We start from the raw sequence: 57671 nt of genomic DNA, 5'->3' as shown, positions 1-57671 counted from the left end.
TCGTTACACAGGCGCCGCCGAGCCAGGGCCGCCAGGGGCGCATATCCGGTCGTGGGCATGCCGGCGGGGTAACCGGCCCGCACGAAAGCCACGATGCTCGACACCCAAAGGGCCAGGTCCATAGTCCCACCTCGCTCACCGCCGCGTTGTAAGAATTAGCGGCAGCCTTACCGGTAGCAACGTACCATCGCCAACGCCATCAGCTGAGTAACGCCACACAGTTAAAACGCATTTTTTACACGCGGATTGCCGGGCGCCGGCACGCGCGATCTTCGCCACGATGCCCCTCAGCCGGGCGCGCCGTAACGGCGTTTGGCCGCAAGGCTTTCTAGGATTGCGGCGTGATGGATCGCTATGGAACCGATGTCCTCGCCGCGGGCCGGCGCAAGCCCCGTTCGACCGAGCACCCGGCCGAACCGGGCCTGGTGGTCGAGGACGTGGAGAGCGGGTACGTCGGGGCGGTGGTGCGGGTCGAGTACGGCCGGGTCGACCTGGAAGACCGGCGCGGACACGTGCGTGGTTTCCCTTTGGGCCCTGGCTATTTGATCGATGGCCAGCCGGTGATCCTTACCGCGCCGCGTCGTCAGGCGCCCACCGCCGCGGCGCGGACGGCGTCGGGCTCGGTCGCGGTGCCGGGCGCGCGCGCCCGCGTCGCCCGCGCCAGCCGGATTTACGTCGAGGGCCGCCACGACGCCGAGCTGATCGCGCAGGTGTGGGGTGAGGACCTGCGCGTCGAGGGGGTCGTCGTCGAGCACCTCGGCGGCGTCGACGACCTGGTGGAGATCGTCGCCGAGTTCGCGCCCGCTCCGGGGCGTCGGCTTGGTGTGCTCGTCGACCACCTGGTCGCGGGTTCGAAGGAGGCGCGGATCGCCGAGGCGGTCCGGCGCGGACCCGGCGGCGGCGACACCCTGGTGGTCGGCCATCCCTACGTCGACATCTGGCAGGCCGTAAAACCCCAGCGGCTGGGCCTGGCGGCCTGGCCGGACGTCCCGCGACACATCGAGTGGAAACACGGCGCGTGTCGGGCGCTCGGCCTGCCGCACGCCGGCCAGGCGGACATCGGCAGGGCCTGGCGGCATATTCGGTCCCGGGTTCGCGACTGGAACGACCTGGAGCCGGCGCTGATCAGCCGGGTCGAAGAACTCATCGACTTCGTGACGCAGCCGGGCTGAGCCGGCGAACCGACCAAGCACCACACGGGCGGCCGCTCAACGCCGTTCGTCCAAAAAGATCCCCAAGATTTTATCCGCCCACGGGGCCGACGTGGCGCGCGCGATGTTCTCCACGTATCCGTCACCACTCTTGCTCAGCAATCGTCGTGGTGCCGTCACGTCCGCCAAAAGACCACTAGATCGGGCAAAGACGGTGCTTGTAAGCAAATCTCGCCAGGGGCTCTAGGCAGGCGGGCTGGCCTGAGTCCCGGCCGCGTGACGTTTCGTGTGCGCCCGGGCGAATCGGACCGGCCGCCGTCACATATCGGCCGCCGCCGGCACTAACTCCGTAAAGCCGAAAAAATGAGCGAAGACGGAGGGACACATGACCGACGCGCTGGTCATCGACGCCGAAGGCCTGGACAGGTTGTCGTGTAACGCCAGGGCCAACCCGGAGACCGGCAAGAAAACGCTGAAAGCCAAGACGGTGTGCGAGACGGGCTTCCGCAACATGACCTACGTCCGCGACCTGGCGCCGATGCTGGTGGGCGAGCCGCCCGCGCTGCTGGGCGACGACTCGGCGCCCAACCCCTCCGAGACAGCCCTGGCGGCGCTCGGGTCGTGCGTGTCGGTGGGCTTGCTGGCCAATGCGACGCACCGCGGGGTGACGCTGACCAGGATCGAGGTGGAGATGGAAGGCGACATCGACATCTCTGCGGTGTGGGGCGTCGGCGACACCCCGCAGGGAAAACGCCTCGGTTTCAGCGCGGTCCGTTGCAAGGTGACCCTGGCCGGCGACGCCGACGACGCGACACTCAAAGAGATTCATGACAACGCCATCGCGTGGTCGCCCGTCGTCAACACGTTCCGCAGCCCGGTGAGCGTCGACTCGACCCTGCTCACCGCATAGGCACCGGAAGCAACGACATTGGCGAAGACCACAACGGCCCAGGAGGTTTCATGACGGCGACGGTGGATGCGGCGGCCGGCCACTTGGATGCCGAGCTGCTGGAGGACATCCGGGTTCACGCCGCGGTGCTGGATCGCGGCGACCAGCAGTCCCGCCGCAGCTTCGCCGCCATGGGTGCGGCCAACCTGCTCGGCATCGGCGCGCCCACCAATGCCGACGGCAGGCTCCCCGCCATGGCCGAGGTCATCCGGCTGATCGCCGGAGAATGCTTGAGCACCGGCTTCTCGCTGTGGGCCCACCGGATGGCAGTGGAGTACCTACTCACGGCGGCAACGCCTTTCGGCACGGATGCGGTCCAGCCACTCCTTGCCGGGACCACACTGGGGGTGACCGGCATGGCGTCGGCGTTCAAGGAGGCGGCCGGTTGCGGAAGCCTGGAGTTGACCGCCACGCCGGTCGAAGGGGGCTACCGGGTTTCGGGGCCGATTCGGTGGGCGAGCAACCTCTACCCCGACTCGACCATGGTGACCGCGGTACGCACCGACGCCGGCGACAGGCTGATCGTGGCCCTGCCGCTCAGCACGCCCGGCGTGGTGGTGGGCGATCACTTCGAACTTCTGGCGCTGGGCAGCACCGCCTCGTCGTACCTGAACCTGATCGAAGCCTACGTCCCCTCGGAGCAGGTGTTGTCGCACGACTTCGCGGGTTTCCTGCAGACGGTCCGTCCGACGTTCCTCGTCCTGCAATCGGCGATGTGTCTGGGCCTCACCACAACTGCGGTCGAGCAGGCCAAAAACGGTCTGAGCGGGGTCAACGCGGTGTTCGGCGCCGAGGTTGATCACCTCGCGCGAAGGCTTGCCGGTGCGGAAGCCGCATTGCGTGACCTCGCCGCGGCCGTGGGCGGGGACGAGCCGCCCGGCAAGAGGGACCTGTTGACTCTGCGACTAACTGCGGCCGAATTAGCCAGCGCGAGCGCGGATCTCGAAATCCGCACCGCCGGCGGTAAGGGCTACGCGAGCAGAACACCGGCAAGTCGCCGCTACCGGGAGGCGGCGTTCATCCCGGTCCAGTCTCCGTCCGAAGGGCAGTTGCGCTGGGAACTGGCCGCATGCGCTTGAGTGCGGGACCATGGTGACCCCCGTGGCGGTGCCACCGGGCGGCACCGAATCCGAACCCCGGGTCGGCGGCATTCCGCTGGCGAACCTGGTGCGTGACTTTCACCGCCCGATGGTCAATTTTGCCCGCACCATGGTGGATTCGGCGATGGTGGCCGAAGAGGCCGTTCAAGAGGCATGGGTGCAGGTCCTGCAGAACGCGGATTCATTCGAGGGGCGTTCCGCGGTCGGCACGTGGTTGTTCGGCATCGTCAAGAACACCGCCGCACGGCACCGGCGCCAAGAATCTCGCATCCGCGACCACGAGGTGCTGTCGGCGGACGACGCCGACCCACTGGCGGGGCGCATGTATCCCGCCGGCCATCCGGATGCGGGGCATTGGAGCCTTCCGCCGTCGCGGCGTTTCCTGCCGGAAGATCGCACCGTCGAAACCGAGCTCATTGACTACGTACGCGCGGCTCTGGCGGCGCTGCCCGAAAGGCAACGCCAGCTCGTCATCCTGCGTGACATCGTCGGTGCCTCGGCCGAAGAGGCGGCCGAACTCCTCGAACTGACCACCGAAGGGCAACGCGCGCTGCTCTACCGCGCCCGGGGAAATCTCCGCAACGAATTGGAAAAGCGGTATCGCCGATGACCGTCTACGACAACACAGTCCCCGCGATCGATTGCGTCGATTTCGTCCGACTCGTAGACGAACTCGTCGACTCCGATCCGCGACGGTGGGGTCCGATCGTCGCCAAGCACCTCGATGAGTGCCCCCCATGTCTGGTCTACCTGCAACAAATGCTGGACCTCAAGATTCTGCTCAGCCATGTCTTCGAAGGGCAACAGCTCAGCGAGGAGAACATCACCGGGGTAATCAACGCGATCAACGTTTTACGGAAGGGCGAACAACGATGACGATCAATGCCGAAGCGCCGCTGTTGGGAAGCGAGGCGCCACCGCCGAAACCGTTGGCCGTCTTGCCTTCCGCCGTCACGACGCCGGTGCCCGACGACCCGTTCGAGCCGCTCAGTGTGGGTGCCATGGTGGACCGCGTGTCCGCTATGGCCGTGGAAAAGGCGACGCACCCCTGGGCGTTCCTGATGCGCTCGTTGGTCGGTGGCGTGATGGTCGCCTTCGGGGCGCTGCTGGCGTTGATGGTGAGCACCGGAGTCAAGGCCCCGGGCGTCGCAAGCTTGTTGATGGGCTTGGCGTTCGGCATGTCTTTCGTGTTGATTCTGGTGTCGGGCATGTCGCTGATCACCGCCGACATGGCCGCCGGATTCCTCGCCGTCCTCAACCGCGCCATGAGCATCGGCAGCTATGCCCTGCTGGTGGTCGTTGGCCTCATCGGCAACGTCCTGGGGGCGCTGGTGTTCGTCACCATCTGCGGCGCCGCCGGCGGCCCGTACCTGGGCGCCTTCGCCGAGCGGGCCGCCACGGTGGGCACGCAGAAGGCCGGCCAGCCGTTTTGGACCGCGTTGCTGCTGGCCGTGGTGTGCACCTGGTTCCTGCAGACCTCGATGTGCATGTTCTTCAAGGCCCGCAGCGATGTCGCCCGCATGACGTTCGCGTTCTACGGACCGTTCGCGTTCGTCATCGGCGGCACCCAGCACGTGATCGCCAACGTCGGTTTCCTCGGTCTTCCTTTGTTGCTCAACCTCTTTCACCCGGCCGCACCGCGCGGAGTGATCGGCTGGGGGTTCGGCGAACACGGTCTGCTGACCAACCTCTCCATCACCACGGTGGGCAATTTGATCGGCGGAACGCTGTTCGTGGCGCTGCCCTTCTGGGCCATCGCGCAGTTACAGCGGCGCCGCATCTGACCGGCGAGTGACCGTGGCGTTACGGCCGCCTTAACTCGTCCACGGCAAAGCCCTCCGTCCCGGTGGTTAGGGACTTAAGCCTCACGACTGGCGGCCCCGCGCGTTTATAGCGTCGCTGGTGATGGAGGGAGAACGAAATGTCAGCACCTGATCAACAGCGCGGCATCGTCGTCGCGGTCGACGGCTCGCCGGCATCGAATGCCGCCGCCACCTGGGCCGCCCACGAAGCGGCACTGCGAAAGATTCCACTCACCGTCGTCCACGCGGTGACGACCCCCACCGCCACCTGGCCACCGGTTCCATACCCCGACTCTCTCGTCGTGCGGCTGGAGGACGAGGGCAAGAAGGCGATCATGCACGCGATCAAGCTCGCCGAGGAGTCGCTGCCGGCGGATGTCAAGATCACCATCAACAGGGAACTCGTGTACTCCAGCCCGGCGCTGGCGCTGATCAGGATGTCCGACGAGGCGGCCATGATCGTCGTGGGTACGGCCGGGAGGGGCCTGCTGGCCCGGGGCGTCCTCGGGTCGGTCAGTGCCACCGTGGTGCGGCACGCCAATTGTCCGGTCGCCGTCGTCCATGGCGACGTCGGTGATCTTCCGGACACGGCGGACGCCCCCGTCCTGCTGGGGGTCGACGGCTCGCCGGCTTCCGGGCTCGCTACCGCAATAGCGTTCGACGAGGCCTCCCGCCGCGGCGTCGACCTGGTGGCCCTGCACGCGTGGAGTGACATCGCGATAAGCGAACTCCCGGAGGCGGATTGGTCGTCACTGGAAGCGGAAGCTCATCGCAGCCTCGCCGAAAACCTGGCCGGCTGGCAGGAACGCTATCCCGATGTGACCGTGCAGCGGTTGGTCGTCCGGGACGGGCCGGCCCGTCAGCTCGCCGAAAAGTCCAAGACCGCCCAGCTTCTCGTCGTCGGCAGTCACGGCCGGGGCGGGTTGACGGGCATACTCCTGGGTTCGGTCAGCAACTCGGTTTTGCACTCGGTCCGCATCCCCGTGATCGTCGCGCGGCCGACGGCGTCCGACTGATCCTTTCCGGCCGCAAGGGCGGTGGCCGCCCACCCGCAGAGGGCGGCGAGATCCCGACCGGACCGCGCCACGGTGCGGTCGGGGCGCACCAGGGCGGCCGTCGCGCGCCCACGGCGCAGCCATGACCCCAGCGGGCTGTCGGCGTCGGCCACCAGCACGTCGACATTTCGCCGCCGCAGCGCCTCCTCATCGGCCGCGGTGGGGCGGGCGGTGGTGATCAGCGCGAAACCGGCGCCGAGCGCGTCGTCCAAGCGATGTCCCTGTCCTACCGGCGGATTCGGGCACAGCGTGCCGGCGAGCCCGCGCGGTCGTCGCGACGCGCACACCCACGCGGAACGGCGCAGCGCGGGCGTTCTCGAGTCGACGACCTTCTCGCGGAGGCCGGGGATGAGCCGCAACCGCGGCAACACCACTCGGCGCACCCCGTTGCCCAGGCGGCCACCGCCCGTCATCGCCCAGCCGATGCCCAGCGCCAACCGGATCATGGATTGGGCATGCGGCTTGCGTTCCCGCTCATAGGTTTCCAGCACGTCGGGCGCCAGGGTGCCGTGGTGGACTCCGGCGATCTTCCACGCGAGGTTGGCCGCGTCCCGCAGGCCCGCCCCCATGCCCTGGCCGATGAACGGGGGAGTGAGGTGCGCCGCGTCACCGAGGAGAAAGGCGTTCCCCCGGCGCCAGCGGTCGGCGATCTGGGCTCGGAAGGTGTACTCGGCGACCCGCAAGAGCGTCAGCGCGCTGGCGGGCACCGCGCTGGTCCATGGCATGATCAGCGGCCGCAGCCGCGCCAGGGTGCCGAAGTCGTTCGCGGTTTCGCCGGCCAGGAGCCGGAACTCCCACCGGTAGCGGCCCGGCCCGATGCGCATGTAGGTGCCCGCGCGTTTTGGGTCGCACACCTGGTGCACCCCATCCCACTGGCCCAGGTCCGCGTCGCTGGCGATGTCGACCACCAGCCAGCGCTGCTCGAATTTCAAATCCCGCATGGCCGAGCCGATCTTGGCGCGCACCAAGCTGTTGGCGCCGTCGCAGCCGAGCAGGTAGTCGGCGTCGACGTGATGAACTCGGCCGTCGGCCCGGTCGGTGAAGGTGACGCGGATGTGTGTGCCGGCCGCCGTGATGTCGGTGACCTCGGCGTCCCCGCGGAGTCGGGCGTTGGGGTGGCGGTCGAGGTTGGACCGCAGCAGGGCTTCCAGTTCCGGCTGGTCGAACATGTTGGCCTGCGGGAAGCCGTGCACACTGGCCCCGGGGTCCCGGTTGAACTCGGCAAGCGTCCGAAACCTGTTGTCCACCAACCGCAGGCCCAGCGTCGGCCGCGATATCGCGGCGAATTCGCCGGCCAGCCCGAGGCGGGCGATGATTCGATAGATCTCGTCGTCCAGGTGCACCGCGCGCGGCTGCGGATACACGCCGGACCAGCGGTCGAGCACCAGGCAGTCCACGCCGTACTGCGCCAGCAGCGTGGCGGCGGTGACGCCGGTCGGGCCGGCGCCGACGATGACAACGGGGACTCGCCGGGTCATGGTCACGCGAATCGGATTGTGGTGCGCTGTGTTCCGAGGTCGATGGCCCCGTCGTCGGTGGCCACCGACGCCTCGACCACGTCCCCGTCATGCAGGTATTTCGGGTTGGCCTCCTGCCGCGAGAAGAACATCTTCCATTTGACGGCCGGCGGCAACAGGTTTCCGATGAACTGCATGGGTTTCGGCGGGGCGCTCAGCGCGGTGCCGACGGGAGTGCCGGTGAGCACCAGGTCGCCCGGGGCGAGTTCTTGGAACTGGGTGAGCGACTGCAGGGCCTCGAGCGGCCGGTACAGCATGTCACCCTCGACGAGGCCGTTCTGGCGTTCTTCGCCATTCACGCTGAGCCGCAGCCGCAGATCACCGAATCGCTTGAGCTCATCGGCGTTGAGCAGCACCAACTCCGGGCCGACGGGTGTGAACGTCGGATACGACTTGGCCTCGTAGAACTGGGTTTGCGGGAGTTGGATGTCGCGCGCCGAGACGTCGTTGGTGACGACCAACCCGGCGATGAATTCACTGAGGTTGGCATCGGAGATGGTGGTGCCGACCGGGACCGCGCGGCCGATCACCAGACCGATCTCCACCTCGTAGTCGAGAAACCTGACGTGCTGGGGTTTGACGATGTCGTCGAACGGGCCGTTGATGGACGCCGAGGCCTTGCGGAAGAACGTGAGCGGGGTGGACGCCGGATCCATGCCCGCGTCTTTGACGTGCGACTCGAAGTTGGTCATCTGAGCGATGACCCGGCACGGTCGGGTGACCGGCGAGATCAGCGCGAGGGTGTCGACGGCGACGAGATCGGTGCTGGCGGCGGCGCTTTCGATCGCGGCCCGGTCGGCCAGCAGCGCGGCGGTGCTGGTGGCCTCGGTCTCGATCCGGGCGGCGCCCTGGGCGGACTTGAGCCACCACGCATGGCCGGTTTCGGAGGCGGTGTGCAGTACGGAGAGGGTCATGAGGTGGTGACTTTCAGTAGGCCGATCAGACGGTTGATGTCGAACTCGTTGTGCGCGCGCAGCGCGGTGATCATCGAAAGCAATTCTCCGGGAACCGATTTCGTATCGGTGCCGAGAAAATCCCTGGTGGCCGGCGGCCCCCACTGGGCCAGCCCGGATGCGGTGAAGGGCGCCCAGCCCGGGTCCAGCGTGGCATCGAACAGGTCGCCATCGGCGAAGTGCTCGAACAGGTAACCCTCGGGGTCGCGCCAGTAGTCGAAAATCTGGCTGCCCTGGATGTGTCTGCCGATTCCCCAGGACCTGGAATAGCCTCGCGCGCCTAGGTATTCGCCGCCGGCGGCCAGCGCGTCGAGATCGCTGACCTGATACGCCGAATGGACGTAGCGGTTGGCCGGACCGAGGGCCATAGCCAGCGTGTGGTGGTCGGCGGGTGTCGACCCCCGGTCGCACCGGATGAAACTCATCGTCGGCCCGCGGTCGCGCTGGCCGGGGAAGTACAGGAAATCGCTGACGATCATGCCCAGGTTGTCCAGATACCAGTTCAGCGTCTCGAGGTACTTGGTCGACTGCACCACCAGGTGGCCCAGGCGCTGCACTTGAGCGGGAACTCGTGGGGGGCGCTGACCGGTGTTGGTGCGCCGCACGTCGCGTCCGAAGTTGAAGTCGTGGACGGGTTGGCCCGGCAGTTCGGGGAGCTCCTGCATGCCGGCGACGACGCGAACGGACATGCCGCTGGGGTCGGTCAACTCGACCGATCGGCCCCCGATGGTCTCCGGCAGCGGTCGAACGGGGGCGTCGAAGCGGGCCGCCAGCCGGCGCACGTCGGCCTCGTCGCAGGCCCGGAACGCCGCGCCGGTGAAACGGCTGCGCTGTCCGCGACGCACGATGACGCATGGCGCGCCCGCCCGGGTGCCGCGCAATTGCAGTTCGTCCGGCCCGTGATGCGCCGTGTGGAAGCCGAACGCCCGCGCGAACGCCTCGGCTCGCGTCATGTCGGGCCGTTCGAACTCCAACCAGGCGAGATCGGCGACCTTGATCACCGGGTTGCGGGACCGGCCGGGATGCTCCCCGGGCCGCGCGCCCTGCTCGCTGTGCGCGTGGTCGCGCGCGCTTTTCGTCAGATGCATGACTACTCCCAAAAAGTAACTGACGAAATCGTCACATACGAGACAACGTTCAGTCAAGAGGCTGACGGAATCTTCATTACTGATGCATACTGCTCGTCATGAGCGCGATGGCGGAGCCGGCCAACCGGCTGGAACGGCGTAAGCGGCGCACCCGGGCTGCGCTGGTCAAAGCGGCACAGCAACTGATCGCGGACGGCAAGGTCAACGTTCCAGTCCTCGAGATCACCCAGGCCGCCGACGTCGGGATGGGGTCCTTCTACAACCACTTCGACAGCAAGGAGCAGCTGTTCGAGGCCGCCGTGGCCGACGTGCTCGACGCCTACGGGTCGATGCTGGACCGGCTCACCGAGTCGATCGAGGACCCGGCCGAGATTTTCGCCACCAGCTTCCGGCTCACGGGCCGGCTCTTCCGGCGCCGGCCCCAGGAGAGCCAGATCCTGCTGGCCAACGGAATGGAATTGCTGACGTCGGAACGGGGCTTGGCTCCGCGGGCGCTACGCGATATCAAAGCCGGCGTGGCGGCCGGGCGGTTCGACGTCGACGATCCCGAGTTGGCCCTCGCCATGGCCGGCGGAGCGCTGTTGGGCTTGGGAAACCTGTTGCGCCACCATCCGGATCGCGACGACGCGCACGCCGCCGACGTCGTCACCGAAAACGTGCTGCGGCTGTTCGGGCTCAGCGCCGACGAGGCACACGCGATCTGCAAACGGCCGCTGCCCGACGGCGGGCTTCTCGAGTCCTAGCGCTTCACGACGGCGCCGACTGAGAATGCGACGTTCCTGCCCACGCCGCCGTCGTCACCGGCCGCCCCGGGCGCGGTCCACCGCACGCGTGCGGTGCCGGTGACATGCAGGGCGGCGCCGGTATCGAAATCGACGAACAGCAAGGCGGCCTCGTCGTCGACGGCGAGGTTGCCGTAGCTGTTGAACATGTTGTTGCCCGGGAAATCCGGCCACCACAGCCGGTCGGGGGACTCGACTCGGACGAATCCGGGTGGACCTCCGCGGTGTGACGCATCGCTGCCCCGACTGGGATGACTTGTGCCCAAGAAGAATGTGTCGGACGAAGCGATCATCGCCCGATCGGACGGATCGAGAAGCGTTGCGCGCCTTGTGGGTACAGAAGGCGGGGCAGCGAACGCGGTGACATCGATGGCGTGGGGGTGAATGTACTTGGGGCAGTTGCCGTATGACTGGTCGACGCGGACCGTCATACCCGGACCATCGGCATCGACGAGTTCGCCGTTCACCCGCAGCCTGCGGCGGGTGGCGAAGTCGATGGCGATCAGCCCGACCTGCTGACCGGGTGGGATTCCGTTCAGCGGATCCCCGGCGCGGGGCGAGGTCGACACGTGCAAGACGCCTGCTTCGCCGCGAAGGAACCCCGGGGGTCCGGTCAACGGCGAAACCCACAGGACGCCGGCGCGGTCGCGCCCGGTCAGCGCGGCGAACCGCTGTGACGCGAGAAATGCGGTGGCTCCCCGGGACAGCGGCGACGAGTCGAGCATGCCCTCGAGCCGCCTGGCCTCGGCTTCCACGCCCGCTCGGCGTTGGGTGGCGATCTCGCCCTCGTGGAAGCCCATCGCCGTCATGTGGGCTGCAACAACGCGGCCACCGCAAAGCTTCCGGCGTTGGCCCTAGGCGACCGACACGATGCGCGCGACCGGCCTGCCGCCGCGCATGACCTCGATCGTCTGGCCCGCCGCGACCTCGTCGAAATAGCGGCCCGCTCGCTTCCGCAGCTCGCCGAGCTCGATCCCCCCGCTGGCGTCCGCCGGGACAGCGGTGGGCTCCGCATCGCCGGCCGACACGATCCGCGCCAGCAACTTGCCGCCGCGCACGACGCTGATCGCCTCCCCGGCCGCCACCCGGTCGAAGCACCGCCCGGCGCGTGTTCGCAGTTCGTCCAACCCGACCCAGCCCCCCGGTGCCACGGCCCCGACGGATCGGGCTGGAATCGGGGCAACCCTGAAGTCGCCGACGGATACGATCCGCGCCACGAGTTTGCCGCGCCGGACGACGTCGAAGGTCTCGCCCGCAGCGACGCGCTCGAGGTAACCGCACGTGTTACTCCGAAGTTGGCCTAGGCCAATCGATTCCCGCATTTCGTTCCGATCCCTTCGCTCACCTGATGGCCGGCGGCGTCAGCATGTCCTGCCAGCCGTCATCGCCGGTCTTTCTCGAGTTTTCGACCCCGTACTTCACGCCGTCGGGGCCCACCAGCTCGCCGCTCTGGGGAAGGTAAACGGCGGGGGGAGGACCGCCCGGGGTGTAGACGCACGGATTCGGTTGCTGCCCATTGCATTCGACGGTCCCCGAGCCCGGCCGCTGTAGTGGGTCGCTGACCGGTGGCGGCGTCCCCGGAACCCGGTCGGCGGGGGCCGGGTTGAGGCCGTTGTTCACCGACGGCGCGGGTATCACCAGTCCCGGTTTCACCGGTTGGTCGCAGCGCGCCGCGGGCGCGGGGCAGGTCACGATCTGGTTGGGGTCGCCGTACCACGGATTGGTGCCCAGCGGAACGTAGGGCTTGGAGTCGCGGCATTCCCGCGGCGTGGCGGCCCGCTTCCCGGGCACGTCGACGCACGGCAGGTTGCGCGCGCCGCGTACGGCGTTGGCGGGGGTGTCTTGCGGTATCTTGCAATAGGTTCCGGACGGCATCGGCGCCAAACTGGTATCCGCGGGAGACCGCCACTCGGCCGCGGGAAGGAAACCGGTCAGGCACGGCGGGGGCTGATTGATGGTGAGCGAGGTGCCCAGAGAGGCGTATCCCGGGAAAGCCGACGTGACCGTCTGGCCTTCCGATGCGCCCTGCGGATACGCCACCAGCAGCTGCTCGACGCCCTTGTGATAGCGCTTCAGCATGTCGAGCACGATCTCGAGGTTTGCCAGCGTCTGCGGCAGCGACTCCCGGACATCGCCGAACACCTCGTTGACCTGATCGGCGGTCGGCGCCGCCTGGGTCAGAATGCTTTGCACGTGCTGGTCGTTTTCCGCGCTCTCGGCGGCCAGGATGTTCAGGTTGTGGGACCAGCGCTCGATCGAGTCGCTCGAGTCGACCTGACTGTCGATGAGTGGCCCGGAGTTTTGAACGATGTCGTTGATATCGGAGAGGTTGGTCTTGAAGTCACCGGCGATTGCCTGCGTCGCATCGACGAGCCGTTGCAGCGCCGGGCCCAATCCGCCTACGGCTTGGGCGGTTTCGTCGAGCAGCGAGGCGATCTTGTCCTTGGGTAGCACGGCCAGCCCGCGGTTGGCCGCGTCCAGCGCCGGCCCGATCTCGGTGGGCACGGTGCCCTTGGTGATGGTTTGTCCGGGCGAAAAGTATTGGCTCGGATTGCCCGCCGACACCAGGTCGAGGTACTGCTCACCGACCGCGGAAACCGAATGCACGTTCGCCGACGCGTCAACGGGGATCCGGTAGCGGTCGCCGATGCTCATGGTCACCCGCGCACCGGTCTTGGTCGGCTCGACGTCGGTGACCGTGCCGATGGTTTCACCGCGGTAGGTCACGTTCGAGGTCTTGTACAGACCCCCCGACGCGGGCAGGTCCGCCTTGAGCGTGTACTGGCCGATCCCCATCGCGCTGGGAATCTGCAAGTAGTACCAGCCCAGGGCAACCGCCGTGACCGCGGTCAGGATGGCGAACATGACCAGCTGGCGTTTGATGAAGCGGGTCAGCATTGCCGGTCCGCCCTTTCGACCAGCGGCCCGCCCGGCACGTCGTTGGGGTTCGGGGTGTAGCGGACGTCGGGGATCATCGTCTCGGGGTCGCGGCCCCACGACTGCTCGAGCGCGCGCAGCGCCCCGGAGAACCCGGTCCCGGTGAGGACCGCGTTGTCGACGGCGCTCATGGTCAGGTCCAGCGTCAGCGACAGGTTGAAGTAGTCGCCGCGGAACGCCTTGGGCACGGCGTCAATGTCGAACGGGCGGACGAGGATCAGCTTGAGCGCGCGAATCAGATACGGCGCCCCGCGGCCCAGTTCCCGCAGCGGGCACTGCAGCGACTGCAAATCCTGGTGGATGTCCCCCCGCGCGCCCGACAGGTACTGGTCGGCCAGCTGGCTGAGCCGCCCGGTCGCGTCAACCGCGTTGATCAGGAGGTTCTGCTTGTCGGCGAAATGCTTGAGCAGGGGCGGGAATTCGGTGAGGACACGATCCAAGACGTCGGAGCGGGGACCCACGTACGCCAGCAGCCGGTTGGTGGAATCGATGGCGCGGGTGATGTCCTCGCGTTGCTCGTCGAGTCGGGCGGTGAAGGTGTCCAGCTTGCCGAGGAAGGCGCGGATCTGGTCGGCCCGACCGTTGACGATGTTGTAGACCTCGTTCTGCAGCACCTCGAGGTTGGGAATACCTCCGCCGCGCAGCACGATCGCCAGGCTGGCCAGCGTCTGTTCCGTCGTGGGGTAGGTGGACGCGTTTTTCAGCGGGATGAGGTCACCGTCTTTGAGTAGCTCGGGCGACGGGTTGGGTGGCGCCGCCAGCTCCACGTGCTGCGAACCCAGCAGGCTCGTCTGCCCGATCTTGGCGGTCGCGTTCTTGGGTAGCTTGACTTCCTTGCCCAGGCGGAGCGTCAGCGTCGCCACCCAGTTCTTTAACTGGATCGCCCGCACCGTGCCGACGAAGACGTCGGCCACCCGCACCCGGCTGTTGTCGTTGAGGGCCAGGGTGTCGGGCATCTGCACATAGACGGTGTAGGAGCCCGGTCCCGAGCCGGGCCCCCCGGGCATCGGCACGTTCGCGATTCCGTGCCACTTCGCGCACGACGTCAGCGAGACGGCAGCCGTCAGCAGGGCCAGACCCTGCCAGGCCCGGTGCCGGCCGCGGACGGCCAAGGCGCGCAACGCGTTCACGATCCCGGTCCTGTCGATGCGGCCGCCGGTGTCGGCGCCACCGGGCCCGGGACCACGCCGGGTCCCGGCGGCGGTGGCGGGATCGGCACCTGCGGGGCCTGCAGGCCGATCGGTGGCACCACCGGGTTCTCGTCATAGGCGTTCGGCGGTCCGGGCGGGGTCTGCAGCCCGGCCGGCGGGGGCGGGCTGTCCGGGCCGCCCATCAGTTCGCCCAGCGACTCGGGCGTCAACAGGCCACTTGTGATCGGCCCCACCTGCGTGCCCTGCATGCCCGGCGCGACGACCCAGCCCGGCTGCGTGTTGCGGTGCGAGAGCGGCGTATCGGGCACCCAGATCCCGGGGACGGTGGTGTCCTTGTAACCGTTCGGCGGGTGCAGCCGCGGCTCGGAGTAGGCGACTTCCTTGGGCAGCACCTCGGCGGTGCTGAACAGGTTCAGCCCGAACGGAAGGTAGTTGAACTTGATCGAATCGAGGATCGGCGCCAGGTATTGCGCGCACAGTTCGGCGGATTCTTGATAACCCAACCGGCTGCCGGCCTGAATCATGCTGCACATGAACTGCATTGGGTTCGCGAAGTTCGGGATCGCGGGAATGGACATCACGGCGCCGTGCGAGGGGTGATAGATCTGGCTGAGGTTCGTCTCCAGCGTCGGCAGGACGTGCAGCGCGGTTTCCAAACCGTTCAACGGGTCGGGTTGGACCAGCGTGGTGGTCAGGCTGGCGAGGTTGTCGACGTCGTGCGCGAGCACCTCTCGGTTCTTGGTCAGGAATGGGCGCAGCGTGGAGAGCAGGCCGTCGAATTGCTGGATGGCCGTGGACAGATCGCGATCGGACCCGGTCAACTTGTCGGTGAACCGCGCCAGGTTCGTGTTCAGCGCGACGAACTGCTGGTCGTCTTTGTGCAGGGCGTTGACGAACTGCGCCAGGCTGCGCACCACCGCGAAGAAGTCACCACGGCCCTCGTTCAGCGCGGTCAACGACCGCGACAGGCTGTCCAGCGTGGTGTTGATCTGTTTGCCCTTGCCCGCAAGCCCATCCGCGAACGACTCGATGGCCTCGCCGAACGGGCCCTTGGGTTGCTCGGGCGTCGGCCCGAGTTTGGAGATGATGTTCGCGACGCTGTCGCGCAGTTCGTCCCACTCCGTCGGCACCTGCGTGCGCTCAATCGGGATTACCGCGTTGTCGGCCATCACCGGGCCGCCCTTATACGGCGGCTCCAACTGAATGCTCCGCGACGCCACCAGCGTTGGGTTCACCACGACGGCGGAGGCGTTGGCGGGCACCTTGTACTTGTTGTCGTAGTGGAACGTCACCTTCATCTTGTCGCCGGCCGGTTCGATCTTGTCGACCGAACCAACGCGGACGCCCATGATCTGCACCTTGTCCCCGGAATAGAGCGCGTTCGCCGTTGGGAGGTAAGCGATCACGGTGTTGGTGGTCAGCTTGTGATAGAGCCGAACGCCGATGAATACGGCGACCACGGCCAGCAGCGCAACCAACGTTCCGACGATCGTTCGGGTCCGCGGTTTGTGGATATGCAAGGCGCCGCTCAATTCTGGTTACCTCCCGTGATGCCGCTGCCTCCCGTGCCGCCCGGGTTGATGAACGGGGCGGGCAACTGCTGCCCGGGGCCAGGCGGCGCGGGCGGCCCCGGCGGCAGCCCCGGCGCGAACGTCGACGGTGGGGGGGTGGGGCCGGCGGGTTGCAGGTTCTCGGTGCGCGCCCCCGGCGGCGCCTGGGCGGGCAGCGGCACCGGCGTGCCGAGGACGTCCGGCACCGGTTCGCCCGGCCGCCCGGCGATCGGGATTCCCGGGGTCGGTGGCAGGCCGTTCGGGTTCGGCGGCGACGTCGCGACGTCGATCGGCGCGGGGAAACTGCCGCCGAACGGCCCGGCGTTCACCCCCGCGCACGGCAGCGGGTTCCACGGCCGGGGCAGCGAGTCGGCCGGCGGGGTGTACGAACACGCCGTTCCGGGCGGGACGGCCGGTCCCGGATGATCCGGGGTGCCTTCCAGCACCGGGGGCGCGGGCGGCGGTGCCCCGTTGGGGAACCGGGTGCCGTTGGGGTCGGGCCAGCGGAACTCGGGGAGGCCGGCGCTGCGCCAGAAGTCTTCGGGGTCGATACCGCGCTTCTTGAATGCGGCGTCGACGAACGGCTGCAAGATCCAGTACGGCAACAGGTTGGACAGGACGATCTTGAAGTAGGGCCCCGACGCGACGGATTCCCCTAGCGACGCGGCGAATTGGCTGACGTAGGTGAGGGTTTGAGCCAGGTCGTCCTTGCGTTCCACGAGCACATCGCTGATCGCGCGCAGCTGCTCCAGCACGGGGTTGAGGTTCGGGTTGTCGTTGATGAAACCCTGCACCTCGGCCGAGAAGGCCGAAATGTTCTGCAGCAGTGCGCTGATGGCCTGGCCGCGTTCGTTGAACGCCGCCAGCAGCGTCTTCGCGTTGACCAACAGCCGGTTGATTTGTTCGCTGCGGTCACCGAGCACGCTGGCCACCTGGTGGGCCTGTGCGAGGAGGTGCTTGATCTGTTCGTCGCGTTTACCGATGGTGTCGGAGAACCTGGTCAATCCGTCGAGTGCGGCACTCAGGTGAGGGTAGGTCTGATCGACGGTCTGCGACAGGACATTCAGCGACCGCTTGACGGTGTCGACGTCCCAGCCGGTGGCGGCCTTGGTGACGTCGAAGGCCGCGTCGTAGAGCTGATAGGGGGTGGTGCTTTGGCCCAGCGGCAATACCCCACCGGGGCGCAACGCCTGGCCTCCCCGCGGCTCGATCTCGAGCACCTTCTTACCCAGGATCGTGTCGGTCTTGATGGCGAGCCGGCTCTCGGTGCCAATGGTGTTGCCCCCGATGGAGAACTTCAATCGAACGTGGTCGCCATCGATCTCGAGCCCCTCCACCTTGCCGACGTTCACGCCGGAGATGCGCACCTTGTCGCCCTTGTTGAGCTGGCCGGTATCGGTGAACTGCCCGTAGTAGCTCGGGCTGGCGAACATCATCGGGATACTGGTGAAGCTCTGGCCCACGGCGACCACCAGCGCCAGCACGGTGATGCCCATGACGCCGGCCCGGCCGCGGTTGAATTCCGTCAGTGTTCTCATTGCGGCGTGCACCTACCCGTGGGCTGCTGCCAGATCCGGACCGTGCGCACCGGGCCCCCGGGCTGCAGCCCGTTCCACCGGATCGAAAGGTCGCAGAGGTAGAAGTTCACCCAGTCGCCGTAGAGCCCGATGCTGCGTCCGATCAAATTGAGCGCGTTGGGTGTCTTGTGGATCAGATCGCCGAGCTGATCGCGTTGGTCGACGAGCGGTTGTTGAAGGGCCTGCAGGTAATTGATCGCCTTGTGCAGCAGAGCGCGGTTGTCGGCGAGCAGGTCCGCGACCGTTCCCGCGGCGTTGCTGATGTTCGCGGTGCCGGCGGCGAGCGGGTCGGCGTGGTTCTGCAGGCCGGTGATCAACCGTTCGAAGTTGTCGACGGTCTGGTCGAACTCTTGGCGATGCCTGACGGTGGTGTCGAGCACGACGTTGAGGTTCTTGACCACCTCGCCGATCGCCTGGTCGCGTTCGGCGATGTGGGCGGTCAGCCGCGCGGTCTGGTCCAGGATGTCGTTGATGGTGCCGCCCTGACCCTGAAACACGGTGATGATGGACGACGCGATGGTGTTGACCTTGTCCGGATCGAGCGCGCGGAACAGCGGCTTGAAACCACCGATCAGGGCGTCGAGATCCAGCGCGGGCGAGGTTCGCGACAGCGGGATGAATCCGCCGGGCGGCAAGGTGCGGTCGGCGCCCTCGCCCTCGCCGCGTTTGAGCTCCAGGTAACGGTCGGCGAACAGGTTGAGATAGCGGACCTGCGCGGTAGTCGTCTGGTACAGCGGTATCGAGCGGTCGACGTCGAAGTCCACCATTACCCGCTGGCCGCCATCGATCAGCCGCACCGCCTTGACCTTGCCGATCTCCACCCCGGCGGCGCGGACGAACTGGCCGTCCTTCAAGCCCGTGGCGTTCTTGAACTCCGCGGTATAGCTGTTGGTGCTGTTGAACCGCATCTGAGCGAACACCACGACGATCGACACGGTGATCAGCAGCAGCACCAGCGAGACGATGCCGAGTTTGATGGCGGATCCGGTGATTTTCATGGGTTGATCGTGTTGTCCCCGACTTGGCGGCCCCACACGTACTCGATTGCGTACGGTGAGCCGGTATCCAGGTGGTTGTAGGGCGCGAGGCTGGCGCCGGTGTCGACCACCAGGCTCGGCGCCGGCCACAGGTCATGGGTGATCGCTTGCCAGCAACCCGGCGCGCCCCCGGGCCCGCCGCGGGCGTTCACCTTCGGCAGATTGTCCGGGTACACAAAGGGATTCGGCGCACCGCCGACCAGCCCGGCCAGCGTCAGGAGGCCCATGGTGGCCGCCGTGCCGGCTAAGCCGGGCAGCGTGAGCATGCCACCCAGCCCCGACGTCAGCTCGGTCATGGTGCGCAGCGCGTAGCCGTTGCCGCCGCCCGTCGTCGCATAGGCGGCGGGTTCCTCGTCGTAGTAATTCCTGATGGTGCAGAAGAATTCGGGGCTGTAGGTATCGAGCAGCTGGGCGGTGGGCACCAGATCGGCGGCCCCCCGCTGCAGGTAGGGGCCGCCGCGGGCGAAGATGTCTGCGCCGGTGTTGCCCAACCCGGCGGCGGCCAACAACGCGGCATCCAGGTCGGCCTCCTGCCGGTGCAGCGTGCGCGCGGTGACCACCGCGTGGTCCAGGGAGTCGAACAGATCCGGTGCGGCGTTGGCGTAGACGTCACCCAGGGCGGCGAACTGCCGAATGTCATGCCGGATCTGGGGCATTTGCGGATTGATGTCGTCGAGGATGGCGTTGGCGTTCACGATCGACTGCCCGAACTTGTCGCCCAACCCGGTGAGCGCCTGCGCGGCCGCGGCCAGCGTGAGGTTGACCTTGACCGGGTCCAGCTTCTCGGTGATCGTGGTGAGCGTCTCGAACAGCGTGTTGAACTCGGTTGTCACCGACCGCGCATCAATCACGTGGTCCGATGTAATGCGTTGAGGGGTAGGGTTTTTCGGGGAAGTCAGCGACACATACTTGTTGCCGAACAACGTGGTCGCCTTGATGTTGGCGTCCACGTTGGCCGGAATCAGCTCGATCCATTTCGGATTCACGTTCATGACAAACTTGGCCGCCGGTACGCCGTCGCGCTCGGTCTCCGAAATCGTGGCCACCCGGCCGATTTCCACGCCGTTGTAGGTGACCTTCGACCCGGGATCCATCACCAGACCGGCCCTTGGGGCCAACATCGTCAAGCGCGTCACCGGCGACAGCTGGCCCCGAAACTGCAACCACACGAACCCCAGCACCACCGCGGCGACCACCAAGAACGCCAACGCCGCCGTCCGGTACGGCGGGATGCGCTTCGGGTTTTCCTTGGGTCTCGGTGCCGGGGCTGTCATTGGCGGCTACACCGTGAGGTTGAAGTTCGGGGTTTTGCCGTACACCGCCATCGCGGTCAGCACGACCACCACCACGATCGTGATCAGCGACAGCCGCATCGACCGGCCCACCGCTTCGCCAACGCCGACCGGCCCGCCGGTGGCGGTGTAGCCGTAGTAGCAGTGGGTGGTCATCACGACGACCGCGACCAGGATCACCTCCGCGAACGACCAGCCCACGTCGTTGAGGCGCAGGAAGGTGTGGAAGTAGTGGTTGTAGGTGCCGATCGACTGCCCGTACAGCAGGACGGTGGTGACCTGCTGGGATAGGAACGCCATGGTCATCGCCAACCCGTAGAGCGGGATGATGACGATCAGACCCGCCAGCACCCGGGTGGACGCCAGAAAGGGGATCGAGCGGATGCTCATCACCTCGAGCGCATCGATCTCCTCGCTGATGCGCATGGCGCCCAGTTCGGCGGTGGCGCCGGCGCCGACCGTGGCCGCCAGCGCCTGACCCGCGGCGACCGGCGCCACAAACCGCACATTGACCAGCGCGGCCAGGAATCCGGTGAACGCCTCGACGCCGATGTTGCCCAGCGTCGCGTACCCCTGGATGGCGACCAGGGAGCCCGCGGACAGGGTGATGAAGCCGACGATGGCGGCGGTGCCGCCGACGACGGCCATCGCGCCGGTGCCCATGCCCATCTGGGCGACCATTCGTAGCAGTTCTTTGCGGTAACGATGCAGGGCGAAGGGAATCTGCCCGACCGCGCTCAGGGCGAACCAGACCATTTGCCCGATCTCGACCAGCACCCGGTCCGGGGCTTCCGCGTAGCGGGTGAGGGCGGCCCGCGGAAAATGGAGATGCCGTGCGGGAACACCGGTGGTCGCGGTCATTTCATCGCCCCGTTCCGAATCGGACACCGATGGTGGTCAGCGCCGCGTTGACCGCGAAGAGCGCGATGAAGCAGAGCACCACCGTCTCGTTGACGGCAGTGCCCAACCCCTTGGACCCGCCGCGGACGATCAGCCCGCGATAGCAGCCGACCAGGCCGGCGATCAGGCCGAACGTCGCGGCCTTGATGAACGCGATCACCACCTCGGGCAAGCCGGTGAGCGCGGTCAGCGTGGAGAGGTACGCGCCGCTCGAGACGTTCTGCAGGTACACGCTGAACAGGTAGCCGCCGCCCAGGCCGACGGCGACCACGAGGCCGTTGAGCAGCACCGCCACGAGTGTCGAGGCGACGACGCGGGGGACCACCAGCCGGTGGATCGGGTCGATGCCGAGCACCTCCAGGGCGTCGATCTCCTCGCGGATGGTGCGCGCGCCGAGGTCGGCGCAGATTGCGGTGCCGCCCGCGCCGGCGACCACCAACACCGTCACGATCGGGCCGAGCTGGGTGACCGCGCCGATCGCGGCACCGGCACCGGATACGTCGGCGGCGCCGATCTCCGCCAGCAGGAGGTTGAGCGTGAAGATCAGCAGCACGGTTTCCGGGATCGACACCGCGATGGTGGGCAGCAGCGAGACCCGCATGAGAAACCAGCCATTCCAGATGAACTCACGCCACTCGAACGGCTGCCTCAGCGCCTTTCCGGTCAGCACGCACATGCGGAAGAACCCGCCGGCCACCTCGGTGCCCGGCCGTATCCGGCTAACGACTTTGCTGCTAGACAGGTGGGCGCTAGTCATCGCGCCGCCCTGAAACCGACCACGCGACCAGGCGCGAGATCTCGGCGCTGCGTCCCGTGCGCGTTACACGTCGTCGCGGAGCCGCCCGAGCCGCGCCCGTTTGAGGATCCGCAGATCGGGTGAGCGCGCCGCGAAACGCGATGCGCTAGAAACCCTCTGGAAGCGCCTGGAGACGACGATCGCACTCGGCTTCTTCGCCCCATGTTGCGATGCCCGTAATCCCACTCCCGGGTTATCACCTTGTTCGCGAAGCCGCTCGACCAGATGGTCCCCGAATCGGCACTCTGGCGCCGCGCCCTCCGGCTCCACGCCGCCCTCATTTGCGCCACGCAGCAACTATCGCATTAGACCGTACGGTCAGTCAATAACGCCAGGAATCGTCGGAGTTTCGGGTTCGCGACCCATGGGCAAACGTCCAGCCCGGCTTCCGCGAATTAGGCTCGTAACAGGCGTCTTTAAGGGTTCTGGCGCGACGGCGGTGGATGATTGGGGTGGTTCCGTGAAAACGAGGACAAGCGAAGTCTCGCCGGATAAACTGACCGGGCGTACAGCGACGGATCGCGCGCGCCTCGTCGCGGTTAACGGGCGTCGGCCCGGGCGGCTCAGCGCTTCAGCGCGGGTCCGGTTGAGCAGTTGCCGTTATGCGCAACGGATTTCGTCGCGTGGCGGTCAATCCGACCGTTTCGAGACCGCGGCTAGGCATTCACGGACGACGGAGACGACGTCAGCGGAAGGGCTGGCCCAGGTGCTGAGCCCCAGCCGGTCGAGTAGCAGTCCACCGAGGAACACATCGACGAAGGCGGCCCCCACTTGTTCGGGCGAACGTGCGCCGGCGGGATCAAACCATACCCACATCCACTGCAGCGATCCCCACAGCTGCAGCGCAGCCAGTTCGACGTCGACGCTTCGGAAAACACCGCACTCTATGCCCGTTCGGATCTCGTCAATCGCCAGTGTTTGCAACTGATCACGCAACTTACGCACTTGCTGCATCGCCGGGTCATCCGACAGCTGAACCACCTCGCGCTGGCTCGCTACCGTGGCATCGCGCGCGGTCACTTGCAGGAGAGCGGAGGCGTAAATGATTGCCGCGATGCGTTCGTGGGGCGCGGCCAGGCGGGCCCACGCCATCTGCAGCACGTCGAGTTGCCCGGCCAGGTGGCTCTCTTCGAGCTCGCGCAACATCTGCGCTTTGGTCCCGAAGTGATGGACAATGGTGCCCTTCGACATGCCGAGCTCGTCAGCGATGTCGCCCATATTCGTTCTGTCGTAGCCACGTTCGGCGACGTAGCGAACAAACGCGTCGAAAATCTCGCTGCGTCTACCAGGCGATCGGGGCATCATCCACCCTTCGCTAGACTAACCGTACGAACGGTCCATCATAAGCTTCGCCGTGTCAAGATCCCATTAGCCGTGCCGCCGTTCGGCCGTCACGCGGCGACCCGGGAACTGTGCGATCCGCTGGGAGCCTAAAGCGCCCTGCGGCCGGCGAACCGGTCCGGCGCCGTGATGACATATGTGTTCGCCCCGGGCGCCGCCTTGATCTCGCCGGCGACGTACACGGTCATGAGCTCTTGACCGTCGCTGTCGGCGACGCACACATAAGTGTCCGTCTCGGCGTCGTAGTCGAAGCTGTCCCAAGCCAATACGAACGCCAAGCAGTTGCCGTCGCGGTCTGCGATGACGAGCTTGTGAACCCCGGACTCCTTCAACAGCTCGACATCTTGAGCGCGCCGCTGAGGGATCTGGTTGTCCTGGACCGTGAGGCTGTTTAACATATGGCTGCTCCCTCTCCGTCGGACCCGGGCTCGGATCCTTAGACGGTCCGCGCCTGGCCGAAACGTTTCTCCCGGAATACGGCTCCGACCAGGGCACTAGGGCCTCTCTCGGGGGGCCGTAAGTCGCTAACCCACGGCAGCGTGCCTCAGGCGCTGGGGCGCCCCTGCGAGCGGTAGCCGGTCAACGGCGACAGAGTCCTGGGACGCACCGCGACCAAGAGCACGCCGGCGGCAAAGAGGGTCGCGGCCGGCCACGAGAATCGCCCGTCCGGGGCGAAGCCGCCCTGCGCCAAGAAGTGCAGGCCGACCGCGGCCAGGACTGCGCCGGTCAGCATGGTCGCCTCGGCCCAGCGATCGCCGAGCGGCAGGCCGAATGTGGGCAGCGGAACCGCGAAGAACCGCCGCTGCCACCACAGCAGCAGCAGTTCGACCGCTGTGACCACGCTGAGGATGGTGATCCATTCCAGCCGGACCAGCCACCACGCCACGGAACCCTCGGATGGCTGCGGAATCAGCCCGGCCGGGTAAGCGATGATCGCGACGATGACGACCGGCACCATGTGCCAAAGGTAGAGAGCCATGACGTTGGCGTTGGCGGTGGACAACACCCGCTGCACCGGGCCGTGGCGCAGGACCCGGTCGAGTGTCGCCGCCAATGCCATCGCCAGCCCAGCCTGGGCGCAGGCGAACGCCATCATCGCCACCGTGGGGGGCGTCGTGTTCTCGATCGGCTCGCCGGGAACCCCGATCATGCTGACCGGATACGGCCCCACCCGGATCAGCAGCGCCAGAGCAACGGCCGAACCGGCCGCGAGCAACACCGGCCTGCGCCCGGCCAACAGCCCACCGTGCCAAGCGATCCCGAGCTGGTAGAGCAGGCCCCAGCAGATCAGGTAATTCAGCCAGCCGACGTAGGGGACGTGACCGGCGAGCGAAACGGCGTCGACGAGTACCACACCCGCGGCCAGCGCCGCCGGCACCCTGAGCCCCCAACGTCCGTGTGCCGCAACGGCAATCGGGGTCAGCGACACCACCAGCACATATACGGCGAGGAACCACAGGTGCATGGCCACCGCCCAACCTGCGTATTCCAGCACCGTGCCCGACACGTGGCGGACCTGAAGAACCACCACGAGCGCCGAAACCAGCGCGACGTAGACCGTGGTTGGTCCGAGCACCCGCGCCAGTCGATGCCGAATCCAGGCCTGCCGGGAGAAGCTGTCGGCGCCGCGGCGGTGTGCCCACGACACCGCACCGGCGTAGCCGGCCACGAAGAAGAACACCGGAACCGCCTGGAATATCCAGGTCAGCCATTGCGTCCAGGGCATGTCGAGCAGCGGGTTCTCGCGGCCGAATTGCCCGTCGTGATAGGTCACCGAACCGGCCAGCCAGTGGCCGAGCACGATGAGAACCACGCCCGAGGCGCGGTAGAAGTCCACCGCCAGATTGCGGGCCGGTCGCGCGGTTTCTACGTCGTCCATCGGATCGCGGCAACATCGATGCGGTGCACTCGCGCAACGGTACCCGCCCCGTGGCGTCCAGTCGCGAAGCGCACAATGACTCCATGAAACAAGCGCGCCTCGCGAACCTGGAGGTCGGTCGCCTCGGCTTGGGCGCGATGGGCATGTCCGTCGCCTACGCCGGCGCCGGCACCGACGACGCCGAGTCGATCCGTACCGTTCATCGCGCGATCGACCTGGGCGTCACGCTGATCGACACCGCCGAGGTCTACGGCCCCTACGTCAACGAGGAATTGGTCGCACGCGCCCTGCAGGGCCGGCGGGACCGGGTGGTGTTGGCCACCAAGTTCGGCCTGATTTCCCACACCGGCCGCAACGGCTTGGACAGCAGCCCCGCCAACATCCGGATAGCGGTGGAGGGCTCGCTGCAACGATTGGGCACCGATCGCATCGACCTCTACTATCAGCACCGCCTCGACCGCGAGACCCCGATCGAAGACACCGTCGGCGCGTTGGCCGAACTGGTCACCGCCGGCAAGATCCGGCACATCGGCCTGTCGGAGGTCGGCGTGAACACGATTCGCCGCGCACACGCGGTGCACCCCATCACCGCGGTGCAGTCGGAATACTCGCTATGGACGCGCGACCAGGAAGACCAGATCCTGCCACTGCTGCGCGAATTGGGGATCGGGTTCGTGCCCTACTCGCCGTTGGGCCGCGGCTTTCTCACCGGCGCCATCCGCTCCACCGAGGGGCTGCCCGACAGCGACTACCGCAAGACCAATCCACGGTTCTTCGAGGAGAACTTCCAGCACAACCTACAGAGCGCGGACGAATTGCGGAGCATCAGCGCTGACGTCGGCGCCACTCCCGCTCAGGTCGCGCTGGCTTGGCTGTTGGCAAAAGGTCCCGACATCGTGCCGATTCCGGGAACCAAGCGGGTGTCGCGCCTGGAGGAGAACGTCGGCGCCGACGCCGTCGAGCTGACACCGGACCAACTGTCCCGGCTTGACCGGATCACCCCACCCAAGGGTGGCCACCATGCCGAGGCGCAGATGCAATGGATCGACCGTTGACGGGCGCGCGCGAGAAGTAGGTGCAGGGCGCGCGTGGTGGCACGAGCCATGTTGCGAGACAGGATGATTAGCGATCGGCGCCTGCCAGCGCCGCCGCGCCGTACTTCTTCTCGATCAGCCCCCACGGGTCGGCGTAGGGGCCGCGTCCCTCCAGCCGGCGCTGCACCGCCAGCGCCGCGCGCACGACGGGCCGCAGCACGGGACTCAGCAGCCGCAACACGATCCGCCTGCGGCCCTGCGTCCCGGCGATCCAGTCCAGGGTCTGGGACCAATCGTGCTCCTGGAAGTCGAGCAGCGCCTGCGCTTCGGTGGTGTCGTACCAGCCGGTGAAGCTCCAGCCGCGGTCGTCGCCCGGGTCGCCGGGCAGCAAGGCGGAGGGGCCGAGCGGGCCCAGGCCGGCGGCCCTCATCAGGTCGTCCTGGAGCGCGTGCTGCAGGAGCACGTACGTCTCGTTGCCCCCGATGAGCAAAACCTTGCCGGAAATGGCCGCCCCGCGATCGACGCCCTTGGCGAACGCCAGCGCTACATCACGCGCATCGACCATGTGTATGCGGTTATCGCTCGGGATCGATCGCATCAGGATCAGGTAGTCACCATTGATGCCGGCCTGAGTGTCCGGCGAGATGACGCCCGCCAGCCGGAAGAGCGCGTACGGCAGGCCGCTGGCGCGGATCGCCGCTTCGGCAAGCACCTTGTCCTCACCGTATTGATCGATCGGATTTACCGGGGTGTCCGGGGTGATCCGTTCCGGTTGGCGATAGGGGTTGCGCGAGCCGTAGACCGCGGCGCTGGACGCCATCAGGAACAGCGGCGGATCGGGGAGCGCGGCGCAGGCCGCCAAGAGATTCTCGGTACCGCCGACGTTGACCCGGCGGGACAACGCCGGGTTGCGGTACGACGGTGGGGAGACGATGGCGGCCAGGTGGATGACCGCCCCGGGCCGATGGGTCTCGATGAGCCCGCGCACCGCTTCGGCGTCCAGCAGGTCGGTATAGGCGGGGATCAGCGTCCCGGAATGCCCGCCGGCGGCCAATTCTTTCTCCACCGCGACGGTGTTGTCGTTGCGCAGATCCATCGCGATCACGGTGCACCCGCGATCGAGCAGGATCTGCGTGCAACGCTTGCCAACCAGTCCGAACGCGCCGGTGACCAAAACGGTGGCGATTGTCATGGTCACTGTCCCATCAGTCGCCCGGCGGCCTTGCCGATCGCCGCGCGAAGCCGTGGGGAGACGTAGATCGAGAACAGGGGAGTCACGATGTCCTCGCGGAGCCGAGTCAGCTTGGAACTCTTGATAACCCACCGGCCGGCGACGTTTTCGTAGGTCTCGTGGTAGTGGCCGTAGCCGACCAGGGTGACCCCCGGACCGAAACGGACGACGTCTTGCAGGGCCCATATTCCGCGTGCGGTCGTCGCGGAGGTGACCTCGATTTCGGGGGCGTGCACCTGGTGGGCGGTGGGCTGCGTCGGCCGGCCGAGGGCCCGGCGGGTGAACGCGACGAAGTCGTCGGCACCGGCGATCACCTTGCCGCCCGCTTCGGAGGTGTCGCTGACGAAGTCGTCGGAGAAGATCGTTCGCCACGCCGCCCAGTCCTTGGCGTCCAGGTAGCGGCAGTAACGGGCCTTGAGCTGCTTGATGGATTCGATCGCCGGCAGCGTGTCGGCGACCAGCGTTTGCGCGCGCTCTGTCATAGCGGCTCGATTCTTTCCGTAAGCGTTGCGGCGTGACGTTTCACTGCCGAAGTGTAAACCGGTCAGCTTTTGTAGTAGACGACCTGATGCGTGGTGGCCAACAGCACGCCATGCCGGGCCCACACCTGCGCGCTCTGGTCGAAGTAGCCGCGGCTGAAGCGGTTGGCGTGCGCGGTGCACAGGACGAAGTCGTCGCCCACGGAGTCGAGTTCGTGCTGATCGGCGTGAAAGTACGTCGTCAACGAGATCGTCCCGGATGGGACGAAGCCGCCGCGCCGCAGGAAGACCCGCGGGTAGAAGGCGTCCGATAGCGCGGCCAACACCGGGTAGTCGACGGGGCGTTGCGCGGCGTCGCGCACCCAGAGGGTGGAGGTCGACGTCGGGCTCGGTTGCCCGTCCTTGCCGGGCATCGAACCCTCGACATACCGCATGTCGTAGAGGCTCGTCCAGCGCACCAGGCCGGGATCGGTGGGAGCGATCTCGTCGGGGTCCGGAGCGGTCGGCGGGCGCAGCTCCGTGTCGGCCCAGCCGTCGCGGCGAATGGCGAACAGCGCGGTCGCCGTGGTCTTGACGTCACCGTCCTGACTGAGTTCGGCGATCCAGTGCTGGTTGGTCCGGTTGGTGCGCGCTGCCCGCAAGGTGATGTCGAAGTCGCCGTCGGCGATGGGGGCGGCGTAGTTGACGGTCAGCGCCAGCGGCTCGCCGATGCGGTCGGGGTGCGATTGGACGGCGTGCAGCACGATGGCTGCGGTGATTCCGCCGAAGGGCCCCACCATGTTGGCCCATTCCGGATGGGTCCGCCCGCGCCTGGTGCTCGCGTCGATCGTCTCGAGCCTGATGGCGTCGTCGAAGGGATGTGTCATGAGTCGAACGCAGATTACCGGCGCCGGACACCGCGTCTCGCCGCGGGCCGCGCGATCAACGTCCGTGATATACCGTCCGGCGAGCGACAACCTCTGCGAAAGGACGGAACCGTGACGAAGACTCCCGCCGAGCTGATCGACGCCAGGATCTCGGAGCTCGGGGATTGGCGCGGTGAAATGCTTTCCCGCATCAGGGAACTCGTCAAGGAAGCCGAACCTGAGGTGGTGGAGGAGTGGAAGTGGCGCGGCGTCCCGGTCTGGTATCGCGACGGGATGATCTGCACCGGCGAGACCTACAAGAACGTGGTGAAGATGACCTTCGCCAAGGGCGCCTCGCTGCAGGATCCCAAGGGTTTGTTCAACTCCAGCCTGGAAGGCAACACCCGGCGCGCGATCGATTTTCACGAGGGCGACCAGGTCGACGAGGAGGCCCTGAAGGCGCTGATCCGCGCCGCCGTGGAGCTGAACCGGTCATAGGCGCCGATCTGTACAGCGGCGGCGGCGGTGCTGTACAGTCGCCCAGCACGCGGTCGACGCTCGAATGAGAGGCCATCGGTGACTTCCGAGTCGGTCGAACAGTTTCGGAGCCGGGCCAGGGCCTGGCTGGCCGAGAACCTGCCGCGGCTGGATTCCGGGGAAGCGATGGTCCTGCAGCGCGACGAAATGACGTCCTGGCAGCGCGCCCGCGAACTGCAAAAGAAGCTGTACGACGGCGGATTCGCCGGCATCTGCTTCCCCCGCGAGTACGGCGGGCTGGGCCTGAGCTACGAATACAAGAAGGCGTTCGACGCCGAGGCGCTGGCCTATGAGACCCCCCTCATGCTCAACGTGCCCTCCTTCGCCATTTGCTGCGCAACGATCCTCGACATGGGCAGCGAGGAGCAGAAACGCAGCCACATCGCGGCCGCGCTTCGCGGTGACGAAGTGTTGGTGCAGCTGCTGTCCGAACCCAGCGGGGGATCGGATCTCGCGGGCGTGCTGACCCGCGCCGACCGGCGCGACGGCCACTGGATCATCAACGGCGCCAAGACCTGGAGCACGTGGGCGTTCGCCGCCGACTACGGCCTGTGCCTGGCCCGGACCGATTGGAACGCGCCCAAACACGAAGGCCTGACGATGTTCCTGATGCCGCTGCGGCATCCCGGCGTCACGATCAACCGCATCAAACAGGTCAACGGCTCCGTGGAGTTCTGCGAGGAGTTCTTCGACGACGTCGAACTCGGAGACGACGCCGTCGTGGGTGAGCCGGGGAGGGGCTGGGACGTCGCGTCGCGCCAGCTCTACCACGAGCGCCGCACGATGGGGGACGGATCGGAATACACCAGCGGGCCGGGAATCGCCGAGGCCCAGGATGTTTCGGTTGACCTGCTGGACCTGGTGGGCAGGGTGAACCGGTCCAACAGCGAGCGGGTCCGCGAGCGGGTGGGCCGTGCCCTGGTCCACCGGGCGGTGCACGGGCAGCTCAGCGAGCACGTCTTCCACGCCGTGGCCAATGGTTCGCTGCCGCCCGCCGCCGGTTCGATCATCCGGCTGTGCATGGCCGAGGTGCACGACGTCGAAACCGATACCGCGTTGGCCGTCGCCGGCCCTGCCGCCGCGGTCGATGACGAGGCGGGGCTGCTCGACGTCGGCACCCGCTACCTCGGCCGTCAGATCGCCAGCATCGGCGGGGGAACCACCGAGATGGCGCGCAACGTGATCGGCGAGCGGGTGCTGAACTTTCCGCGCGAGTACGCCGCCGACCGCGGCGTGCCCTTCAACCAGGTCCGGCACGGAAAAGCCTGAAGGAGGCCGGAATTGAGTGACCAGCTTCGTGACATCCGGGAGTTGGCAGGGGACTCCGATGCTTACCGGGACGAACTGTACCGGCGCTGGACGGGGCTGCTCAGCTACCGCTACATCGGCCGCAAACACTCCTCGATGGACCTCGGCGAGGTCGACGACACCGTCACCATTCGCCGCGACATGCGCAACGAGGCCGGCGGAATCATGGTGGCGCCGTTGGCCATTTCCTCCCCGGAGGGATGCCAGACGGACATGGTGGCGGTGCCCAACCCGGTGATCGCGTCGGTGCAGATCATCGACCCCGGCTATGACGTCAAGCGGGTCGAGATCGTCGGCTCCGGCATCGTGCATCAGGGCCGCACTATGGGCTACGGACGGTGCAAGATCGTCGACGCCGACAACCCGGACCGGGTCATCGCCTTCAACGAGGGCCAGGGAGCGATCATCGGCATCCCGCCGGAAGGCCTGGGCCGCATGGACGTTTCGGGCACGGAATTGGTAATCGAGGACTCGCCGGATCTGCCGCCGTTGTGGCAGGCGTTCGGGGCCAGCAGGCGTAGCGATGGCCACTGGGTGCTGCCCGAGCTCAGCACCGAACTCGCATCCCCGGATGCCGCGCTGCACATCGGCCCCCAGCACGTCGTCCTAGAAACGGCGGCTGTCGATCTCGCCGCCGGCGTCGCCGGGACCCGAAAGCTCCAGGTGGTCAGCTGGCACGTCATGTTCATGGCCCGCGGCAAGGTGGGCCCCTTCCGGGTGGAAGGAGTCGCGCACCGCGGCGGGCCCGGCCGTATCGGCGTGCGCATGTTGCTGCACGACGAGGGGAACGCCGACAAGGCCGTCACCTCCGCCGCCGCGGTCTTCGACGTCGTGGGTTCCTAACCGCCCGGTGGCTACCTCGCTCGCCCGGTGCCGCCCATAGACGAATTCGAATATCGGCGTGGCCATCAGGGTCGTCACTACGGCGACCAAAACCAAGATGCTGAACAGTGTTGGGGTGATGATGCCGGCCTGAAGCCCGATATTGAGCAGGATGAGTTCGATCAAGCCGCGGGCGTTCATCAATGAACCCAGGGCGACCGATTCACGAAGAGGGACTTTCCTCAGCCACGCGACGACTGTGCACGAAACTCCCTTTCCGATGATCGACAGCAGGAGCATTCCCACCGTCACCGCCCACAGTTTCGGGCTGTTGACCAGGCCGATCTGGGTATTCAGCCCCGAGTATACGAAGAACAGCGGCAGCAACAACGTGGTCACCAGCGGCTCGAGCCTGGCGGTGAGTTGCTGGGCGAAGAAGCCGGATGGCATTGCCGCGCCCAGAACGAACGCGCCGAATATCGCATAGATGCCGATGGCGTCGGTGAACCATGCGCACGTCATGAGCAACACGAGCACTGCACTGAACGTTGGCGCGCTGACCGCGTTCCGGCGTTCGGATCTCGCGCCGAGGACGGCCAGGGCCTTGCGCCCGATCGTCAGGAGCAATGCCGTGTACAACATGCCACCGACTATTGCCGTGGCGGCGGTGCTGGGATCGCCTCGATGGATGGCGAGCACAACGGCCAGGATGCACCAGGAGAGGGCGTCGTCGATCGCACCGCAGATCAGGGCGAGCGTACCTAGCGGCGTTCCGGACAGCCGCTGTTCGAAAATGATTCGCGCGAGCATCGGAAACGCGGTGGTTGCGATCGACGCGCCCAAGAACATCATCGCCAAGGGCAGCGAGACACCTTTTCCGAACAAGATTCCGCTGTTCAGCAGCGGCAAGGCGACAATCGCTCCCAGCGCAAGCGGTGTGAGGATCCCCGCGGCCGACACGGCCGCCGCGGTGCCGGCGCGATGTTTGATCAGCTTGACGTCGAAGCCGAGCCCAACGAGGAACATGTAAAGAACCAGGCCGATCTGCGCCGCGGTGTAGAGCACCGTGTTCGCCTGCCCGGGTGGAAAGAGATCGTGCTGCACGCCGGGAGCGACCCGGCCCAGGAGCGAGGGGCCCAAAAGTACGCCGGCAATCATCTCGCCGACGACTTGGGGCTGCCCCAAGCGTTGCGCAACCAGCCCGACGAGCCGGCATGTCCCGAGGATGACGGCCAGCTCAAGGAAAAAATGTACGGCGGTTGCTGCAGGCATGGTGAGGTCCTGAGTGTTCGTGGTCGGCTTCATCCCGGCAGGCGGGTCGACGAGCGGTTGAGATCGGCTTTGCCGCAGCGCATCTGGCCTCACACGTGTCGGCGGCCCGCCGGGTCGACACCGTGTGCTTCCAGGCTTGCGAGAGTCCTCATTTCGTGTAACGTACTTAACTATTAAGTAACTTAATTTCCCTGGGTTTGCAAGAGGTGGACGGGTGGACGTGCGCGCGCAACTGTCGCAGTTGAGCCCCGAGGCGCGCGAGACCCTCGCGCGAAGGCTCAAGGCCCGGTTGGATGCCGACAAAGTTCACCCTGATCACGACGTCGCCATCGTCGGTGGTGGTGTGGCGGGACTGACCCTGGCACTCGAGATTCGCACCGCCAGGCCCCGCACGCGAGTCGCCGTCATCTCACCCGCCTCGCACCCAGTGCCTGAGATCACCCACACCGTCGGCGAGTCGACGGTCGAGGTTTCCGCCCACTATCTGCGCGAACGCATTGGTTTGGCCGACCACTTGCAGACCTCGCAGATTCGCAAGATGGGCTTGCGAATGTTTTTCTCCCACGGCGGAAACACCGATATCACCGAGCGGCTGGAACTGGGCAGTTCCTCCTTCATCCCCCAGGTGACGTATCAGATCGACCGCGGCCGGCTGGAGAACGAGCTCTACCGACGTTGCTGCGCGGCGGGTGTCGACATTCGGCGGGGCCGGGCGGTGTCGGTCGAGTGCGGCGCCGGGGGACACCCGCACACCGTTTCCATCCAGAGCGGTGACACCATCACGCGCACGACAACGCGTTGGCTGGTGGATTCATCCGGACGAAATCGTGCGCTGGCCCGCCAACTGGGTTTGCGGCGCGCCAACGAACACAACTGCAATGCGGTGTGGTTGCGTGTCGCCGCCGAAATCGACATCGGCCGGTGGAGCGATGACCCGGCCTGGCAGACCCGCATCACCGAGGGCGATCGTGCGCTGTCCACGAATCACTTGATGGGGGAGGGCTACTGGGTTTGGCTGATCCGGCTCGCGTCCGGATCCACGAGCGTCGGCATCGTCGCCGACCCGGCGTTTCACCAGTTCGACCGATTCAACACGCTCGCCAAGGCCCGCTCGTGGCTCAACGAGTACGAGCCGCAGTGCGCGGCGGTCCTGGCGGAACACGAACACCTGATCAAGGACTTCAGGGTGATGAAAAACTACAGTCACGGCGCCACCAAGGTGTACGACGGCCGTGACCGTTGGTGTCTCACCGGAGATTCGGGGATTTTTCTAGACCCGTTGTACTCGTCGGGGCTGGACCTCGTGGCGATCGGTAACGGCCTCATCACCGACATGATCGTCCGGGAACTCGACGGTGAGGATGTCGTCGCGCGGTCGGGAATCAGCGACTCGTTATTCCGATCCCTCACCGACATGTGGCTCGCCGTGTATTGCGATCAGTACACGCTGATGGGCTCGCCGACCGTGATGTCCGCCAAGGTGATCTGGGATATCGCCTTCTACTGGGGCTTCGTCGGCTTGCTCTACAGGAATGGACGATTCGTCACCGTCGCCGACGATCCACAGGTCGTCCCGCACCTGGAAGGCTTGATCAAGCTCAGCAACCGTACGCAAAGGTTCTTCCGAGAATGGGCCGCAATCGAGAGCGCGCGCCCGTCGGCTGGGTTCGTGGATTTGTATTCACCGTTCAACTTCATGGTTAGCCTGCACACCGCGATGATCGGAGAAAGTCCGGACTTCACCGCGCAGTTTGAGGCCAACACCCGCCTGTTACACCAGCTGGCGGGCCAACTCGTGGAGACGGTGGTTTCGGAAAAGTGTGACCGGTTCTCCGAAGACGGCGTGATGCAGCAGGTGCAGGCGTGGCAACGCGACTCTCTGCTGCGGGAACTGCGCTCCATCTACCGCCGCGAGCAGGAAATCAATCCGGTCAGCCGAGGGTGGATTCTCGGCGCCGCACCCGTACTAGAAGCACGTTGACCCAAGAACGATTCGCGCACGACCCGGTTCTCGCGGTTGAGGCTTCGTAGGGCGAAAGGATGAGCATGCGCGCCGCAACCGGAGACCGCGACCCCTTGGCCATCGTCGGAATCGGCTGTCAGTTCCCCGGTGGTGCCGACGACCCGACCAGCTACTGGCACTTGCTATGCACCGAAACCGACGCCACCGGCACCGTCCCCGAAGCGCGATGGAACGCCGCGAAATACTACGACCCAAACCCCGCCAAGGTCGGCAAGATGGTTACCCGGCGAGGCGGGTTCCTCGACGAGATCGACCAATTCGACCCCCAATTCTTCGGGATCTCTCCCCGCGAAGCGCACCTGATCGATCCCCAGCAACGCCTCCTGTTGCGGACCACATGGGAGGCGCTGGAAGACGGTGGAATATCCGCCGACAGCCTGGCGGGAACCGAGGTAGGCGTCTTCGTCGGCGGCTTCACACTCGATTACCAACTTCTGCAAAATCAGGGCCGCGCCAGCCGGTACCGATTCAAAGCCCATTCCGCCACCGGAATGATGATGACCATGCTGGCCAACCGGATCTCATTTGCCTTCGATTTCCGTGGGCCCAGCATGACGATCGACACGGCGTGCTCGAGCTCACTGGTCGCCGTTCACCTTGCCGCACTGAGCATTTGGAACGGCGAATGCGACCTCGCGCTGGCCGGCGGGGTCAACATCATGATCGGCCCCAACACCGGCATCGCCGAATCGAAGAGCGGGTTCCTCAGTCCGGGCGGGCGCTGCAAGGCCTTTGACCGTTCCGCCGACGGCTACGCGCGGGGAGAGGGCGGCGCCATGGTCGTCATCAAGCCGCTCGAGCGCGCGGTGGCCGACGGTGACGAAATCTACGCTCAGATCCTGGGTTCCGCGGTGTCGCAGGACGGGCGCACCGACGGCATCACGGTGCCCCGCGCCGCGGCGCAGGAGGCGGCCATCGCCACGGCACTGCGCAGGGCGGGTATCCGTCCGGACGAAGTCGGCTATGTGGAGGCGCACGGCACTGGCACCCCCGTCGGCGACCCGATCGAGGCCGGGGCACTCGGCAACGTGTTGGCTGCCGACCGGTCACCGGCCGATCCACTGCTGATCGGCTCGGTCAAGACAAATATCGGCCACCTGGAAGCCGGCGCGGGGGTCGCCGGGTTGATCAAGGCGGCGCTGGTGCTAAAACACGGGTACATCCCGGCGAACCTGCACCTCAATGACCCGATAGCGCTTGCGAATTCGGGCATCGAAGTTCCGTCGACCGGTCGTCCTTTCCCCGGCAACCGGCGACGCGTCGCAGGGGTCAACTCCTTCGGCTTCGGCGGCACCAACGCGCACGTGGTGCTTGCCGAGCCGCCGGTTCCCGCTCGAGCCGTCCCGGAAAAATCTCGGCAGATGCCCCTGGCCTTGCTGCCGGTGTCGGCGCGTTCGCAGGAGGCTTTAGCGGCAACGGCTCGTCGGCTGGCGGAGCAGCTGAACGCTCACCCCGACCTCTCACTGCTCGACCTCGGCTACACGCTCAGCCGGCGACGCACCCACCTGACGCATCGCCGCGCGATCGTCGCGGACGGTGTCGGCGACGCGCTGGGTCAACTTCAGGCCCTGGCAGAGGGGCAAACCCCGGTCGGCCGCACGCCTGCAGACGCGCCGAAGCTGGCGTTCGTCTGCACCGGGATGGGGCCTCAGTGGTGGAAGATGTGCCGGGGGCTGCTTGACGCCTATCCCGCCTTCGCCGACAGCATCGTGCGAAGCGATCGCGAGCTATCCCGTTATGCCGAGTGGTCTTTGATCGACGAACTCCGCGCCGACGAATCCAGGTCTCGCATGGCGGAAACGGATGTGGCCCAACCCGCGAACTTCGCCATCCAGATAGCGCTGGCCGAGCAGCTCAAGGAATTCGGCATCATCCCCGACGGCGTGGTGGGGCACAGCGCCGGTGAGGTGGCCGCCCACCATCTGGCCGGCGTACTCACCTTCGAACAGGCGATCCGCGTCATCTACCACCGAAGTCGCCTGCAACAGCGCACCCGAGGATCCGGCCGCATGCTCGCCGTGGGCCTCGGTGCAGAATCGCTCATTCAGACGCTGGAGAACCGAGCGGCCGATGGCATCGGGGCCGGTGTATCGATCGCCGCCGTCAACAGCCCCTCGGCGGTCACCATCGCCGGCGACGGTGACGCCCTGGACCGCATCGCCCGCCAACTCGACGAGCTCAGGATCTTCAACCGGTTCCTCAGCGTGCAGGTGCCGTATCACTCGCACCACATGGACATGGTGAGAGAAGACCTTTGCGGCGCCCTGCAAGGGCTTTCTTCGGGCCCGGCGAGCATGCCGCTGTATTCCACCGTGACCGGCGAACGCTTGGACGGCTACACCGCCGGTGCCGGCTACTGGTGGCAGAACACCCGCGCCACAGTACTTTTCGAGCCCGCGGTCAACCGAATGCTCGACGATGGATACACCCATTTCGTCGAACTCGGGCCACATCCCGTCCTTGCGACGTCAATCGTCGAGATCGCCTCGGCGCAAAAGACCGACGTGGTGGTCTTGCCGGCCCAGCGGCGCGACGCGGACGACGGCCGCACGCTGATGAATTGCGTTGGCGCACTGCACTGCGAGGGTCACCCGGTGAGGTGGGAAGCTCTATACCCCCGAAACGGGGCGCGGCTGCTGAAACTTCCCCTTTACCCATGGCAATCCAAACGGTATTGGAACGAGACCCAGGAAGCCGCGGAGGACCTCCACTACAACCCGGTGCATCCCCTGCTCGGGCAACCGGTGGGCGGGGCCGCGCATCCCACGTGGGAAGTGGAGCTGGGCACCGCGATGTTGCCCTTCCTCGCGGATCACCGGGTTCAGGGCAGTGTTCTCCTACCTGGAGCGGTATTCATCGAAATGGCCCTCGCTGCCGGGGAGGCCGCCTACGGGTCCGCGCACCACAGCGTTGAGAACCTGACGCTGAGACGAGCCCTGGTTCTCGATGACACTTGTGACCCCATACTCAGGACAACACTCGATCAGGACACCGGCGCACTGGAATTCACCGCCTTCACTGCGACGGCGGGCGGGGAGCTGAAGTGGACGCTGACGGCGACCGCGGAACTCAACACACTCCCGACGCCGCCGGGACATTGCGCGAGCTTCAACTGCGCGGGAGAGGGCACCACGATCGAGGGCGACGAGTTTTACGCCCGTACCCGAGCCATGGGCTTGGCGTACGGCGAAGCGTTCCGGACCGTGACCGGGGCGACTGCCGGAGATGGTTGGGCGACAGCCCGAATCGTCACCCCGGGAGCGCTCCGCGACGATGTCGACCGATACCGATTCCATCCCGCCCTCATCGACGGGGCCTTTCAAACACTGCTTGGCGCACCGCTTCTCGGGCACGAGACCCGCGAAAGTCCCTACCTTCCCGTTCGGATCCGGCGAAGCGCGATATACGGCTCAGCCGAGCGTGACATGAACGTCCATCTACGGGTCGTTTCGGCCACCGCCGACGAGATCGAGAGTGATATCACCGTGACCGGCGCCGACGGGCAGCCCCTCGCCGCCTTCAATGGCTTCACGGTGCAATCACTCGCTGTGTCTTCTCACATGTCGCCCGAGCGTGTGGACAAGGGGCTCTACGAGATTCAGTGGATTGCGCATACCCGTCCCGGACACGACGAGCGGGAGAACGCGATCGCCGTAGAAAACATGTCGTGGATCGTCTTCGTCGATGCGGCGGGCGTCGGCTCAGTGCTCGCGGAGCGGATGCGCCGCAGGGGTCAGCGCGTCCGCGTGGTCGAGCACCGACCCGTGGAAGCGCTCACCGAATTCGACGGCGGGTATGCGGTGAACCCCAGCCAACCGCGTCAGCTGCATCAGTTGCTCGAAACCCACCTCGCCAAAGAAGGCAACCTTGCCGGGATCATCGACTGCTGGCCGTTGGATATGCCCGCACATCCGGACGGCCAACCGGTGCACCACGACGTGAATCCGACCGAAACGACCGAGCGCTTAGGCGTTTTCACCGTTCTGCATCTTGTGAAATCCCTCGCGGAGCACGAGACCGTCCAGCCGCGCCTGTACTTGGTCACCGAGAACGCGCAACCGGCGCTGGGGACCGAGGCGCTCGCGGTCGAACAAGCGGTCATCTGGGGGCTCGGCCGCGTCGTGGGCCACCAGGAATTGGTCAAGCAGTGGGGCGGGCTGATCGATATCGACGCCGCCGACGACCGCGTCGAGGCTGCCGCGCGCATCTGCGACCACGTGCTCGACGACGATGCCGAGGATCAGATCGCCATCCGCGGAAACACCACGTTGGTCCCGCGTCTTCGCTCGGCCAGCAGCCTCTCGAAAGCCTTCCCGACCAAACTCGCACCCGATGCCACCTACGTGGTCACCGGCGGACCGGGAGCCCTCGGACGCGTCGTCGCGACGTACCTTGCCCAACGGGGAGCGCGGCATATCGCCCTGCTAAGCCGAAGCGCACTCCCGCCAAGGAGCCGCTGGCCGTTGCTATCCCACGACGACAAGCACCGGTCGGCCGTCGACGCGATTCGGCAGATCGAGCGCCTCGGCGCCAGGGTGACGACGGCCAGCGTCGACATCACCGACGCGGACCAGGTGCGGGCTTGGTTGAGTGACCACATCCGAGACGAGGGCCGACCGGTTCGTGGAATCGTTCACGCCGCGGGGTCTGTCCACGACCAACTCTTGGTCAACATGACCGAAGCGGATTTCACCAAGGTGATGGCGCCCAAAGTCGTGGGTACCCGCGTGTTGCACAACGCTTTCAAAGGACAGCCGCTCGACTTCTTTGTGATGTTCGGGTCGGCGGGTTCGGTCATCGCATCACCCGGCCAAGGGAACTACGCCGCCGCCAACGCATTCCTGGACGCCTTCGCGCATTATCGGCGGGCCGAGGGACTGCCGGCCACCACGATCGGCTGGGGCCCGTGGTCAGTAGGCATGGTCGAAGACCTCAAGCTCGAGAAGATCTATGCGCATCGGGGGATCGAGCTGATCACGCCCGGCGCGGGAGCCCAGATCCTCGATCGGCTCATCAACCAGCAGATGCCCAACGTCATCGCTATCACCGCCGATTGGACGCGGGCCCGCCGCGTGGGCCTTGTCGGGCAGTTGCCACCGATGTTTTCCGAACTGGGCGCCACCGAACCGGCGGCCGCCAAAACCGATGTCGAGACTTCGGTGTTGGATTCCCTCGCGGCGTGCCCGGAAGCCGACAGGGCCGACATGGTCGCTCGCCTGGTGCGACAGATCGGCTCCGCGGTCTTCGACCTCGCCCCGACCGATATCGGGCTCGACGACGCCCTAGACGACCTCGGCTTGGACTCAATGATGGCAATGGATTTCAGAACCCGGATCCACGCCCAGTTCGCCGTCGACCTGCCGGTGCTGGACCTGCTCAGGGGAGTCAGTGTCAACGAACTGGCCGCTCGGATACTTGGCCGGCTTGAACTGGGAAGCGCCGACCCAACCGTGGTCACCGAACAGCGGCAGCAACGCACGGCCGCCGACGAGGTCGACCGCCTGGTGGAGCAGTTGTCTGAAGACGAACTCCGGGCTCTGCTGCTCGACCTCGAAACAGCCGAGGAGGACGCGGGGGGAACGCACGCATGAACGCTCCTGGGCGGACACGGCCGGCACGAGCCGAGCAGCTGGCCGACAAAGGCGACCCAACGGCAGCGACGGAGCGGGACGAATCCCGCGCGGTGCGCGTCCGAGGTTTGTCAAAGGCCTACGGGCAGTTGCAGGCCGTGCGCGATGTGGATCTCGACGTCGGCTACGGCGAAATCTTCGCCATCCTCGGGCCCAACGGCGCGGGAAAGTCGACGACCATCGAAATCCTCGAGGGTCACCGGCAACGGGATTCCGGATACGTGCGCGTGCTTGGCGAAGATCCCGGAACCGCCGGCCGTAGCTGGCGCGCCAAGATCGGCATCGTATTGCAAGAAGTCAGCGACGCGGGGATGCTGACCGTGGCGGAAACCATTCAGATGCTGACGAAATGCTATGGCAGGGCGCGACTTCCGGGGGAGACGCTCGAACTCGTCGGGCTGACGCCGGTTGCCGACTCCCGGGTGAGGACGCTGTCAGGCGGGCAGCGCCGTCGTCTCGACGTGGCCCTCGGCATCATCGGCATGCCCGACTTGCTCTTCCTCGACGAACCGACGACCGGGTTCGATCCCGATGCCCGGCGGCGATTCTGGGATCTCATCCGGTTGCTGGCGAGCGATGGCACGACGATCGTATTGACGACCCACTACCTGGAGGAGGCCGCCGCACTGGCAGACCGGGTCGCAGTCCTGGCCGACGGCAGGGTGGTGGCAGTCGACTCACCGGCAAAACTGACCGAGTACGTCAGTACGGCCGCGACGGTCCGGTGGGTGGAGGCGGGCCGTGCCCACGTGGAGGTGACGGATCGCCCGACCGACTTGATCAGGCGGCGATCGAAGCACGGGGCAGAACTGGCTCAGCTGACGGTCTCCCGGCCGACGCTCGAAGACGCTTACCTGCGGTTGATCGGCGAGGCGTGATGGACATCGGTCACGCGCGGAGATCTGCCCCACCGCAACGCCATTCGAGCCCGTCCGCGGTGCCGCTGCCGTCTCCGGTGCGAATCGGGTTGTCGCGCATCGTGCCGGAGCTGAAGATGTTCTACCGGCGGCCGGAACAGGTGGTGCTCACCTTCTCGATGCCCGCCGTAATCGGCATCCTGCTCGGCTCGATCTTCTCGACGAAACTGCCGCACAGCAATACCAGCACCGGCGCGGTCATCGCGGCGAGCATCCTCGCGTACGGGATCCTGTCCACCTCGTTCATCAACCTCGGCATCAGCATCGCCGCCGACCGCGAAGCCGGCGCGCTGCGGCGACTGCGGGGGACGCCGGCAACCGCGGCGGCGTACTTCATCGGAAAAATCTGCCTGGTTGCCTTCGCCAGCCTCGCCGAGGCCGTCGTCCTGCTCGCCGTGGGCGTGCTCATCTTCAAGCTCGCCCTGCCGACAACCGCATTCGGTTGGTTCACCCTGATGTGGGTGTTCGTCCTGGGCATCGTCAGTTGCTCGCTGCTGGGCATCTTCGTCAGCAACTTGGCGAGCGGAGCGGTTTCGGCCGCCGTGATCACCAACGGCCCGGGGGTCGCCTTGCAGTTCGTGTCGGGCACCTACGTTCCGCTCGTCGCGTTGCCGGCATGGATGCTGACCCTGGGCTCGGTTTTTCCGGTGAAGTGGATGGCCCAAGGGTTCCGCTCGGTGCTATTGCCGCCGGACATGGCCGCCTTCGAACCGGCCGGCAGCTGGGAGCACTGGCCGACATTTTTCGTACTGGCCGCGTGGAGCGTCGGCGGGCTGATTGCCTGCCTCGTAGTTTTCCGGTGGTCGGACAAAAAATAGGCCAATGGCCATACGTTGACTCCTGTACGTATGGTGCTTAGGACTCACACGACAGGAGAATCGCAGTGGCAGATCGGTTGGCCGGAAAGGTCGCGCTCATCAGCGGGGGTGCGCGGGGGATGGGGGCCTCGCACGTGCGGACGCTGGTGGCCGAGGGGGCCAAGGTGGTGTTCGGCGACATCCTCGACGACGAGGGCAAGGCGGTGGCGGCGGAGGTCGGAGACGCGGCCCGCTATCTGCACCTCGACGTGACGAAACCCGAGGACTGGGATGCCGCGGTGGCCACCGCCCTCAGCGAGTTCGGTGGCATCGACGTGCTCGTCAACAACGCCGGCATCATCAACGTCGGCACCTTCGAGGACTACGCGCTCTCGGAGTGGCAGCGGATCCTGGACATCAACCTGACGGGCGTGTTTCTCGGCATCCGCGCCGTGGTGAAACCCATGAAGGAGGCCGGGCGGGGATCGATCATCAACATCTCCTCCATCGAGGGGATCGCCGGCACGATCGCCTGCCACGGGTACACCGCCACCAAGTTCGCCGTCCGCGGGCTGACCAAGTCGGCCGCACTTGAGTTGGGGCCCAGCGGGATCCGGGTGAACTCGATCCATCCCGGGCTGATCAAGACGCCGATGACCGAGTGGGTGCCCGAGGACATCTTCCAGACCGCGCTGGGCCGGATCGCCCAGCCCAAGGAGGTCTCCAACCTCGTCGTCTACCTGGCCAGCGACGAGTCGAGTTATTCGACCGGTTCGGAGTTCGTGGTTGACGGCGGCACGACGGCCGGCCTTGGCCACAAGGACTTCTCGGCGGTCGACACCGCCGGGCAGCCGGAGTGGGTTACCTAACGGGGGCGAGGGATTCGGCCTCTTCGGGCGCCTTCTCGTCGCTCGGCTTGGGCCACGGCGAGGGAACCGGGCGCTGACGCACGCGTTGCGGCCACCAGAACCACTTGCCCAGCAACGCGGCGATCGATGGGGTCATCAGTGACCGAACGATCAGGGTGTCGAACAGCAGACCCAGTCCGATCGTGGTACCCACCTGCCCGATGACCGTGAGCTCACTGACCGCCATCGTCATCATCGTAAAGGCGAACACCAGGCCGGCCGAGGTGACGACCGAGCCGGTACCGCCCATCGACCGGATGATTCCGGTGTTAAGCCCGGCGTAGATCTCCTCCTTGAACCGCGCCACCAACAGCAGGTTGTAGTCCGCACCCACGGCCAACAGGATGATGACCGACATCGCGAGCACCATCCAGTGCAGTTCGATGCCGATGAGGTGCTGCCAGATCAGCACCGATAGGCCGAACGACGCGCCCAGCGAGAGTAAGACGGTGCCCACGATCACCGCGGACGCCACCACCCCGCGCGTGATCAGCAGCATGATGATGAAAATCAAACAGAGCGAAGAGATCCCGGCGATCAGCAGGTCATAGGTGTTGCCGTCGCTGAGGTCCTTGTAGATCGACGCGGTGCCCGCCAGATAGATCTTCGACCCCTCCAGCGGCGTGCCCTTGAGCGCCTCGTACGCGGCCTTCTTGATGGCGCCGATGTGCGAAATGCCTTCCTGCGACATCGGATCGCCGTCATGGCTGATGATGAAGCGGACCGCGTGCCCGTCGGGCGAAATGAAGTTCTTCATCCCCTTCTTGAACTCGGCGTTGTTGAAGGTCTCCGGCGGCAGGTAGAACGAGTCGTCGTTCTTGGACGCGTCGAAGGCCTTACCCATGGCGTTGGAGTTCTTCTGCGCCTCGTTCTGCTGATCCTGTAGACCCTTCTGGGTCGAATACATGGTCAGCATCGTGGTTTTCATGGCCTTCATGTTCTCGATCATCGACGGCATCAGCGCCACCATCTGCGGCATCAGCGTGTCCAGATGGTCCATGATCGGCAGCAGGCTCTCGATGTCGTCGGTCATGATGTCGATGCCGTCCAGGCCGTCGAACACCGAGCGCAGCGACCAGCACACCGGGATGTCGTAGCAGTGCCGTTCCCAGTACAGGTAGCTGCGGATCGGCCGGAAGAAATCCTCGAAATCGGCCATGTGCTGGCGCAATTCGTTGATGTCGATGGTCATGTCGTGCATCTTCTTGACCATCTGATGCATGTCGTTGGCCATCTGCGCCGTGATGCTCGACATCTTTTCCATGCTGTCGATGGTCGTCTGCATCATGTCGGCCTGGTGCAGCATGTCGGCCATCTGGTCTTGTTGGTACTTCTGGTTCATCTGCTGGGTGACGCCCTGCATGCTGATCTGGAATGGGATCGACGTGTGCTCGATCGGCGTGCCCTGTGGCCGCGTGATGGCTTGCACGCGGCCGATTCCGGGCACCCGGAAGACCGTCTTGGCGATCTTGTCGATGACCAGGAAGTCCGCGGAGTTGCGCAGGTCGTGATCGCTCTCGATCATCAGCACTTCGGGATTCATCCGCGCCTGGGAGAAGTGCCGATCCGCGGCCGCGTAGCCCTCGTTCGCGGGCAGGTCGGCCGGCAGATAGTTGCGGTCGTTGTAATTGGTGCGGTACCCGGGCAGGGTCAGCAAGCCGATCAGGGCGATCCCGATCGTCACGACCAGGATCGGCCCGGGCCAGCGAACCACGACCGCGCCGATCTTGCGCCACCCGCGAATGCGTTGCGTCCGCCGGGGTTCGAGCGTCCTGCGGAAGCGGGTCGCCACCGAAATGACCGCGGGCCCAAGCGTGAGAGCCGCCGCCACGACCACCACCATGCCGATGGCCAGCGGGATGCCCAGCGTCTGGAAATAGGGCAAGTTGGTGAAATGCAGGCAGAAGGTCGCGCCGGCGATAGTCAGACCCGACCCGAGCACCACGTGAGCGGTGCCCTTGTACATCGTGTAGTACGCGTCCTCGCGTGACTCGCCCACGGCACGGGCTTCCTGATATCGCCCGATCAAAAAGATCGCATAGTCGGTAGCGGCCGCAATCGCCAACGTGACCAACAGGTTGGTGGCGAACGTCGAAAGCCCAATGATCTTGTAATAGCCCAGGAAAGCGACCATTCCTCGCGCGGCCGACAGCTCGAAGACCACCATCACCAGCGTGAGCAAGACGGTGACGACCGACCGGTAGACCAACAGGAGCATGCCGATGATCACCGTGAAGGTGGCCGCGGTGATGACCTGCAGGCTGCGGTCGCCGGCGGTGTGCTGATCGGCCGAAAGCGCCGCGGGCCCGGTGACGTACGCCTTCACCCCGTGGGGCGGGGGCAGGCTCTTGACGATGTTCTGGACGGACTCGACCGACTCGTTGGCCAGGGCCTCGCCCTGGTTACCCGCCAGGTACACCTGGACGTAGGCGGCCTTGCCGTCGTTGCTCTGGGCGCCCGCCCCGGTGAGCGGATCGCTCCACATGTCCTGCACGTGCTCAACGTGTTTGGTGTCGGCGTCGAGCTTCTTGACCATTTGGTCGTAGTAGGCGTGGGCGTCGGCGCCGAGGGGATTTTGGCCCTCGAGCACGATCATGACCGAGCTGTTGGACTTGTACTCGTTGAAGATTGCGCCCATGCGCTTGGTCGCGACGACCGACTGCGCGTCGTCGGGAGTCATCTCCACCGAGCGCATCTTCCCCACCTCGTCCAGCTGCGGGACGACGGTGTTGAGCACCGCGATGATCGCGATCCAGCCCAGGATGATGGGCACCGCAAATGTTCGGATCAGCCGCGGAATCTTGTCCCGAATCGGTTCGCCGGCGACGGCGGGGATGGTGTCGGTGCGGGCGTCATCGAAATGTGCGCTCATGCGGATTTCACCAAGCAGAAGGTCAGGGCGTGCACGCCGTTGGTTTGGTTCTCGGCCTTGACTTCGTCGTCGATGGTGATGCGGCAACCGAGGGAATCCCCGTCGCTCTGCGCCGACAGGTTCGGGAATACCGATGGTGCGGTCGTGCTGAGCACCAGCGTCCACGGCAAGGGCGCGCCGTCGACCCGCTTCGGGTCCGCGGACAGGTCCAGGTAGTTGACATTCGCGCTGCTGGCCGAGCCGAATACCTCGTACTTGACGACCTTGGGCTTGAAGGGCTTGGAATCGTCCAGGCGTGGGCTGGTCATGATGCCCGTGTCCTGGGCACCGAAAAAGGACTTGACCCGGGCCACGGCAAAGCCGCCGACCACCAGGACCGCGACGATCAGCAACGGCAACCACGCGTTGCGCACAAGCTTCGATACCTGCACCTAGGTGATCCCCTTCCCGTCAGGCGGCCGCCATCTCGTCAGCGTCAGCGTGGCCGGCGCACTGCCCATGGGCAGGGAAGCGCCACAATTTGCGTTGCGCCGCAATGGTTTTGCCGATCACTTGATGCGTGCGCGCTCGAACGCCCGAAGCGGGTACGGCTGCCCAAGCGCACCGGCAGTCGGCCCTGGTACCGGCGACACCTACTTCATGAAGCGCTTCCGGAGACTGCCTGATGAGCATAGTACATATTGTGCATATCTTGCACGTCATGCAATAAAGGGCAGCGGTGTTTCAGGTCACTTCGTGAAGATGCCGTTGACCAGCGCGGCGGCCCGTTCCACGTAGGGCATCGGCGTGTCGTCGGTGGCGCCGGCTTCTCCGCTGGACCAGCGCTCGATGCCCGAGCGCACGGCCGTCAAGGCGAGCGCGGCGATCAGCGCGGGGATCTCGTCCTCGGGGCGCATGCCCTGGCGACGCGCGACGACGTCGGTCAGGTGGTTCTGGAACCGCTCCAGCTCGGCGAGGAACGCGGCCAACACCGCTGGGGAGGTCTTGGCGAGTTCCAGCATGCCGGCCGCTTGTTCGCGTTTCGGCGGCACGTCGCGCAGGTGGTGTGCGGCCAGCGTGATGAGCTCCGCCAGCACCACCGAGTAGGGGGCGGGCCCCGCCGCGACGAACTCCGCTACCAGCTCCGGGGGTATGTCCGACGGGCCGTATGCGATCGCGGACTCTTTGTTCGGAAAGTAATTGAAGAAGGTGCGCGTCGAGACGCCGGCGTCGGCGCAGATCTCGTCGATGGTCACCTTGTCGAATCCGCGTTCCAGCGCCAGCCGCACCGCGGCGTCGCGGATGTCGGCGCTCGTCTGGCGGCGGCGGCGCTCGCGCAGGCCGACCGGGTTGGACATCCACCCATAGTTGCACGTTCTGCACACTTTGCAGTCAAAAGGCGCCGGATTTGGGCCGCCCGTCCCGTCGGAGGGCGGGTGCGGTGTTCCGCGTCGCGGCGGCCGCCAAGGGCACGTTCCGTTTCGCGGGACCGCGAATGCCCCTGGCGCGCAACATACTTCGTCGCTAGGCGCGGGGCGCGACCAGGGCGTCCCGAAGGTGATCGCACTGGCTGCTGAAAAACTTCACCGAAACCGGGGCCTTGTCCACAATCTGGTCGAACGCGTGGAACGCGCCTGGGGCGATCTCCTCGTGCACGGGAACCCCCGCCTCGCGCAGGCGTCGCGCGTAGAGGCGGCATTCCTCATAGAAGAGGTCCAGCGTGCCGACCCCGATCCATGCCGGCGGTAGGCCGGACAGATCGTCGCGACGCGCCGGGGCGGCCTCGGTGGGATCCGCGCCGTTCAGGTACCAATGCCACGCCAGCTGGTTGTCGGTCTCGGTCCACATGATGCGTTTGGGGCCGCCGTGTTTGGTGCCGGTGCGATCGTCGAGCATGGGATACACCAGCATCTGAAAGATCGGGCGGACGTCTCCGCGGTCATGGGCCCGTTGCGCGATCGCCGCCGCGAAATGCCCACCGGCGCTTGCGCCGCCCACCGCGATTCGGTCCGGGTCGACCCAGGGTTGACGCGCGAGCCACAGCAGCGCCGCGTAGCAATCTTCGACCGGAATCGGATAGGGATGCTCGGGGGCGAGGCGGTGTTCGACCGCCGCGATCGCGACACCGGTCATCCGCGACAGCTTGCGAAGGTATTTGTCGTCCTGGGCGGCGTGGCCCATGATCGTGCCGCCGCCGTGAACCCACAACAGTGCGGGTGCCCGCTCGGGAAGACCGGCCGGGCGGTGCAGGCGAACGGTGACGTGCTCGTCGACCGCCGCCTCCGGCACATCGCGCAGCCGCCCGGTGCTACTGAAGACGTTCATGATCGCGCGCTGAACCTTGAGACCCCGATGCAGGGCGTATCCGCGGGGCAGGAACCGGGCGACCTTGCGCAGGCCCGGGTTCACCGCCTGCCGGGCGGTGAAGGCGTTGTCGGCCGACCAATTTGCCATCAAGCCCTCTATCCTTCGGCCCCCGCGGACACGCCGACCATACCGGACCGGCAATCTGCGCCGGCGCAACTTCCCGGCCTGACCAGCGCCGCTCGGGCGCGGCTGATTGGCCTTTCGGGGGACAGGGTATCCGGGGTCGTGGCTTCGACCCTTACCAAAATCATCAGCGTCCTGGATCCACGCACCGGCGACACCGTCACGCAGGTGCCGATCACCGAGCCGGCCGACTGCGACGAAGCGGTCGGGCGCGCCGCTGCCGCCGCCGAGGCGTGGGCGCGCACGTCGCCGGCCGAACGGGCTGCCGCCGTCGCGGCTGCCGCCGACGACGTCCGCGCCGCGGCCGACGAACTCGCCGAACTGAACGAGCGGGAAACCGGCAAGCTGCGCGACGACGCCCGCGCCGGCGTGGACGCCGGGATCGACACGCTCCTGCAATACGCCCAACTGGGGCCCCTGCACCGCGGGCACGCCCTGCAGGGCGGCTGGTCGGCCACCGATCTCATGGTTCCCCAGCCGCGCGGCGTGGTCGCGGTCATCACCTCGTGGAACGATCCCGTCGCCGTGGCGGCCGGGCTGCTCGGCGCGGCCCTCGTCACCGGAAACACGGTCGTGCACAAGCCAAGTGAGCGCTGCCCGCAAACGGGGCGCCGGTTCGCCGAACTGCTGGCGGCTCGACTGCCCACAGGCGTGCTCGAGATCGTGGACGGCGACGGAACCGTCGGGGAACGGCTGGCGGGCGCGGAGCAGGTCGATGTCGTCGCCCATGTCGGCAGCAGTGCGACCGGCCGGGAGATCGCCCGGGCCTGCGCCGAACGCGGCGCCAAGGCGCTGCTGGAAAGCGGCGGCAACGACGCGTTGATCGTCGACGCCGACGTCGACCCGACCTGGGCGGCCGCCCAGACGGCGCTCGGCGCCTTCGCCAACGCCGGACAGATCTGCGTGTCGGTGGAACGCGTCTACGTCGTGCGATCGATTGCCGACGCGTTCCTCAACGCGTTGATCGACGAGGCGATCTCGTGGGCCGATCGGATCGGGCCGCTGGTCGACGAGCGTCATCGTGAACACGTGCACGCGCATGTTGAGGACGCCACCGGCAGCGGGGCCCACGTGCTCGTCGGCGGCGAGCCGCGACCCGGGCCCGGCTCGTTCTATCCGCCCACCGTGTTAACCGATTGCACACCCGACATGCTCGTCATGCGCGAGGAAACGTTCGGTCCCATCGCGCCCGTGCGGGTGGTGCCCGACTTCGCCACCGCGTTGACGGAGGCGGCGCACGACCGCTACGGACTTGCCGCCACCGTGCTGACGGGCAGCATGGCGCATGCCCAGGAGGCATGGCGCAGCCTTCCGGTGGGCACCGTCAAGATCAACGCCGTCGTCGGCGGCGCGCCGGGCGGGGCCTCCGAGCCTCGCCGCGCCAGTGGGACGGGGTTCGGCTTCGGACCCGAACTGCTCGACGAGCTGACCGCGGTCAAGGTGGTGCACTGGTCGCCACCCGGGGGCTGACGGTCGGGCGCGGCCCCACCATAACGTCACAGTGACGAATTGCGTTGGGGCGGCGCCTCATTCGTGCGGCGGGGGCGTGCGTGTCTTCGGTCGAGATTGCTGCCCGGGGGACAGCCGGCCGTGGCCCTATGGGGCGGGTGGGCAAGCCCGACGGCGGGAAATTCTGCAGCCGAGAAACCATGCGGAACCGGAAGGCGCAACGCTGAGACCCGTTCGGTATTGGCTGATGTGCCATGACGATTGGTGGCATGCGAAGGGGCGTGCCAGGCATCAAATCGTCACCGTGACGTATTGATGCCGCCGAGTCCATCGACAGCGGGTGAGTCCCGAGGTGGCACTGCCGGCCCTTCGGGCGCACCGCGCGCATCCCGGCGCCGAGGTATCGGCGGTTGATGCGTGTGCGTTCTCGCGGCCCGCGGCGCGCGACCGAAAGACCATCCGAGACCGACCGGAGCGGAGAGCTGTGAGCGGCTGCGCACGAGACGACGGCCGCTGCCAGGCTTTTCGGGTGGGCGGCGCCGAACGGCCCGGTTGCCGGTGTGCCGATAAGCGACATTATGTCAAGTTGAGCTACCGCGTACTGCCCTGCCGCTCAACGGTTCTCGCTTATCAATCGAGGCCCATCATTCCTCGGCGGGATGTGGTGGTCATCGCGCACACTAGGACTCGCAATGAATCCGGTTGCCGAATTCGACTTCATCATCGTGGGGGCAGGCAGCGCAGGCTGCCTGCTCGCGAATCGGCTCAGCGCCGACCCCGATCGCCGTGTGCTTCTGGTTGAGGCCGGCGGCAAGGATGACTGGTTCTGGATCAAGGTGCCGGTGGGCTATCTGTACACGATCGCCAACCCCCGAACCGACTGGTGCTTCACCACCGAACCCGACCCCGGTTTGGCCGGCCGCAGCATTCACTACGCGCGCGGCCGGGTGATCGGCGGCTGCTCGTCGATCAACGCCATGATCCACATGCGCGGACAGGCAAGTGACTACGCGCTGTGGGCGGAGGCCACCGGCGACGAGCGCTGGCTGTGGGGTGGGACGGACAGTCCCGGCGAGACACTGGCGATCTACAAAGGGTTGGAGAACTACTACGGCGGAGCCGACGACTGGCACGGCGCCGGTGGTGAGATCCGCGTCGAGCTACCGCGCGTGCGCTGGAAGATCCTGGACGCCTGGCAGGCCGCCGCCGCCCAGGTGGGCATCTCCCCGATCGATGAATTCAACCAGGGCGACAACGCCGGCTGCGCCTACTTTCACGTCAACCAACGGCGCGGCCGGCGCTGGTCGATGGCCGATGCCTTCTTGCATCCCATCGCCCACCGGCCGAATCTCACCGTCTACACGCACACTCAGGCGTTGCGGCTTTTGATGGATGACCACGTCCACGAGGCCCAGCGACGGGGCGCCTGGACCACGGCCCGGCGCCGCATCGCCGGTGTGCGCCTGCTCAAAGGCGGCCAAATCGTCGACATCCGGGCGCGCCAGGAGGTGATCCTGAGCGCCGGAGCGATTGGGTCGCCGCATCTGATGCAGGTCTCGGGTCTCGGCCCGGCCGGCCTGCTCGCCCAGCATCAAGTGCCGGTGGCCGTCGATCTGCCAGGAGTGGGCGAAAACCTCCAGGATCACTTACAGATTCGAACGATCTACCGGGTCCGGGGCGCCCCGACCGTCAACACCCTGTACCGGAACTGGATCGCCCGCGCGGGCATGGGACTTCAGTACCTGCTGTTGCGATCGGGGCCCATGACGATGCCGCCTTCCACCCTGGGGGCTTTTGCCAAGAGCGACCCCGCGCTGGGAAGTGCCGATCTGGAGTGGCATGTGCAGCCCTTGTCGTTGCCGAAGTTCGGCGAACCCCTGCACCCCTTCGGCGCGATCACTCCCTCGGTCTGCAACCTGCGACCCACCTCGCGAGGCCATGTGCGCATGGCCAGTGCAGATCCCCTCACCTACCCGAAAATCTCCTGCAACTACCTGTCGACCGACGCCGATCGTCAAATCGCCGTGCGGGGCCTTCGGATGACCCGGCAGATCATGGCGGCGCCGGCCCTCGCCCGCTACCGCCCGCAGGAGTTGCTACCTGGGCCGCAGGTAGTGAGCGATGAAGCGCTGCAGAAGGCGGCCGGCGAACTCGGTACGACTATTTTCCACCCGGTGGGCACCTGCGCGATGGGAGCCTTTGACGCTCGCGGGCGGCCGCATTCGGCCGCCACGGTGCTCGACACGGACTGCCGCGTGTACGGCGTCGCCGGCCTTCGGGTGGTCGACGCCTCGGCCATACCCACCATCATCTCCGGCAACACCAACGCGCCGGTCATGCTCATCGCAGAGCGCGCCGCGCGGGCGATTGTGGGATGAGTCGGCCAGCCGGTGGAGTCTTGATGCGAGCCATCCAAGTGGCGATGTGCGGTAGCGGCGAGGGCGCCGTGCGCAATTCGAGCTAGAGCCCCGATGGGACGACCTTGTCGTTTACCGTCACCGCGACCTGGCCGGTCGCCGGGTTGTACTCGACCTTGCCGTGCTCGAAGGTCGACACCTGCAGGTCGCCGATGGCGTTCACGTCACTGGTGGGCAAGCCCAGCGGCCCTGCCGAACCGTTGGTGCCGGTGACCGCGGGCGTGCCGTCCGGGCCACGTGGGACATTCCAGGCCTCCCGGATCTTGCCCACGATGATGTACGCCGGTGTGTCGGCCGCGCCGTTCCTGGCTATGATCGCGCCGCCCTGGAATTGCTGGAACACCGCGCCGCTGTCCCGCGTCCCCGCGTTGCGGTCACCCGTCAGCGGCTTGCCGAGTGCCTTCTTCTGATCCTCCGTTGCCGACGAGTACTTGACCGCGATCGGGCCGGTCAGAGTCACCTCGACGTCGCGCTCCCCTATGAGCTTCACCTCGGTGGGCGGCGCCGGGGCTTTTGACGTGGACGTGGCGCTCACCCCGACCTGAGACGGCGCCGACGCGTCGACGCTATTGCCATTGCTGCAGCCCGCAGCGATCAGCGCGACGGCGGCCAGGCCGACGATTGCCGTGTGGCGGTTTGCGATCGTTCTCATTGGCTTCCTCTCGCGTCTTGCTGTGGCGGGTCAAGTTGCGGTTGACCTTTCGCCCGGACGGGACTTCAAACCGAATCACTTGATGCGCAGGCGATCGCCCGAACGAACTTACAACGCGGTCTTAGACGGCAAGCCAGAGCACCGAGTAAAGATCCACCGGTGCGCCACGACATCCAGCGGCAAGTGCCCCGGCGTCAGCGCTCGATCACTGTCAATGAGCCATGGTTGAGGTCGCTGCTGACGTAGGCGAAGTGCGTGACTGGGTCGACGGCGATGGCGAGTGGATTGTTTCCGACCGCAAGGATTCCGGTGACGATGCGTTTGGTGGTGTCGACCACCGATACCGACCCACCGCTGTAGTTGGCCACGTAAGCGGTGTTCGTCGGCGGGTCCACTGCCACCCCCGCGGGGCGTTGCCCGACAGGCACACTAGCGGTGACGCCGAGGCTGATCGTGTCGACGAACGACACCGATGCATCGTCGCCGCTGGCGATATAGGCCGTGTGCGACGCGGTGTCGATGGCGATCCCGGCCGGGTGGACGCGAAGCGCGACGGAACCGACGACAGTTCGGTTCGTGGTATCGATGACGGTCACTGTTGGATCGGCAGTGGTGACAAACAAGCGGTGCGCGTCTCGATCGATGGCTACGCGGCTTGGGCCTTTTCCGGTGGGCACCGTCCCTGTCACGGAATGCGTCGTCACGTCGATCACCGATACCGATGCGCTATCACCGTTGGTGACATAGGCGATCCGGGCATCCGGGTCGACCACTACCCCGCCCGGATGGCTGCCGACACCGATTCTGGCGACGACCGTGCCATTGGTGGTGTCGATGACCGACACCGAGGAGTCGTCGTAGTTGGTGACGTAGACGGTCCGGGTCGATGGATCCACGGCAACACCCACCGGGTGGCGTCCTACCGCGATGGTGGCTGTGACCGTACGGCTGCCGGTATCGACCAGCGACACGGAGTTGGAGCCGGTGTTCGCGACGTAGGCGGTGTGGCCGGCCGAGTCGACCGCGACACCGAAGGCCCCATTGCCTACCCGTACTGAGGTGGCGATCGTAGGTGGACCGCTTGGCACGGCGGTGACTCCCGAAGTGGGCGTGCCTCCCCCGCTAGGCGCCGACGGCGGCGGGGCGGCCGTCGCCGGTCGCGTCGCCTGCGTAGATCCAGCCGTTGAAGTGTGTGCGCGCATCAGGTATAGGCTCGCGCCGCCCAACACCAGGACCCCGCCGATCACCGCGGCGGCAATCGCCCAAGATCGCTTGGCGCGCTTACGATTCCCGGCTACCTGCTTCTGCGCCTGCTGCGTTGGCTCGCTCGGCCATGAGGCCACTCGAGTGGGGGCAGTGACGTTGTCCGACGGTACATTTGGGTCCCGCGCATGCAGCGGCACCGTGATCGCGTCGCGCGCGGCGCGTGCCATATCCACAGAGGTGGCGTAGCGCTGGGCCGGGTCTTTGGCCATGCCGGTGGCGATGACCGCATCGAATGCCGGGGGCGCGCCGGAGTCAGAGGGGCGCGGCGGCGGCGCCGACAGATGCCCTGCCAGTTGTTGCTCGATGCTGTCACCCGGAAATGGGGCGCCTCCCGTCAAGCACTCGTAGAGCACGCAGGCCAGCGCGTAGATGTCCGAGCGTGCATCGGCCTCACCGACTTTGAAGCGCTCGGGTGCCATGTAGCGCAGCGTGCCGACCACCGCGTCGGTGCCGGTCAGACCGGTCTCGCCTAGGACACGTGCGATCCCGAAATCGATCAGATACGCAAAGTCATTTTCATCGAGCAAGATGTTGGATGGCTTGATATCCCGATGCACCAATCCGATCTTGTGCGCGGCGTATACGGCGTGTGCCACCTGCTCGACGATGTGCACCGCCCGTGAGGGAGGCATTGAACCGGAGGAGGCCAGCACGGTTGCCAGGTCGCGCCCTTCGATCAGGCGCATGTCGACGAATAGCCGCCCGTCGATCTCGCCGTAGGTGTGAATAGGCACCACGTGAGGGTTGTTCAACCGTGCCGCTGAGTGGGCCTCGCGGCGGAATCGCTGTTGGAACGTCTTGTCCGCAGCAAAATGCGCCGGGAGAACTTTCAACGCGACTATCCGATCGGTGACGGTGTCATAGGCTCGCCAGACCTCGCCCATGCCACCTCGGCCGAGCAAGTTGATTAATCGGTACCGGCCGAACGGGGTCCCTTCCATGGAAACCTCCCGATGGCAGCAATCAGCAACACCATAGTCCACAACTGACGCGGTTTGGGGAAACTCCCGCAACGGCCGGCTGGCAGCTAAGAGCGGAGGCGCGAGTCGACAACGCTCAAGAGATCTTCTTCGCGATTTGGTGGGCAATCTGAGCACCCCGGTCGCCGACATCCTCGGCGCAGGCGCTCACATCGATGACGATGTTGTTGGAGGCCGTCAACGCCCGTTGGCACGCCCAAAGTCCCCCGCCGTCTTCTTGCACCCGCGTTATCGTCAAAACGCTGTCCTCCACGCGGGCCTTACTGAGCGTCCAGTAGTGGGGTGCGGGGTCGCCCGGGTCATGGAGATCGACACGCCGGTTGTCACAATTCGCCCAGCCCGCTACCTGGCCGGAGTAGAAGTCATTCGCGGCTAGAGCCCCCGGGAACGCCACCACCGCCTGGTAGGCAATGTGATCCGCGTTATCGCGACGGTCCTTCAGTTGCTGTACGCGCACGGCCGTCCAGCCGCTGCCTTGGTAGGAGTAATCCTGTGCCTCGGCCCAGACCAAGCATCCATCGGCGAGGGGCCGATTGGTGTACATGGTGTCGCCCGATTCGGCCACCTCCATGTGGGCGGCCATGATGGAGCCGATTTCGGTTGGGCTGAGCAGCAATCCAGACAGCGCACTGGTTGGAAGCGGTTGAGGCGCATGGCCCATCGTCGGAGCGGCTACCACTTTTCCGTCGACGTTCACCGTGCACCCGGCTGCCAGAGCGGACAGCGCCAGAAGCGCGAGCGCATACCTGCCTGCCGGCCCGCTCGCTCCCCTGGTTCCTCGCATCGGTCCTGTTAGCCGCCTAACTGTTGAATCGTCACCAAATGCGAAGCCGCTCCAAGCGCTCGGCGACCACTACCCAAACGTTCGGACGCCGCCGTACCCGCTACTAGCCCATGGTCAAGATGGCGACCGCGGCTACGCCGATCACCGCCATGAGAGCTACGAAGATCACGGTTATCGCCGCGCGGACGACCTCTTCTTCCGTGGGTCGCCACCGCGGTCTCAGTTCGGCGAGAACAATTTCCCCTTGCCAGGCAGTAGCGTTGACTCTCGCTACCGCCCACGCGACATCGTCGTGTGTGTGAGAAATGTATTTCTCGATTGGCTCGTGCGCGGCAATTGCGGTTGTCATATCAGCCCCCCAAGCTTGCGGACGCCGATCGGCGTTGAGCGGAAAAGCTTTCAGACTTTTCCTAAATCCAATGATACGAGTGCGAAAATCACGATTGCGGTAACGATCCTTAACGGTCGCAGCACGGAGTCGTGCTCGGCTGACGGCGCCCTTGCCTCGCTCTGGCGGCGCAATGGGGTGCTTCAACCTGAAGACGGTGCCATCGAAGGCTGGATCAAACAGGTTTGTCCACTCTAAAACCGAACCAGCCGGGTCGTGGCGCGCTCGGCGTCATCGAATACCGTCCCTTCGGTATAGGCCACGTTCAGCGCATGCTCGTAGGCGTACCCACCACTGGCGACGGGGCCCAGATCGTCCTTGGCGCAACGCAAGACACCCGCTAGCTCGCCGGCATCAATTTGTTGAAAGCCCGCAAGAAAAAACTGGTGATATGCGGTTGACTTCTACTCGAGCGCGGGGTGTGCCCGTGACTGCGAGAGGACGACCATGCCTACCATCACCACGCCGGACGGTGTCGAGATCTTCTACAAGGATTGGGGCTCTGGCCAGCCGATCGTTTTCAGTCATGGCTGGCCGCTGACGGCCGACGACTGGGACGCGCAGATGATGTTCTTTCTGCACGAGGGCTATCGGGTGATCGCTCACGACCGGCGCGGGCATGGCCGATCCGAGCAGACCGGGACCGGCAATGACATCGACCACTGGGTGGCCGACCTGGCCGCGTTGACCGAACAGCTCGACCTGCGCGAGGCCGTCCATATCGGGCACTCCACCGGCGGCGCCGAGGTGGCCCGCTACGTGGCGCGCCACCAGGAGCGGGTCGCCAAGGCGATACTGGTGTCCTCTCCGACCCCGAACATGGCGCAGGCCGAGGACAATCCGGGCGGGCAACCCCAGGAGTGGTTCGACGCGGTGCGGGCGGGTGTCTTGGGAAATCGATCGGAGTTCTACCGCGCGGTGCCCGAGGGTCCGTTCTACGGATTCAACCGACCGGGGGTGGAACCCTCCGAGGCGGTCATCGCGAACTGGTGGCGACAGGGCATGTCCGGCAGCGCCCACGCGCACTATGAGACCGTGTCTTCCTGGCTCCACGACTACTCCGAGGATCTGCGCGCGATCACCGTTCCCGTCCTGGTGATGCACGGCGACGACGATCAGATCGTGCCGTTTGCGAGCTCGGTCCCCCGGGCGGTCAACCTACTGCAGAACGGCGCGTTGAAGACCTATGCCGGCTACCCGCACGGGATGCTGACCACGCACGCGGATGTCCTCAACCCGGACCTGCTCGCGTTTGTCGCGTCCTGACCGGCGACGTCAAACGACGTGGCGGCCACGGCTACTGCCCCAAGTTGGGATCGGTAGTGGCAAGCGCGTTGTCCACTTCAAGTCGAGAGCGGCCCGCAGTGGGGCGCCACCCGACAGAATTGGACGATCATGATGCGACGAATCGTGCGGTTGGCGACCACCGCCTTGGTTGCCGGCGGTTTGGGTGTCGCGGGTCTCGGGCTCGCCGCCGGAACCGCCAACGCCGATGGCGGCCCGCACCGCTGGTGCCCCGGAGAGCCACTGCCCCCGACCGGCAACCACGTCACCAATCCGGTCATTTGGGACAACAACATCTGCCACACGTACTACTACGTGTACTTCGGGCAGGGCAACGTCGCCCAGAACATTTGGGACGGCGACAACCCGCCGCCTCCCCCGCCACCAGCGGCTGCGGCCGGTTTGCTTCGTCGCCGATGAGCAACTCCAGCTCGGCGACGGTGGGCGCGT

49 protein-coding genes and 1 pseudogene (1 of these 50 running past the window's edge) are annotated in these 57671 nt (G+C 66.3%); 21 read left to right on the top strand and 29 right to left on the bottom strand.

Going from position 1 to position 57671, the window contains the following annotated elements; genetic code table 11:
- Nucleotides 1-122, bottom strand: the beginning of a protein-coding gene (locus A5680_RS02490; protein WP_055405008.1) for a DUF3349 domain-containing protein. Its footprint begins 166 nt before the window's first position; only the first 122 of its 288 coding nucleotides appear in the window; it begins with the start codon at nt 120-122; its stop codon lies off the left edge, out of view.
- A gap of 219 nt (nt 123-341) precedes the next feature.
- On the opposite strand from A5680_RS02490, the gene A5680_RS02485 reads away from it, so the two are divergent.
- From A5680_RS02485 to A5680_RS24980, 7 genes are all read left to right on the top strand, one after another.
- Nucleotides 342-1172: a DUF3097 domain-containing protein gene (locus A5680_RS02485; RefSeq protein WP_055405009.1), complete on the top strand. Its 831-nt coding sequence runs from the start codon at nt 342-344 to the stop codon at nt 1170-1172.
- Nucleotides 1173-1536: 364 nt separating this feature from the next.
- Nucleotides 1537-2061 (top strand): OsmC family protein, encoded by a 525-nt coding sequence (locus tag A5680_RS02480; RefSeq protein ID WP_055405010.1) that lies wholly within the window; start codon nt 1537-1539, stop codon nt 2059-2061.
- Between the two features lie 50 nt (nt 2062-2111).
- Complete coding sequence (locus tag A5680_RS02475; RefSeq protein WP_067815757.1) at nt 2112-3179, top strand: acyl-CoA dehydrogenase family protein; 1068 nt, start codon at nt 2112-2114, stop codon at nt 3177-3179.
- Between the two features lie 10 nt (nt 3180-3189).
- Nucleotides 3190-3810: an RNA polymerase sigma factor gene (locus A5680_RS02470; RefSeq protein WP_067815753.1), complete on the top strand. Its 621-nt coding sequence runs from the start codon at nt 3190-3192 to the stop codon at nt 3808-3810.
- Nucleotides 3807-4076: a hypothetical protein gene (locus A5680_RS02465; RefSeq protein WP_055405013.1), complete on the top strand. Its 270-nt coding sequence runs from the start codon at nt 3807-3809 to the stop codon at nt 4074-4076. Before A5680_RS02470 ends, A5680_RS02465 begins: the two co-directional genes overlap by 4 nt.
- A complete protein-coding gene (locus tag A5680_RS02460; protein WP_067815749.1) occupies nt 4073-4984 on the top strand; it encodes a formate/nitrite transporter family protein in 912 nt (303 codons plus the stop codon). Before A5680_RS02465 ends, A5680_RS02460 begins: the two co-directional genes overlap by 4 nt.
- Nucleotides 4985-5121: 137 nt before the next feature.
- Nucleotides 5122-6018, top strand: coding sequence for a universal stress protein (locus tag A5680_RS24980; RefSeq protein WP_068219759.1), 897 nt, complete (start codon nt 5122-5124; stop codon nt 6016-6018).
- On the opposite strand, the gene A5680_RS02450 is transcribed toward A5680_RS24980, so the two are convergent.
- The 3 genes from A5680_RS02450 to A5680_RS02440 are packed head-to-tail and all read right to left on the bottom strand — an operon-like array spanning nt 5910 to nt 9615.
- Nucleotides 5910-7535, bottom strand: coding sequence for a bifunctional 3-(3-hydroxy-phenyl)propionate/3-hydroxycinnamic acid hydroxylase (locus tag A5680_RS02450; RefSeq protein ID WP_082970241.1), 1626 nt, complete (start codon nt 7533-7535; stop codon nt 5910-5912). The two genes, A5680_RS24980 and A5680_RS02450, sit on opposite strands and share 109 nt — an antisense overlap.
- A 2-nt stretch (nt 7536-7537) precedes the next feature.
- On the bottom strand, nt 7538-8488 hold the full coding sequence (locus A5680_RS02445) for a fumarylacetoacetate hydrolase family protein (protein WP_067815742.1): 951 nt from the start codon (nt 8486-8488) through the stop codon (nt 7538-7540).
- Nucleotides 8485-9615 (bottom strand): VOC family protein, encoded by a 1131-nt coding sequence (locus A5680_RS02440; RefSeq protein WP_067815739.1) that lies wholly within the window; start codon nt 9613-9615, stop codon nt 8485-8487. The genes A5680_RS02445 and A5680_RS02440 overlap by 4 nt, the downstream gene beginning before the upstream one ends.
- Before the next feature lie 98 nt (nt 9616-9713).
- Between A5680_RS02440 and A5680_RS02435 the strand changes: the two genes are divergently transcribed.
- A complete protein-coding gene (locus A5680_RS02435; protein ID WP_067815736.1) occupies nt 9714-10358 on the top strand; it encodes a TetR/AcrR family transcriptional regulator in 645 nt (214 codons plus the stop codon).
- On the opposite strand, the gene A5680_RS02430 is transcribed toward A5680_RS02435, so the two are convergent.
- The 13 genes from A5680_RS02430 to A5680_RS02370 form a co-directional block, all read right to left on the bottom strand.
- A complete protein-coding gene (locus A5680_RS02430) occupies nt 10355-11206 on the bottom strand; it encodes a pyridoxamine 5'-phosphate oxidase family protein (protein WP_067815733.1) in 852 nt (283 codons plus the stop codon). The genes A5680_RS02435 and A5680_RS02430 overlap by 4 nt on opposite strands.
- Nucleotides 11207-11251: 45 nt before the next feature.
- The gene (locus tag A5680_RS25965) at nt 11252-11548 is read right to left on the bottom strand and encodes a type II toxin-antitoxin system Phd/YefM family antitoxin (protein ID WP_197499717.1); all 297 of its coding nucleotides are present in this window, start codon (nt 11546-11548) and stop codon (nt 11252-11254) included.
- Nucleotides 11549-11738: 190 nt separating this feature from the next.
- Nucleotides 11739-13295, bottom strand: a complete 1557-nt coding sequence (locus A5680_RS02420) for an MlaD family protein (RefSeq protein ID WP_067815728.1) — start codon at nt 13293-13295, stop codon at nt 11739-11741.
- Nucleotides 13289-14464 carry a virulence factor Mce family protein gene (locus A5680_RS02415; RefSeq protein ID WP_067815725.1) on the bottom strand — a complete coding sequence of 392 codons (1176 nt, stop codon included), beginning with the start codon at nt 14462-14464 and terminating at the stop codon, nt 13289-13291. The genes A5680_RS02420 and A5680_RS02415 overlap by 7 nt, the downstream gene beginning before the upstream one ends.
- A complete protein-coding gene (locus A5680_RS02410; RefSeq protein WP_067815722.1) occupies nt 14461-16017 on the bottom strand; it encodes a virulence factor Mce family protein in 1557 nt (518 codons plus the stop codon). The genes A5680_RS02415 and A5680_RS02410 overlap by 4 nt, the downstream gene beginning before the upstream one ends.
- A complete protein-coding gene (locus A5680_RS02405; RefSeq protein WP_067815720.1) occupies nt 16014-17573 on the bottom strand; it encodes a virulence factor Mce family protein in 1560 nt (519 codons plus the stop codon). The genes A5680_RS02410 and A5680_RS02405 overlap by 4 nt, the downstream gene beginning before the upstream one ends.
- Nucleotides 17570-18610, bottom strand: coding sequence for a virulence factor Mce family protein (locus tag A5680_RS02400; RefSeq protein ID WP_055399323.1), 1041 nt, complete (start codon nt 18608-18610; stop codon nt 17570-17572). The genes A5680_RS02405 and A5680_RS02400 overlap by 4 nt, the downstream gene beginning before the upstream one ends.
- Entirely contained in the window at nt 18607-19923 is a 1317-nt protein-coding gene (locus A5680_RS02395; protein ID WP_067815717.1) for an MCE family protein, read from the bottom strand. The genes A5680_RS02400 and A5680_RS02395 overlap by 4 nt, the downstream gene beginning before the upstream one ends.
- 6 nt (nt 19924-19929) lie before the next feature.
- Entirely contained in the window at nt 19930-20802 is an 873-nt protein-coding gene (locus A5680_RS02390; RefSeq protein WP_067815713.1) for an ABC transporter permease, read from the bottom strand.
- A gap of 1 nt (nt 20803) precedes the next feature.
- Entirely contained in the window at nt 20804-21517 is a 714-nt protein-coding gene (locus tag A5680_RS02385; protein ID WP_369804363.1) for an MlaE family ABC transporter permease, read from the bottom strand.
- A 750-nt stretch (nt 21518-22267) separates the two neighbouring features.
- Complete coding sequence (locus A5680_RS02380) at nt 22268-22939, bottom strand: TetR/AcrR family transcriptional regulator (protein WP_067815918.1); 672 nt, start codon at nt 22937-22939, stop codon at nt 22268-22270.
- A 128-nt stretch (nt 22940-23067) separates the two neighbouring features.
- Entirely contained in the window at nt 23068-23376 is a 309-nt protein-coding gene (locus A5680_RS02375; protein ID WP_067815711.1) for a hypothetical protein, read from the bottom strand.
- A gap of 146 nt (nt 23377-23522) precedes the next feature.
- A complete protein-coding gene (locus A5680_RS02370) occupies nt 23523-24857 on the bottom strand; it encodes an acyltransferase (protein ID WP_067815708.1) in 1335 nt (444 codons plus the stop codon).
- Between the two features lie 83 nt (nt 24858-24940).
- Here A5680_RS02370 and A5680_RS02365 point away from each other — a divergent pair, with 83 nt between their 5' ends.
- On the top strand, nt 24941-25912 hold the full coding sequence (locus A5680_RS02365) for an aldo/keto reductase (protein WP_067815915.1): 972 nt from the start codon (nt 24941-24943) through the stop codon (nt 25910-25912).
- Between the two features lie 67 nt (nt 25913-25979).
- Here A5680_RS02365 and A5680_RS02360 read toward each other — a convergent pair whose 3' ends face one another.
- The 3 genes from A5680_RS02360 to A5680_RS02350 all read right to left on the bottom strand — a co-directional run bounded on the left by A5680_RS02360 (nt 25980) and on the right by A5680_RS02350 (nt 28467).
- A complete protein-coding gene (locus tag A5680_RS02360; protein WP_067815705.1) occupies nt 25980-27083 on the bottom strand; it encodes an NAD(P)-dependent oxidoreductase in 1104 nt (367 codons plus the stop codon).
- 2 nt (nt 27084-27085) lie between these two features.
- On the bottom strand, nt 27086-27604 hold the full coding sequence (locus A5680_RS02355) for a nuclear transport factor 2 family protein (protein WP_055399307.1): 519 nt from the start codon (nt 27602-27604) through the stop codon (nt 27086-27088).
- 62 nt (nt 27605-27666) lie between these two features.
- Complete coding sequence (locus tag A5680_RS02350; protein WP_067815702.1) at nt 27667-28467, bottom strand: acyl-CoA thioesterase II; 801 nt, start codon at nt 28465-28467, stop codon at nt 27667-27669.
- A 111-nt stretch (nt 28468-28578) separates the two neighbouring features.
- Between A5680_RS02350 and A5680_RS02345 the strand changes: the two genes are divergently transcribed.
- From A5680_RS02345 to A5680_RS24975, 3 genes are all read left to right on the top strand, one after another.
- The gene (locus A5680_RS02345; protein WP_231965017.1) at nt 28579-28944 is read left to right on the top strand and encodes a DUF1801 domain-containing protein; all 366 of its coding nucleotides are present in this window, start codon (nt 28579-28581) and stop codon (nt 28942-28944) included.
- A gap of 78 nt (nt 28945-29022) precedes the next feature.
- Nucleotides 29023-30252 carry an acyl-CoA dehydrogenase family protein gene (locus tag A5680_RS02340; protein WP_067815699.1) on the top strand — a complete coding sequence of 410 codons (1230 nt, stop codon included), beginning with the start codon at nt 29023-29025 and terminating at the stop codon, nt 30250-30252.
- A gap of 12 nt (nt 30253-30264) precedes the next feature.
- Complete coding sequence (locus A5680_RS24975) at nt 30265-31134, top strand: hypothetical protein (RefSeq protein WP_082955983.1); 870 nt, start codon at nt 30265-30267, stop codon at nt 31132-31134.
- Nucleotides 31135-31194: 60 nt separating this feature from the next.
- Here the strand turns inward: A5680_RS24975 and A5680_RS02330 are convergent.
- A pseudogene (locus A5680_RS02330) lies at nt 31195-32385 on the bottom strand (cation:proton antiporter); the annotation flags it as partial.
- Between the two features lie 220 nt (nt 32386-32605).
- On the opposite strand from A5680_RS02330, the gene A5680_RS02325 reads away from it, so the two are divergent.
- The 5 genes from A5680_RS02325 (at nt 32606) to A5680_RS02305 (ending at nt 42621) form a co-directional block, all read left to right on the top strand.
- Nucleotides 32606-34366, top strand: coding sequence for an NAD(P)/FAD-dependent oxidoreductase (locus tag A5680_RS02325; RefSeq protein WP_067815907.1), 1761 nt, complete (start codon nt 32606-32608; stop codon nt 34364-34366).
- A 95-nt stretch (nt 34367-34461) separates the two neighbouring features.
- The gene (locus A5680_RS02320) at nt 34462-39999 is read left to right on the top strand and encodes a type I polyketide synthase (RefSeq protein WP_231977546.1); all 5538 of its coding nucleotides are present in this window, start codon (nt 34462-34464) and stop codon (nt 39997-39999) included.
- A complete protein-coding gene (locus tag A5680_RS02315; protein WP_082459697.1) occupies nt 39996-40916 on the top strand; it encodes an ABC transporter ATP-binding protein in 921 nt (306 codons plus the stop codon). The genes A5680_RS02320 and A5680_RS02315 overlap by 4 nt, the downstream gene beginning before the upstream one ends.
- Nucleotides 40916-41773 (top strand): ABC transporter permease, encoded by an 858-nt coding sequence (locus tag A5680_RS02310; protein WP_067815693.1) that lies wholly within the window; start codon nt 40916-40918, stop codon nt 41771-41773. Before A5680_RS02315 ends, A5680_RS02310 begins: the two co-directional genes overlap by 1 nt.
- A gap of 65 nt (nt 41774-41838) precedes the next feature.
- Nucleotides 41839-42621 (top strand): SDR family oxidoreductase, encoded by a 783-nt coding sequence (locus A5680_RS02305; protein WP_055399295.1) that lies wholly within the window; start codon nt 41839-41841, stop codon nt 42619-42621.
- On the opposite strand, the gene A5680_RS02300 is transcribed toward A5680_RS02305, so the two are convergent.
- From A5680_RS02300 to A5680_RS02285, 4 genes are all read right to left on the bottom strand, one after another.
- Nucleotides 42614-45532 carry an RND family transporter gene (locus A5680_RS02300; protein WP_067815690.1) on the bottom strand — a complete coding sequence of 973 codons (2919 nt, stop codon included), beginning with the start codon at nt 45530-45532 and terminating at the stop codon, nt 42614-42616. The two genes, A5680_RS02305 and A5680_RS02300, sit on opposite strands and share 8 nt — an antisense overlap.
- Nucleotides 45529-45963 carry an MmpS family transport accessory protein gene (locus A5680_RS02295; RefSeq protein WP_197281027.1) on the bottom strand — a complete coding sequence of 145 codons (435 nt, stop codon included), beginning with the start codon at nt 45961-45963 and terminating at the stop codon, nt 45529-45531. Before A5680_RS02295 ends, A5680_RS02300 begins: the two co-directional genes overlap by 4 nt.
- A gap of 297 nt (nt 45964-46260) precedes the next feature.
- Nucleotides 46261-46869, bottom strand: coding sequence for a TetR/AcrR family transcriptional regulator (locus tag A5680_RS02290; RefSeq protein ID WP_055399290.1), 609 nt, complete (start codon nt 46867-46869; stop codon nt 46261-46263).
- Nucleotides 46870-47035: 166 nt separating this feature from the next.
- The gene (locus A5680_RS02285) at nt 47036-47965 is read right to left on the bottom strand and encodes an alpha/beta hydrolase (protein ID WP_067815687.1); all 930 of its coding nucleotides are present in this window, start codon (nt 47963-47965) and stop codon (nt 47036-47038) included.
- Nucleotides 47966-48103: 138 nt separating this feature from the next.
- On the opposite strand from A5680_RS02285, the gene A5680_RS02280 reads away from it, so the two are divergent.
- Entirely contained in the window at nt 48104-49471 is a 1368-nt protein-coding gene (locus tag A5680_RS02280) for an aldehyde dehydrogenase (protein WP_369827590.1), read from the top strand.
- 671 nt (nt 49472-50142) lie between these two features.
- Complete coding sequence (locus tag A5680_RS02275; protein ID WP_067815685.1) at nt 50143-51828, top strand: GMC family oxidoreductase; 1686 nt, start codon at nt 50143-50145, stop codon at nt 51826-51828.
- 82 nt (nt 51829-51910) lie between these two features.
- Here A5680_RS02275 and A5680_RS02270 read toward each other — a convergent pair whose 3' ends face one another.
- From A5680_RS02270 to A5680_RS26145, 4 genes are all read right to left on the bottom strand, one after another.
- A complete protein-coding gene (locus tag A5680_RS02270; RefSeq protein ID WP_067815682.1) occupies nt 51911-52519 on the bottom strand; it encodes an LGFP repeat-containing protein in 609 nt (202 codons plus the stop codon).
- A 194-nt stretch (nt 52520-52713) separates the two neighbouring features.
- Nucleotides 52714-54726 (bottom strand): serine/threonine-protein kinase, encoded by a 2013-nt coding sequence (locus A5680_RS02265; RefSeq protein ID WP_082970237.1) that lies wholly within the window; start codon nt 54724-54726, stop codon nt 52714-52716.
- Between the two features lie 115 nt (nt 54727-54841).
- The gene (locus A5680_RS02260) at nt 54842-55462 is read right to left on the bottom strand and encodes a sensor domain-containing protein (RefSeq protein WP_231977544.1); all 621 of its coding nucleotides are present in this window, start codon (nt 55460-55462) and stop codon (nt 54842-54844) included.
- A gap of 190 nt (nt 55463-55652) precedes the next feature.
- A complete protein-coding gene (locus A5680_RS26145) occupies nt 55653-56084 on the bottom strand; it encodes a hypothetical protein (protein ID WP_231977543.1) in 432 nt (143 codons plus the stop codon).
- Between the two features lie 300 nt (nt 56085-56384).
- Between A5680_RS26145 and A5680_RS02250 the strand changes: the two genes are divergently transcribed.
- Complete coding sequence (locus tag A5680_RS02250; RefSeq protein ID WP_067815670.1) at nt 56385-57203, top strand: alpha/beta fold hydrolase; 819 nt, start codon at nt 56385-56387, stop codon at nt 57201-57203.
- Nucleotides 57204-57332: 129 nt separating this feature from the next.
- Complete coding sequence (locus A5680_RS02245; protein ID WP_067815667.1) at nt 57333-57641, top strand: hypothetical protein; 309 nt, start codon at nt 57333-57335, stop codon at nt 57639-57641.
- Nucleotides 57642-57671 lie beyond the last annotated feature (30 nt).

The organism is Mycobacterium sp. E2989, from assembly GCF_001667595.1.
GTDB lineage: Bacteria > Actinomycetota > Actinomycetes > Mycobacteriales > Mycobacteriaceae > Mycobacterium.
The sequence above is the reverse complement of the archived record's forward strand: the minus strand, read 5'-3'. Positions and strand labels throughout refer to the sequence as shown.

What these genes read in the sequence shown, in the direction of transcription:
- A5680_RS02480 (WP_055405010.1), top strand. Translation starts at nt 1,537, where the DNA reads ATGACCGACGCGCTGGTCATCGACGCCGAAGGCCTGGACAGGTTGTCG.
- A5680_RS02475 (WP_067815757.1), top strand. Translation starts at nt 2,112, where the DNA reads ATGACGGCGACGGTGGATGCGGCGGCCGGCCACTTGGATGCCGAGCTG.
- A5680_RS02470 (WP_067815753.1), top strand. Translation starts at nt 3,190, where the DNA reads ATGGTGACCCCCGTGGCGGTGCCACCGGGCGGCACCGAATCCGAACCC.
- A5680_RS02465 (WP_055405013.1), top strand. Translation starts at nt 3,807, where the DNA reads ATGACCGTCTACGACAACACAGTCCCCGCGATCGATTGCGTCGATTTC.
- A5680_RS02460 (WP_067815749.1), top strand. Translation starts at nt 4,073, where the DNA reads ATGACGATCAATGCCGAAGCGCCGCTGTTGGGAAGCGAGGCGCCACCG.
- A5680_RS24980 (WP_068219759.1), top strand. Translation starts at nt 5,122, where the DNA reads ATGTCAGCACCTGATCAACAGCGCGGCATCGTCGTCGCGGTCGACGGC.
- A5680_RS02450 (WP_082970241.1), bottom strand. Translation starts at nt 7,535, where the DNA reads ATGACCCGGCGAGTCCCCGTTGTCATCGTCGGCGCCGGCCCGACCGGC.
- A5680_RS02445 (WP_067815742.1), bottom strand. Translation starts at nt 8,488, where the DNA reads ATGACCCTCTCCGTACTGCACACCGCCTCCGAAACCGGCCATGCGTGG.
- A5680_RS02440 (WP_067815739.1), bottom strand. Translation starts at nt 9,615, where the DNA reads ATGCATCTGACGAAAAGCGCGCGCGACCACGCGCACAGCGAGCAGGGC.
- A5680_RS02435 (WP_067815736.1), top strand. Translation starts at nt 9,714, where the DNA reads ATGAGCGCGATGGCGGAGCCGGCCAACCGGCTGGAACGGCGTAAGCGG.
- A5680_RS02430 (WP_067815733.1), bottom strand. Translation starts at nt 11,206, where the DNA reads ATGACGGCGATGGGCTTCCACGAGGGCGAGATCGCCACCCAACGCCGA.
- A5680_RS02420 (WP_067815728.1), bottom strand. Translation starts at nt 13,295, where the DNA reads ATGCTGACCCGCTTCATCAAACGCCAGCTGGTCATGTTCGCCATCCTG.
- A5680_RS02405 (WP_067815720.1), bottom strand. Translation starts at nt 17,573, where the DNA reads ATGAGAACACTGACGGAATTCAACCGCGGCCGGGCCGGCGTCATGGGC.
- A5680_RS02400 (WP_055399323.1), bottom strand. Translation starts at nt 18,610, where the DNA reads ATGAAAATCACCGGATCCGCCATCAAACTCGGCATCGTCTCGCTGGTG.
- A5680_RS02395 (WP_067815717.1), bottom strand. Translation starts at nt 19,923, where the DNA reads ATGACAGCCCCGGCACCGAGACCCAAGGAAAACCCGAAGCGCATCCCG.
- A5680_RS02390 (WP_067815713.1), bottom strand. Translation starts at nt 20,802, where the DNA reads ATGACCGCGACCACCGGTGTTCCCGCACGGCATCTCCATTTTCCGCGG.
- A5680_RS02385 (WP_369804363.1), bottom strand. Translation starts at nt 21,517, where the DNA reads ATGTGCGTGCTGACCGGAAAGGCGCTGAGGCAGCCGTTCGAGTGGCGT.
- A5680_RS02380 (WP_067815918.1), bottom strand. Translation starts at nt 22,939, where the DNA reads ATGCCCCGATCGCCTGGTAGACGCAGCGAGATTTTCGACGCGTTTGTT.
- A5680_RS02375 (WP_067815711.1), bottom strand. Translation starts at nt 23,376, where the DNA reads ATGTTAAACAGCCTCACGGTCCAGGACAACCAGATCCCTCAGCGGCGC.
- A5680_RS02370 (WP_067815708.1), bottom strand. Translation starts at nt 24,857, where the DNA reads ATGGACGACGTAGAAACCGCGCGACCGGCCCGCAATCTGGCGGTGGAC.
- A5680_RS02365 (WP_067815915.1), top strand. Translation starts at nt 24,941, where the DNA reads ATGAAACAAGCGCGCCTCGCGAACCTGGAGGTCGGTCGCCTCGGCTTG.
- A5680_RS02360 (WP_067815705.1), bottom strand. Translation starts at nt 27,083, where the DNA reads ATGACAATCGCCACCGTTTTGGTCACCGGCGCGTTCGGACTGGTTGGC.
- A5680_RS02355 (WP_055399307.1), bottom strand. Translation starts at nt 27,604, where the DNA reads ATGACAGAGCGCGCGCAAACGCTGGTCGCCGACACGCTGCCGGCGATC.
- A5680_RS02350 (WP_067815702.1), bottom strand. Translation starts at nt 28,467, where the DNA reads ATGACACATCCCTTCGACGACGCCATCAGGCTCGAGACGATCGACGCG.
- A5680_RS02315 (WP_082459697.1), top strand. Translation starts at nt 39,996, where the DNA reads ATGAACGCTCCTGGGCGGACACGGCCGGCACGAGCCGAGCAGCTGGCC.
- A5680_RS02310 (WP_067815693.1), top strand. Translation starts at nt 40,916, where the DNA reads ATGGACATCGGTCACGCGCGGAGATCTGCCCCACCGCAACGCCATTCG.
- A5680_RS02300 (WP_067815690.1), bottom strand. Translation starts at nt 45,532, where the DNA reads ATGAGCGCACATTTCGATGACGCCCGCACCGACACCATCCCCGCCGTC.
- A5680_RS02290 (WP_055399290.1), bottom strand. Translation starts at nt 46,869, where the DNA reads ATGTCCAACCCGGTCGGCCTGCGCGAGCGCCGCCGCCGCCAGACGAGC.
- A5680_RS02285 (WP_067815687.1), bottom strand. Translation starts at nt 47,965, where the DNA reads ATGGCAAATTGGTCGGCCGACAACGCCTTCACCGCCCGGCAGGCGGTG.
- A5680_RS02275 (WP_067815685.1), top strand. Translation starts at nt 50,143, where the DNA reads ATGAATCCGGTTGCCGAATTCGACTTCATCATCGTGGGGGCAGGCAGC.
- A5680_RS02270 (WP_067815682.1), bottom strand. Translation starts at nt 52,519, where the DNA reads ATGAGAACGATCGCAAACCGCCACACGGCAATCGTCGGCCTGGCCGCC.
- A5680_RS02265 (WP_082970237.1), bottom strand. Translation starts at nt 54,726, where the DNA reads ATGGAAGGGACCCCGTTCGGCCGGTACCGATTAATCAACTTGCTCGGC.
- A5680_RS02250 (WP_067815670.1), top strand. Translation starts at nt 56,385, where the DNA reads ATGCCTACCATCACCACGCCGGACGGTGTCGAGATCTTCTACAAGGAT.
- A5680_RS02245 (WP_067815667.1), top strand. Translation starts at nt 57,333, where the DNA reads ATGATGCGACGAATCGTGCGGTTGGCGACCACCGCCTTGGTTGCCGGC.